Source organism: Pseudomonas sp. B1(2018), from assembly GCF_003097365.1.
Taxonomy (GTDB): domain Bacteria; phylum Pseudomonadota; class Gammaproteobacteria; order Pseudomonadales; family Pseudomonadaceae; genus Aquipseudomonas; species Aquipseudomonas laurylsulfatiphila.
Window position 1 is genome coordinate 1 of sequence record NZ_PYUK01000030.1, and the last position, 51009, is coordinate 51009.

The 51009-nt window shown below is 60.9% G+C and carries 40 protein-coding genes; 24 read left to right on the top strand and 16 right to left on the bottom strand.

Translation table 11 applies throughout. The annotated features are described in order from the left end of the window. Positions 1-226 precede the first annotated feature (226 nt). Positions 227-1588, top strand: a complete 1362-nt coding sequence (locus C9422_RS30210; RefSeq protein WP_116583171.1) for a sodium:proton antiporter — start codon at positions 227-229, stop codon at positions 1586-1588. Here C9422_RS30210 and C9422_RS30215 read toward each other — a convergent pair. From C9422_RS30215 to C9422_RS30230, 4 genes are all read right to left on the bottom strand, one after another. Then, positions 1566-3485 (bottom strand): PAS domain-containing sensor histidine kinase, encoded by a 1920-nt coding sequence (locus tag C9422_RS30215; protein WP_116583172.1) that lies wholly within the window; start codon positions 3483-3485, stop codon positions 1566-1568. The two genes, C9422_RS30210 and C9422_RS30215, sit on opposite strands and share 23 nt — an antisense overlap. Positions 3486-3585: 100 nt before the next feature. Then, on the bottom strand, positions 3586-4488 hold the full coding sequence (locus C9422_RS30220) for a zeta toxin family protein (RefSeq protein ID WP_116583173.1): 903 nt from the start codon (positions 4486-4488) through the stop codon (positions 3586-3588). A gap of 125 nt (positions 4489-4613) precedes the next feature. Further along, the gene (locus C9422_RS30225) at positions 4614-6893 is read right to left on the bottom strand and encodes an ATP-dependent DNA helicase (protein WP_116583174.1); all 2280 of its coding nucleotides are present in this window, start codon (positions 6891-6893) and stop codon (positions 4614-4616) included. Beyond that, on the bottom strand, positions 6890-8494 hold the full coding sequence (locus C9422_RS30230) for a VRR-NUC domain-containing protein (protein ID WP_256590047.1): 1605 nt from the start codon (positions 8492-8494) through the stop codon (positions 6890-6892). Before C9422_RS30230 ends, C9422_RS30225 begins: the two co-directional genes overlap by 4 nt. A gap of 259 nt (positions 8495-8753) precedes the next feature. Between C9422_RS30230 and C9422_RS30235 the strand changes: the two genes are divergently transcribed. Next, positions 8754-8978: a YgdI/YgdR family lipoprotein gene (locus C9422_RS30235; protein WP_116583197.1), complete on the top strand. Its 225-nt coding sequence runs from the start codon at positions 8754-8756 to the stop codon at positions 8976-8978. Positions 8979-9115: 137 nt separating this feature from the next. Beyond that, positions 9116-9793, top strand: a complete 678-nt coding sequence (locus tag C9422_RS30240) for an MliC family protein (protein WP_116583176.1) — start codon at positions 9116-9118, stop codon at positions 9791-9793. Between the two features lie 46 nt (positions 9794-9839). Here the strand turns inward: C9422_RS30240 and C9422_RS30245 are convergent, their stop codons facing one another. Genes C9422_RS30245 through C9422_RS30260 form a run of 4 tightly spaced genes read right to left on the bottom strand, consistent with a single transcriptional unit; the run spans position 9840 to position 13629 of the window. Then, positions 9840-10925, bottom strand: coding sequence for a polyamine ABC transporter substrate-binding protein (locus tag C9422_RS30245; protein ID WP_116583177.1), 1086 nt, complete (start codon positions 10923-10925; stop codon positions 9840-9842). Between the two features lie 44 nt (positions 10926-10969). Next, positions 10970-11311, bottom strand: coding sequence for a cupin domain-containing protein (locus tag C9422_RS30250; RefSeq protein ID WP_007970609.1), 342 nt, complete (start codon positions 11309-11311; stop codon positions 10970-10972). Between the two features lie 43 nt (positions 11312-11354). Then, positions 11355-12761, bottom strand: a complete 1407-nt coding sequence (locus C9422_RS30255) for an FAD-binding oxidoreductase (protein WP_116583178.1) — start codon at positions 12759-12761, stop codon at positions 11355-11357. A 52-nt stretch (positions 12762-12813) separates the two neighbouring features. After that, complete coding sequence (locus C9422_RS30260; protein WP_116583179.1) at positions 12814-13629, bottom strand: AraC family transcriptional regulator; 816 nt, start codon at positions 13627-13629, stop codon at positions 12814-12816. A gap of 264 nt (positions 13630-13893) precedes the next feature. On the opposite strand from C9422_RS30260, the gene C9422_RS30265 reads away from it, so the two are divergent. Beyond that, entirely contained in the window at positions 13894-14166 is a 273-nt protein-coding gene (locus C9422_RS30265; protein WP_007970606.1) for a DUF1652 domain-containing protein, read from the top strand. An 85-nt stretch (positions 14167-14251) separates the two neighbouring features. Here the strand turns inward: C9422_RS30265 and C9422_RS30270 are convergent, their stop codons facing one another. Next, positions 14252-16726 (bottom strand): UvrD-helicase domain-containing protein, encoded by a 2475-nt coding sequence (locus C9422_RS30270; RefSeq protein ID WP_116583180.1) that lies wholly within the window; start codon positions 16724-16726, stop codon positions 14252-14254. Between the two features lie 279 nt (positions 16727-17005). On the opposite strand from C9422_RS30270, the gene C9422_RS30275 reads away from it, so the two are divergent. After that, a complete protein-coding gene (locus C9422_RS30275) occupies positions 17006-17701 on the top strand; it encodes a pirin family protein (RefSeq protein ID WP_007970604.1) in 696 nt (231 codons plus the stop codon). Positions 17702-17898: 197 nt separating this feature from the next. On the opposite strand, the gene pgm is transcribed toward C9422_RS30275, so the two are convergent. The 4 genes from pgm to C9422_RS30300 all read right to left on the bottom strand — a co-directional run bounded on the left by pgm (position 17899) and on the right by C9422_RS30300 (position 24549). After that, positions 17899-19545, bottom strand: coding sequence for a phosphoglucomutase (alpha-D-glucose-1,6-bisphosphate-dependent) (gene pgm / locus C9422_RS30280; RefSeq protein WP_116583181.1), 1647 nt, complete (start codon positions 19543-19545; stop codon positions 17899-17901). Between the two features lie 111 nt (positions 19546-19656). After that, on the bottom strand, positions 19657-21057 hold the full coding sequence (locus C9422_RS30285) for a PLP-dependent aminotransferase family protein (protein WP_116583182.1): 1401 nt from the start codon (positions 21055-21057) through the stop codon (positions 19657-19659). A gap of 40 nt (positions 21058-21097) precedes the next feature. Beyond that, the gene (locus C9422_RS30290; protein ID WP_116583183.1) at positions 21098-22588 is read right to left on the bottom strand and encodes a hypothetical protein; all 1491 of its coding nucleotides are present in this window, start codon (positions 22586-22588) and stop codon (positions 21098-21100) included. 938 nt (positions 22589-23526) lie between these two features. Further along, the gene (locus tag C9422_RS30300) at positions 23527-24549 is read right to left on the bottom strand and encodes a zinc-dependent alcohol dehydrogenase family protein (RefSeq protein ID WP_007970597.1); all 1023 of its coding nucleotides are present in this window, start codon (positions 24547-24549) and stop codon (positions 23527-23529) included. Positions 24550-24818: 269 nt separating this feature from the next. Between C9422_RS30300 and C9422_RS30305 the strand changes: the two genes are divergently transcribed. After that, on the top strand, positions 24819-25733 hold the full coding sequence (locus tag C9422_RS30305) for a LysR family transcriptional regulator (RefSeq protein WP_053160139.1): 915 nt from the start codon (positions 24819-24821) through the stop codon (positions 25731-25733). A gap of 46 nt (positions 25734-25779) precedes the next feature. On the opposite strand, the gene C9422_RS30310 is transcribed toward C9422_RS30305, so the two are convergent. After that, the gene (locus C9422_RS30310; protein ID WP_116583185.1) at positions 25780-27039 is read right to left on the bottom strand and encodes a type II toxin-antitoxin system HipA family toxin; all 1260 of its coding nucleotides are present in this window, start codon (positions 27037-27039) and stop codon (positions 25780-25782) included. Then, positions 27032-27349 (bottom strand): helix-turn-helix domain-containing protein, encoded by a 318-nt coding sequence (locus C9422_RS30315; protein ID WP_116583186.1) that lies wholly within the window; start codon positions 27347-27349, stop codon positions 27032-27034. Before C9422_RS30315 ends, C9422_RS30310 begins: the two co-directional genes overlap by 8 nt. A gap of 273 nt (positions 27350-27622) precedes the next feature. Between C9422_RS30315 and C9422_RS30320 the strand changes: the two genes are divergently transcribed. The 15 genes from C9422_RS30320 (at position 27623) to C9422_RS30390 (ending at position 43189) form a co-directional block, all read left to right on the top strand. Further along, complete coding sequence (locus C9422_RS30320; RefSeq protein ID WP_116583187.1) at positions 27623-28306, top strand: GntR family transcriptional regulator; 684 nt, start codon at positions 27623-27625, stop codon at positions 28304-28306. 114 nt (positions 28307-28420) lie between these two features. Beyond that, positions 28421-29353, top strand: coding sequence for a 4-hydroxyproline epimerase (locus C9422_RS30325; RefSeq protein WP_116583188.1), 933 nt, complete (start codon positions 28421-28423; stop codon positions 29351-29353). After that, the gene (locus C9422_RS30330) at positions 29350-30465 is read left to right on the top strand and encodes an FAD-binding oxidoreductase (RefSeq protein ID WP_116583189.1); all 1116 of its coding nucleotides are present in this window, start codon (positions 29350-29352) and stop codon (positions 30463-30465) included. Before C9422_RS30325 ends, C9422_RS30330 begins: the two co-directional genes overlap by 4 nt. Beyond that, positions 30458-30694: a 2Fe-2S iron-sulfur cluster-binding protein gene (locus C9422_RS30335; protein ID WP_007994312.1), complete on the top strand. Its 237-nt coding sequence runs from the start codon at positions 30458-30460 to the stop codon at positions 30692-30694. The genes C9422_RS30330 and C9422_RS30335 overlap by 8 nt, the downstream gene beginning before the upstream one ends. Next, the gene (locus C9422_RS30340; protein ID WP_116583190.1) at positions 30691-31947 is read left to right on the top strand and encodes an FAD/NAD(P)-binding oxidoreductase; all 1257 of its coding nucleotides are present in this window, start codon (positions 30691-30693) and stop codon (positions 31945-31947) included. Before C9422_RS30335 ends, C9422_RS30340 begins: the two co-directional genes overlap by 4 nt. A 74-nt stretch (positions 31948-32021) precedes the next feature. Next, a complete protein-coding gene (locus C9422_RS30345; protein WP_116583198.1) occupies positions 32022-32771 on the top strand; it encodes an AraC family transcriptional regulator in 750 nt (249 codons plus the stop codon). Between the two features lie 409 nt (positions 32772-33180). Further along, on the top strand, positions 33181-33999 hold the full coding sequence (locus tag C9422_RS30350; protein WP_116583191.1) for a transporter substrate-binding domain-containing protein: 819 nt from the start codon (positions 33181-33183) through the stop codon (positions 33997-33999). A gap of 10 nt (positions 34000-34009) precedes the next feature. After that, positions 34010-35788, top strand: coding sequence for an aconitase X (locus C9422_RS30355; protein ID WP_116583199.1), 1779 nt, complete (start codon positions 34010-34012; stop codon positions 35786-35788). Beyond that, complete coding sequence (locus tag C9422_RS30360) at positions 35781-36446, top strand: amino acid ABC transporter permease (RefSeq protein ID WP_007997725.1); 666 nt, start codon at positions 35781-35783, stop codon at positions 36444-36446. The genes C9422_RS30355 and C9422_RS30360 overlap by 8 nt, the downstream gene beginning before the upstream one ends. Positions 36447-36456: 10 nt before the next feature. Beyond that, positions 36457-37107: an amino acid ABC transporter permease gene (locus C9422_RS30365; protein ID WP_007997727.1), complete on the top strand. Its 651-nt coding sequence runs from the start codon at positions 36457-36459 to the stop codon at positions 37105-37107. Beyond that, the gene (locus tag C9422_RS30370; RefSeq protein ID WP_047530195.1) at positions 37100-37822 is read left to right on the top strand and encodes an amino acid ABC transporter ATP-binding protein; all 723 of its coding nucleotides are present in this window, start codon (positions 37100-37102) and stop codon (positions 37820-37822) included. Before C9422_RS30365 ends, C9422_RS30370 begins: the two co-directional genes overlap by 8 nt. Before the next feature lie 118 nt (positions 37823-37940). Beyond that, positions 37941-38969, top strand: coding sequence for a proline racemase family protein (locus tag C9422_RS30375; protein WP_008018645.1), 1029 nt, complete (start codon positions 37941-37943; stop codon positions 38967-38969). A gap of 125 nt (positions 38970-39094) precedes the next feature. Further along, a complete protein-coding gene (locus C9422_RS30380; RefSeq protein WP_102701650.1) occupies positions 39095-40012 on the top strand; it encodes a dihydrodipicolinate synthase family protein in 918 nt (305 codons plus the stop codon). Between the two features lie 72 nt (positions 40013-40084). Continuing rightward, positions 40085-41482, top strand: a complete 1398-nt coding sequence (gene abaF, locus C9422_RS30385) for a fosfomycin efflux MFS transporter AbaF (protein ID WP_116583192.1) — start codon at positions 40085-40087, stop codon at positions 41480-41482. A gap of 126 nt (positions 41483-41608) precedes the next feature. Continuing rightward, positions 41609-43189 carry an aldehyde dehydrogenase (NADP(+)) gene (locus C9422_RS30390; RefSeq protein WP_116583193.1) on the top strand — a complete coding sequence of 527 codons (1581 nt, stop codon included), beginning with the start codon at positions 41609-41611 and terminating at the stop codon, positions 43187-43189. 125 nt (positions 43190-43314) lie between these two features. On the opposite strand, the gene C9422_RS30400 is transcribed toward C9422_RS30390, so the two are convergent. Beyond that, entirely contained in the window at positions 43315-44322 is a 1008-nt protein-coding gene (locus tag C9422_RS30400) for an Ldh family oxidoreductase (protein WP_116583194.1), read from the bottom strand. A gap of 459 nt (positions 44323-44781) precedes the next feature. Between C9422_RS30400 and mexE the strand changes: the two genes are divergently transcribed. Genes mexE through C9422_RS30415 form a run of 3 tightly spaced genes read left to right on the top strand, consistent with a single transcriptional unit; the run spans position 44782 to position 50648 of the window. Beyond that, complete coding sequence (gene mexE, locus C9422_RS30405) at positions 44782-46035, top strand: multidrug efflux RND transporter periplasmic adaptor subunit MexE (protein WP_007970593.1); 1254 nt, start codon at positions 44782-44784, stop codon at positions 46033-46035. Between the two features lie 12 nt (positions 46036-46047). Beyond that, complete coding sequence (locus C9422_RS30410) at positions 46048-49227, top strand: efflux RND transporter permease subunit (protein ID WP_116583195.1); 3180 nt, start codon at positions 46048-46050, stop codon at positions 49225-49227. Continuing rightward, positions 49227-50648, top strand: a complete 1422-nt coding sequence (locus tag C9422_RS30415; RefSeq protein ID WP_007970590.1) for an efflux transporter outer membrane subunit — start codon at positions 49227-49229, stop codon at positions 50646-50648. The genes C9422_RS30410 and C9422_RS30415 overlap by 1 nt, the downstream gene beginning before the upstream one ends. The last annotated feature ends 361 nt before the right edge of the window (positions 50649-51009 follow it).

Consider the following 51009-nt stretch of genomic DNA (forward strand, 5'->3'; position numbering starts at 1 on the left):
ATCGGCGCTTGGGTGAAAGGAGGAGGGGCGAAATCTCCCACGGATCTGTACTGCGCTAACAGTCAGAATCGGGCTTTGTCCCTCCTCCTCCCTTCAAGTCCTACCATACAAGCGGGCTTGCCCGCGATGAACGCCAGCGCAACGCGTTTATTCAGACAGAACGCGTTATCGTTTACGTCCATCGCGAGCAAGCTCGCTCCTACAAGGTTGTTGCGAGATCCGGACCATGAGCTTCGTTACCTGGGTGGCGGTGTTGGGGGCTGTGTTGCTGACGCTGGCACTGACTTCGTCCTACCTGCGCTGGATGCCGGTCACTACGTCGGCGGTGTGTCTGGTACTGGGCGTCGCCATCGGCCCGGCAGGCTTGGGTTTGCTCAGGCTGGACATCGAAGACTCGGCATTCTGGATCGAGCACCTGACAGAAGTTGCGGTGCTGTTTTCATTGTTTGTCTGTGGTCTCAAGCTGCGCCCCGCGCTGCGTGATCGCCAATGGCGAGTGGCGTTTGTTCTGGCGGGGCCGGTCATGATGCTGACGATTGTCGGCGTCTGCCTGCTGCTGCATTTCGCTTTCGCGCTGGCATGGGGGCCGTCGCTGCTGATCGGGGCGATACTGGCGCCGACCGACCCGGTCCTGGCCTCGCTGGTTCAGGTCAATGACGCCAAGGACGACGATCCGGTGCGGTTCGGACTCTCGGGCGAGGCTGGATTGAACGACGGCATCGCATTCCCCTTTGTGATTCTGGGGCTGCTGTTCTTGCAGCAAAACGGCAGTGTTGCCAGCGGTCTGGATGATTGGTTCCTCAAGCGGCTGCTCTGGGCCGTGCCCGCCGGACTGCTGACCGGTTACTGGATGGGGCGCGGCATTGGCCGCCTGACCTTGTTCATGCGCATCAAGAACGCCGACAGCACCTTCTCGCCCAATGACTACCTGGCCCTCGCCCTGATCGCACTGGCCTATGTCGTGGCCGAAGCCATTGAGGGCTATGGGTTTCTCTCGGTGTTTGCCGCTGGCCTGGGCTTGCGCCAGGCCGAGGTCAGGACAAGCGGTGACACCCATGCACCGGCCGAACATCTGGTCCAGGCGGTGGTCGGTCATCAGCATGTCGAACCCGAAGCGGCCGTGGTCGGCAATGTGGACCACCTGGAAGACACGCAAGTCGCTGCCGGGATCATGATGGGCGACATGCTGTCGTTCGGCAGCCTGGTGGAACGGGCCATGGAAGTGTTTCTGGTCACCTTGCTCGGGGTCGTGCTGGTTGCGCACTGGGACTGGCGGGCTCTGGTGCTCGCGCTGGTGCTGTTCGGGATGATTCGTCCGCTGGCGGTGTGGCTGATGCCCTGGGGTTCGCTGCTCAATGGCCCGCAACGCTGGTTGATCGGCTGGTTCGGCATTCGCGGTATCGGCAGTTTCTACTACCTGTTCTACGCCCTGAACCACGATCTGCCACCTTCGGTGGCCACCTTGTGTACCGACCTGACGCTCTCGGTGGTGGCCCTGAGCATTCTGGTCCATGGCATCAGCACCCAGCCCATGCTGGCCCGCTATGAACAGCGCAGCCGCCGCGTCACTTCATCGCCAAGGCAATGACTTCCACCAGGTTGAGTTGGGTAAAAGGTTTCGGCAAACGCGGCAGATGGGCGGCAAAGCCTTCCAGCCGTTCGGCATAACCGGTGGCGAGGATGATCGGTACGTCAGGTCGCAGGATCCTGATGGCATTGGCCAGTTGTGCCCCACTCATTTGTGGCATGGCCATGTCGGTGATGACCAGATCGATCTGCGGTTCACTGTTGAACAGTTCCAGCGCCCTGGCACCGCAAGACGCACTGATGACCCGATGCCCGAGGTCCTCTAGCAGCAGGCAGGTGCTGGTCAACACCAGGTTGTCATCGTCCACCACCAATACGCTCAGGCCGGGTCCGGTCACGGCCGGCGCTTCGGCGACCGGTTTGACGGGCGAATCCCCGGTGGCGACCGGCAACCAGAGTTCGGCGGTCGTGCCATGGTCCTTCTGGCTTTTGAGGATGAACCGTCCGCCCAGTTGTTCAATAAAACCGTGAACCATCGACAACCCCAGGCCCGTGCCTTTACCCACGCCCTTGGTGGTGAAAAACGGGTCCATCGCCGAGACCAGCGTGGTTTCATCCATGCCCTCGCCGGTATCGGCAATGCTCAGGCAGACGTAGCCCCCCGGGGCCAGGGATGAGGTGGCTGTGTCGGTCACTTCACGGTTTCTGGCGCTGAAGCTGATGGTTCCGCCATTGGGCATGGCGTCACGGGCGTTGGTGGCCAGGTTCAGTACGGCCAGTTCCAGCTGGTTGAGGTCCGCCAGCACCGGCTCGAGATCTTCGGGAAAGCGCGTTTCGATTTTCACCGAAGGCCCCAGGGAACTGCGCAACAGCCCGGAAATGCCTTCCACCAAGGCCGGTATTCGCACAGGTTCCGACTTGAGTTCCTGGCGTCGGGCAAACGCCAGCATGCGCTGGGTCAGGGAAACGCCGCGCAAGGCACCCTGGGTAGCGTTGTCGATCAAGCGGGTCAATTTGGGATTGTCCGTCACCCGTTTGCGCACGATTTCCAGATTGCCGAGGATCACCGTCAGCAGGTTATTGAAATCGTGAGCGATGCCGCCACTGAGTTGGCCGATGGCCTGCATTTTCTGCGCCTGGAACAAGGCCTCCCGGGTTTGCTCCAGCACCTGCTGCGCATGCGTGACGTCAGTGATATCACGGGTAATCTTGGCAAATCCGAGCAAGGTGCCGGTGTCGCCCCAGATCGGATCGACGATGACGTGGGCGAGGAACCGCGTACCGTCCTTGCGCATGCGCCAGCCCTTGTTTTCAAAGCGCCCTTCACGCACGGCGATGTCCAGCGTCCTTTGTGGCTCGCGGGCTTCGCGATCCTCGGGGGTATAAAAGATCGAAAAGTGCTGGCCAATGACTTCTTCCGGCAAGTAGCCCTTGATGCGCTGGGCGCCAAGGTTCCAGTTGCTCACGCGTCCGTCCGGCGAAAGCATGTAGATCGCATAGTCGGTAACGCTCTGCACCAGAAGGCGGAACTGCTGCTCGCTTTGCTTGAGGATTTCCTCGGCCACCCGGCGATCGGTCAGGTCGCGGGTGATCTTGGCGAAACCCAGCAGGGTGCCCGACGGGTCGAAGATCGGATCGATGACCACATGGGACCAGAAATGGCTGCCGTCCTTGCGCACCTGCCAGCCCTCGCCCTCGAAACGCCCTTCACCCAGCGCCGTGTCCAGTGCCCGCTGGGGCAAGCCGGCCCGGCGATCCTCATCGGTGTAGAAACGCGAGAAATGCTCACCGAGAATCTCGGCCTCTTCATACCCCTTGAAACGCCTGGCGCCGGCATTCCAGCTGGTAATGATGCCGTCTGGGTCAATCATGTAGATCGCATAGTCGATCACCGCATCGATCAACAGGCGAAAGCGCTTGTCCTCAACGGTACTCGGCCTGTTTTGATCCTCGCTCATTGAGTTCTCGCGTCATGATTGTTTTTCTGGAGTATGAGACAAACTGCCAATCTGGAAAGCCATGACTGCAGCAATTTGCTACATGGCCTGCAATCCCCGCTTAGCGATACACGTACTTGGTGATATAGGAGTAAAGGTCGTTGTAGACGAAATCGGGAACCTGTTTGTCATATTTGCTGGTTTTAAGCAGCTGCAGATGACATTCCCTCACCATCTCGTCACGCTCCTCCATCGAATAGACGGACCTTCTGAGGATAGTGTCATAGGCGCTGTATGCATATGGCTGCAACGTTGAAACTTCGTTCAAATTCCCATTTTGGTTCAGGGTATAGGTGCTGTGAGCGCGTAGCACCCGTTCGCTCAGCGTGCCCAGACCGCGCTCGTACAAGTAGATTTGTGAGCCACTCACTGTCTTTGCGATGAACTCGAACGCAACGAGAACCGCAGGGGCGTTACTGATGCTCGACTCGAGTCTCGAATAGCTGACAAACCGTTCCATCTCCTGCTTTTCCAGGCTGGAGAATGCTCTTTTGATGCTGGACAGATGGGCGAACGCGTGATTGCAGCCCACGACATGGACTTCGAGTTGATAACCGGGAACAAATTTTGCCAATCCGGCAAAACCGATGTCATCGAACGCGCACTCCATGATGATGTTGTATCTTTGAGAAAGCGCGTTGGCGAAGATTTTCTCACCGAGCTCCCTGGCAAACGCTTCTGTATGTTCGTAGGCGTGCAAAACCCCGAGCTTGATCATGTCGGTGTAATGCGGGTGTTTTTTTCGGTATTCAGGCAGGTACAGTCGAATGTAGTTCCCGTAATTCCCGGATGGCAGCAAGCTCTTTTCCAGCAAGAAAGTCTTGCCCGAGCCCTCCACTCCGGCGGTGATCAGCAACTTTGGGATGGCTTCAGCAGTTTTGCCGACGAAGAGCACAGGGTGGATCTCGTCGAACGCCTTGATCACGTCGTCTGAGGAATAGTTGTATTTCGGAGCTTCTGACATACCTTGATTTCCTTATCAAAGAATTGGGTTGTGATATCCAGCCTTTCCAATAAAGCGTGCTGGCGCTGATTGTTCAATCCGTTGTTTTAATCAAGGTATGTATTTGTTTTTAAAGGTAAATATTCCTACGGAGCAGAGCGAGAATTCGTTGGCGCAATCGACCACCAGCGCGGCAGTAATTGCCTGACCTTGTGCTCGCCAAAACGGTCGTCGATCAGCATCACCACCCCTTGATCCTGTTGCGTACGAATGACCCGCCCGGCGGCCTGCACCACTTTCTGCACACCGGGAAACAGATAGGTGTAGTCGTAACCGGCGCCAAAGATGGCGGCCATGCGCCGTTTCAGTTGCTCGTTCACCGGATTGAGCTGGGCCAGACCCAACGTGGCGATAAATGCGCCGATCAACCGGGCACCGGGCAAATCGATGCCTTCACCAAAGGCCCCGCCCAGTACCGCAAAGCCGACCCCCTGGCCGTCGGCGTGGAATTGGTCGAGAAACTGCTGGCGTTGCGCTTCGCCCATGCCTCGGGACTGCGACCACAGGCTGATGTGCGGATGTTTCTCGGCAAGTAGCTGCGCCACCTGCTGCAAATAATCGAAACTGCTGAAAAACGCCAGGTAATTACCGGGACGCTTGCAGAACTGGCTGGCGATCAGCTCCACGATCGGTTCGAGCGAGGACTGGCGATGCACGAACCGCGTGGAGATCTGGTTGACGATGTGCACCTGCAGTTGATCGGCATGAAACGGCGACTCGACGTCGATGCACACCGTATCGGCCGGCGTTCCCAGTAAATCGGCGTAATAGTGCCGGGGGCTGAGGGTCGCGGAAAACAGCACGGTGCTGCGCGCGGCAGTCAGGCGCGGGCGGATGAACCCTGCGGGTACCACGTTGCGCAGGCACAGTTGCGAGAGATTGCGCTTGCGTTCGAGGTCGCGCTTGCTGATGTCGAACAGGAACTGCTCATCGAACAGTTCGGCCACCCTACAAAACTGCAGCATGTCGAAGTAGAAGCCTTGCAGTGCGCTGTCCAGCCCTTGTGGGTGATCGTTCAGGTAGTCACCGATGCTGGCGCTGCACGATGACAGTGCCTGAAGCAGCTTTTCCGGCGCCTTGTCATAGGCTTGATAGGCACCGGTTTGCGCGTCATGCAGGGCATTCCACTCGCGGCTGATTCGCTGCATTGGCTTTTTCAGCACCTCGGGTGCGGTTTTGCGCACAGCGTTGAAGGTCGCCTGATCGAGGCTGGCGCTGTACATCTGCCGACCGCGCTCCACCAGGTTGTGGGCTTCGTCGACCAGCACCGCGACCCTCCAGTGATTGGCCTGGGCCAGACCGAACAGCAAGGCGCTGAAATCGAAGTAATAGTTGTAGTCGGCAACCACCACGTCGGCCCATCGCGCCATTTCCTGGCTCAGGTAATACGGACAGACTTCGTGTGCCAGGGCAACCTCGCGCAAGGCGCCCTGGTCCAGCAGGCTCAGTTGACTGGCCGCCTGCCGCGCAGCCGGCAGGCGATCGTAGAACCCCCGGGCCAGTGGGCAGGACTCCCCGTGACAGGCTTTGTCCGGATGTTCGCAGGCCTTGTCCCGGGCAATCATTTCCAGCACCCGCAACGGTGGCGCATCGGCGCTGGCAAGCATCACTTGCGCGGCGTCCAGGGCCAGCTTGCGTCCCGGGGTTTTCGCTGTCAGGAAGAACACTTTGTCCAGCTGCTGCGGTGCCAGTGCCTTGAGCATGGGAAACAGGGTGCCCAGGGTCTTGCCGATTCCCGTGGGCGCCTGCGCCATCAGGCAGCGCCCTGTGCTGACGGCCTTGAACACCGACTCGGCCAGATGGCGCTGCCCCGGGCGAAAGTCGGCGTGGGGAAAGGCCAGGCGCTGCGCTGCGAGATTGCGCCCGTCACGGTGGACGACTTCCTGTTGCGCCCATTGCAGGAAGTGCGCGCATTGCCACTCGAAGAATTGTTGCAGCTGCGTGGCCTCGAAGGGCTCGACCAGGCAGGTTTCCTTTTCGCTGACGATGTCGAAATACACCAGCGCCAGGTTGATCCGCGGCAGATCCCGTTGGCGGCACATCAACCAGCCGTAGATTTTCGCCTGGGCCCAATGCAACTGACGGTGGTTGGCCGGTTGCTTGCTCAGGTCACCGCGGTAGGTCTTGACCTCTTCCAGGCAGTTTTGCCCCGGGTCATAGCCATCCGCCCTGCCCTTGACCGTCAAGGTCTGATACTGGCCCTCGAGGGCGACTTCGCTTTGGTAGCCCTCGCTGCGCCTTGAAGCCACCGTGCGGTGCCCGACAATGCCCTCCAGCGCGGTGGGCGACGGTGTGAAGCGCAGGTCGAGGTCGCCGGTCTTGGCGGTGAACTCGCACAGCGCCCGCACCGCAATGCTGTAGCTCAAGCGTCCTGCTCCGCCCATTGCACGTAGCACACGGCGACGGGCATCTGGTGTTCATGGCAGAACTCCAGCCAGCGCAACTGGTTGTCCTGCAGGCGATCGCCCGGGCCCTTCACTTCGATCATGCGGTAGGTCTTTTGCTGCGGCCAGAACTGGATCAGGTCCGGCATGCCGGCGCGATTGGCCTTGATGTCCAGCAAGAGGCGGTTGAACCAGTGCCTGAGATGCTCGGCGGGAAGGCAATCGAGGGCTTGCTCCAGCAATTCTTCGCTGAGCACGCTCCAGTACACGAAGGGCGACTGCACGCCCCACTTGGCGGCATAACGTTGGCGGATGGTCTGCCGATAGCGCCCGTCTTCCAGTTCGGCCAGGCAGGCCTGGAACAGTTCGGCCCGGCGGGCCTGGAAGTCTTCGCTGAGCAGATCCACCGGCCCGCGCTGGAACGGGTGGAAGAATGCCCCCGGCAAAGGCGCGAAAATCGCCGGCCAGCACAACAGGCCGAACAGCGAGTTGATCAGGCTGTTTTCGACGTAGTGGATCGGTGCCGAATCCTCAGCCAGATGCGCCTGAACGTAAAACTCGACCGACACTGCCGGATCGACTCTTGGCAGTTGCAGGTCCAGACGCTGCATTTCCCGAGGCGCCGCCCGCTTGATGGGCGGCCCGCCGAGCTTGCGCCGCAGGCGGGGCAGCACGCGGAGCAACTGCTGGTGTTCGGCGGCACTCTCCGGTGCCTGTTCGGCCTGCTCGGCCAGATCCAGCGCCAACTCGAACTTCCCGCTGCGCTCCAGCACACGAATGAGCCGCGCCCGCGCCCCCGGATAAGCACATTCACGGTACAGGGTCAGGGCCATGGCGAAATCGGCGATGCGTTCGCAATACTGGCCCATCTGGAACAGCAGCTTGCCGCGCCGGCGTTGCAACCAGGGATTGTCCAGCGTCAGGCCCTTGATGCGCCCGGCCACCTCTTCCAGCGCTTCACCGGCTTCGAACTGTTGCTGGTACGCGTGCAGGAGGACACAGGCATCCACGTCTTCGCGGCTGCGCAAGCCGCGGGACTCGGCGCTGAATTCGACTTTTTCGTAGGTGTAGATACCCAGGTCGGCCAGCACGAACTCCGACCAGTCCTGGTACAGGTTGCCGAAGAACATCAGGCGCAGGCGATCGCACAATTCCATGATGGTCAGGCTGAGCAGGCGCTCATCGAGCCACGGGCACCAGTCGTTGAAGCTTTGCGCCTGGGGGAATTGCTCGCTCAGCGCTGGCAGCCAATCGGTTTTCCGGCCTTTGGGTTGATCGATGACGGTGCCGAAGGTCTGGAGGATTTCCCCCTTGAGCAGCAGTTCGAACAGTTCCTCGACCGCCAGCGGCATACGCTCGTCGACCCAACCGAGTGTCAACAGCGGGCCGGCGGCGCCGGGGATATCGCCGATTTCCTGGTAATGCAGTTTGCTCACCCTGAAATGAACGCCCTTGCGCATGACCATTCTGACCAGCAGTGCCTGCGATTCACGGGGTAACCGCTTAAACTCATTAATGAAACGCAACTCGTCGACGCTCAGCACATCGGCCAAGCGCTGCTCAAGCCAATCAAGCACTTGCATGAAGTTGTTGAGGTAATAGAACGGATCGTCGAGGGGATTTGCGGTCACAGGAAATGGGCCATGGCGAGCGAGCACTGGTTATGCATACAGATACCAGTTCCGCCCTGCCCGGTGCAATCGGAAAAGGATAAATGGAGGCGCTGTACGGAATATTTCCCGGGCAGTAGAACTTTCTGCCCCCTGGCGGCACCAACCGCCATAGGCATGCAGTGACAGGCGCGAATGGATGGCACTGCTTCAAAACGAACGGGAGGTGATCATGGACATCAAGACTTTGGGTTTACCCCTGGCCGTCGCGGCACTGCTGGCGCTGGCCGGTTGCTCGACGCCAACGGTGGTGACCCTGCAGAACGGCACTCAGTACCTGACCAAGGACATGCCGAAGACCAAAACCAAGGACGGATTCTTCGAGTTCGAGGACATTTCGGGAGCGATGGTGAAAGTCAGGGCCGACGAAGTGGCAACGATTCGCGCGGAAGACTGACGTTTCTCCTGGCACGATGTGGCAGGTTTCGAGCACTGCCTTACACTCGATAGACCCCGTGCGACCGAATGAATGTGCAACGCTTCGACACAGGCGTTGCAATACGGGCATCACGCAAAGACTCAGGTGACGCCGAAATGAAAATGGTCATGCCACTTCTGGCCTCTGTGCTCGCCGTCAGCGCGTGCGTGACGGCGAGCTTTTGTGACGCCGCTACAAAGGCAAAACCAAAACCAAAGCCCTTGCCGACGTACAAAACCAGTTTCGATTGCACTACGCCCCAGGCATCCACCGAAAAGCTTGTCTGTCACGACGCTCAGTTGGCGCGCATGGACCTGGAACTCGATCGTCTGTATCTCCTGGCGCTCACCGACGAACATTCAGTGCCGCGCCCGAATAAAGTCGAGATAGATCATCGGTTCTGGATGGAGTCCCGTAACCGCTGTGGTGCCGGGCCGCAAGCCAGGACGTGCGTCATCGCCAGTTATGCCGAGCGTGCGTTCCAACTGCGTCAGGGTTCGGCCATTGCCAGAACCAAGGACCCGAGCCGGCTCACCGAAGGCCCCTTGGCTTATCGTTGCGCAGGGTTCAACGCATTGGTGGCCGCGACCTTCTTTACGGTCGAACCGGGCGTGGTGTTCCTCAAATGGGCCAACTCCTCGGTGACGCTGAACCAGGTGCCGAACAATTCCGGAACCCAGTACACGGGCAAGGATTACAAAGGCAGCTACAGCTTCTGGCAAATCGGCGATGACGTTTTTTTCCAGATACCCGGCTCAGGCCAGATGAGTTGCGCAGCCGAGCCGGTTGGCTGACAAGGATGGCAACGGGACATCCTGTCCCGATTGCCTGACAAGGTCTTCAGCTGCCGGTGCGAATCTTGTTCCACACGCGCGTGCGAACCCGGTCGATGTTCAATGGCATGGCTTCCAGGGCAAAGAGTTTTCCCATCATTTCCGGGCTTGGGTAAACCTTGGTGTCGTTCTTGATCGCCGGGTCGATCAGGCTGTCAGCCTGCTCGTTGCCATTGGCGTAGTGCACGTAGTTGCTGACGCTGGCCATGACGTCCGGGCGCAGCAGATAGTTCATGAAGGCGTAACCGGCCTTTTCATCAGGAGCGTCGACCGGCATCGCGACCATGTCGAACCAGATGGCGGCGCCTTCCTTGGGAATCGCATAACCGATGTCGATACCATTGTTGGCTTCCCTGGCGCGGTTTTCCGCCTGCAGGATGTCGCCGGAGAAACCGACCGCGATGCAGATATCACCGTTGGCCAGGTCACTGGTGTACTTGGACGAGTGGAAATAGCTCACATACGGCCGCACTTTCAACAGCAAGGCTTCAGCCTTTTTGTAGTCGTCCGGGTTCTTGCTGTGAGGCGGCAAGCCGAGGTAGTTCAACGCGGCCGGCAGCAGTTCGGGGCCGTTGTCGAGAATGGCCACGCCGCACTTCTGCAACTTCTGCATGTTCTCGGGCTTGAAAATCAAGTCCCAGGAATCCACCGGGGCGTTGTCGCCCAGCACCGCCTTGACCTTGGCAACGTTGTAGCCGATGCCGGTGCTGCCCCACAGGTACGGGAAGCCGTGCTCGTTGCCCGGATCGTTGGTCTGCAAGGCCTTGAGCAATACCGGGTTGAGGTTTTTCCAGTTCGGCAACTGGCTCTTGTCGAGCTTCTTCAGTGCGCCGCCCTCAATCTGCCGCGCCATGAAGTGGTTGGACGGAAACACCACGTCGTAACCGGATTTGCCGGTCATCAGCTTGCCATCGAGGGTTTCGTTGCTGTCGTAGACGTCGTAGGTGAAGCCGATGCCGGTTTCTTTCTGGAAGTCTTTCGTGGTGTCCGGCGCGATGTAATCCGACCAGTTATAGATTTTGACGGTTTCGGCCGCCTGACTGATCGATGCAACAAGCAGCAGCGGAGCCAGGGTCAGTGTCTTTCGGAGCATGAGTCGATTCCTGTAGGTTGTTTTTGTTGGCAGGCAATCAAGGATCAGAAAATCAGGACGTAGGTCTTGCGCACGGTTTCCTGGATGTCCCAGATACCGAGGCTGTTGGCCGGCAACATCAGTGCATCGCCGGCTTCGATGTGCAGCGTTTCACCGCCGTCCGGGGTGAAGGTGCAGCGCCCCTGGATGAAGTGACAGAACTCCTGGGCGACGATCTGCCGCCGCCAGCGCCCTGGGGTGCATTCCCAGACGCCGGTCTCGACGCCGTCGTCGCGTTCGACGCTGGTGGTCGAGGCTACGGCCACGGGCGTGCCCAAGGGCACGGCGACCGGGTTGGACTCTTCCAGTTTCAGGGTTGCGGTGTGCTTGAATTGCGTGATGCTCATGGGATTACCTGTCGATATGGCCTGTCGATGAAGAGCGCGCCGTTTAGTGCATGAAACCTTCCATGAACCCGGCCACCCCGCTCGCCAGCTTGCGCCGCCAGGGCGCGGTAGCCGGGTTGGCCAGGGTCTGGTCCTCATGGACAAAGCTGCGGATGATTGCGTTGTAGCCAAGCCAGCGGATCGGTTCCGGCTCCCAGGCCCTGAGCGCGTCGAGGCCCCGCTGCGCAAGGACCCACGGCTGGCGCACCAGATCGGTGTCGCGCCCCAGGATCAGGTCGGCGAGCGTGCGTCCACCGAGGTTGCTGGCGCCAACGCCCTCCCCGCCGTAGCCGCCGGACAAGGCGATGCCTTTGGCCCGGTCGCAGAGCATGTGCGGCTTGAAGTGCCGGGACATGCCCAGGTTGCCGCCCCAGGAATGAGTGATCTGCACGTTCTTCAACTGCGGGAACAGCTCGCCGAACAGGTAGCGCCGCAGGTCTTTTTCATCGGTGGTCAGCTCGAAGTCGTGGCGCAGCTTGCCGGCGAACTGATAGCCGCCACGGGCGCCAAAGATCAAACGGTTGTCAGCGGTGCGCTGGCCGTAGGTCACTTGTCGACTGGCCTCGCTGAACGCCTGGCCACGGCTCAGGCCGATTTCATCCCAAGTGGCCGCCGACAGCGGCTCGGTTGCGACGATCAGGCTCTGCACCGGCATCTGATAGCGCCCCAGGGGCGGCAAGGTGACGGAGTAGCCTTCCACTGCCGGAACGACCCAGTGACAGTGCACCGACGCTTTCGTCGTGCGCAGGCTGCCGGATTGCCAATGGGTGACCGGGCTGTTTTCGTAGATCCTCACCCCCAGGCGCTCCACCATCCGGGCCAGCCCGCGAACCAGCTTGGCCGGGTGGATGGTCGCCACGTGCGGCGCATAGATGCCGCCATAGGGTTTGGCGACGCGGATCTGCTGCGCCAGTTGTTCCGGGCTCAACCAGCGATAGTGGCTATCGTCGAGGCCCTGGCGGTGGAGATCGTCCAGGTAGTGACGCAGGCTGGTCGCCTGCTCCGGATAACGCGCAGCGCAATACAGCACCCCGCCTTTACGGAAATCGCAGTCGATGCCCTCACGTTCGAGGACAATCTCCACTTCATCCGGAATGCCATGCAACAAATCGTAGGAAGCGCGACGCTCTTCGACCGGCAAACCGGCCAGCAGGCGATCTTCACCCAGCAAGTTGCCCATCAACCAGCCGCCATTGCGCCCCGACGCGCCGAAACCGGCGGTCTGCGCTTCGACAATGGCGATGTTCAGCTCCGGTTTCTGCTGCTTGAGGTAGTACGCGGTCCAGAGACCGGTGTAGCCGGCGCCGATGATCGCCACGTCCACATCCAGGTCCCGCTCCAGCGCCGGACGCGCCAACAACGGCTCGTCGAGCTGGTCCATCCACAAACTGATAGTGCGCCACGCCGGCATGCAAGACTCCGCCACTGAAAAACTTCGATGGCGTCGATCCTAGTGCGTGGGCTCAGGCGCTGTCTTGCGCGCGTGCACGCAAAGAAATTTGTTTGACGTAGGCCTTGGGTGACTGGCCGGTATGCTGGCGGAAACAGCTGTAGAACGCCGACAGCGAATTGAATCCGGCGGCGAACGCCAGTTCATCGATACGCAGCGGTGGCGTGGCGTCATCCAGCGCCGCGAGCAAGTGTTGCAGGCGCGCCTGGTTGACGTAGCGATAGAAGCTCTGGCCCAGCACCTGGTTCAACAGGTAGGAAATCTGGTTACGGCTGTACCCGCACTCGTTCGCCACCCGTTGCAGGTCGAGCTCCGGGTCAAGATACGGCTGCTGGCGCTGGAAATACTGCTGCAGGTCATCGGCCATGAAGCTCAACTGGCGAGGCGACAGGCCCAGCCGGCTGACCGCCGGGCGCTGGCCGGAGGTGGCTTTGCTGACGGGTTGCTCATGCACCAGCGAAGCGTATTCATTGACCCGCCAGATCAGCCCGTCCTTGACAGTGATCGCCTCGCTGGCGCGGAACGACACCAGTCCTTCACCTCCGCGCAGGGTGATGCGGTACTGAATGAAGGCGGTGTTGCCGTCCAGTCGAATGCGGTCGGAGTGCTCCAGCGCTTCATCCGGATCCCGGGGCATGCTGCTGCCCACGTAGTCGCGCAGTTCGGCCAGGCCCATGACCCGATTCTGGAAAAAGTCGTTGTACTGGACTTCAGGGTGATAGAGCGCCATGACCCCGTCCAGGTCCCGGTGCTTCCAGCGCAAGTGATAGCGCATGACCGTCTCGCCCGTGGCCTGGGTTTGCAGCGGGCCATCATCCTCGGCGTGCATTGAAAGTCTCGACGGAAAAAACCGAGCTTGCCCAACTTCCGCTTTGTCTTCAACGACTAAACGGATGCGGGTTTCGGGCCGCCAATATCAAGCAAGCGTGACCTGAATCAAAAAAAGGGTGGCAATCGCCAAACGAGCTGAAAAAACCACATTCTTTTCACATTCGGATGCTACTTTTAAAGACTGTCACTGGTTGAGCCATTGAAGGTTCTTCCCTCCTACCATGAGCTAAAGGAAGCGCTCGATACTGAAGGCGGGCAACACATGAATAGAGGGTTCAGTAAGGTCACGTTTCCAAACGCCTGCCAGCTGATGCGCTGGCATTTTCATCCCATGGGTTTCGAGGCGAGCATGGACGCGCCGGGCAGCATGATTGCCCGTCTTTTCGATCGTGCCACTGGCGAGACCATGATCGCCATTGCCGGCATTCCTTGCGCCACCGTCATGAATGCCGCGGATGTAGAACGAATAATCGAAGCGGTGGAGGATGAACTTGAAGCTTTCGTTCCACCGCAGGCTCTCAGGAGTTATGCCTGAGGGCGGAACGCGAACAAAAAAGATCAAAAGATCGCAGCCTTCGGCAGCTCCTACGGGAGTTGTCGAGGGCTGCGATTTTTGTGTTTCAGGCTGACGCTTTGCCCTGTCGATGGTCGGCAAAGAACGCCTTGCCCTTGCCGATCCGGTCGGACGCCTTGGGCATGTTCGCGGCCTGGGTGTCTTGTGCGTCGACGTACCAGTAGCAATGGCTGACGGCGCGGGTAATACCCACGTAGGCCAGGCGCAGGATCTCGTCCTTCTGGGCATTGTCGTAGGGCTCGCTGTCACCGGCCTTGCCCAGGCCCGCCATCCGGTAAACCTGATTCTTGTAGGGCGAACTGGTCAGGTGTTGGCAGTCGCCCAGCAAAAACACCGCATCGGCCTGGAGGCCCTTGGCGCTGTGATACGTCAGTTGCTTGAGCCTGCGAGCGGCATGGGGCAAGCTCGAATCAACATTAAGTACTGACTGAATATGCTTTTCTATCAATGACTTATCGCTACTTTTTCGATAAAGCATCAAGATTGAATCACCCTTTCGATAATGCTCCATCAGGCGCTGCGCCATGCCCTGGTCATCACGATCGAGGACGTTCACCGGCAGCAATGCCTTGGGTTCACCGCTGGCCTTGGCTTTCTTCCCGGCAATCGCCGGTGCTGCGCGCACGATGTGCTCGGCGGCATCGATGATGTGCTGGTGGCTGCGGTAGTTGTCGCTGAGCATGACCTTGGTGGTGCTCGGCGACGGGAACTCCTTGTTGAACTCCATGAAGTAGCTCGGCGAACTGCCGCGCCAGCCATAGATGGATTGCCAGTCATCGCCCACACAGAGCAACGAGGAACGCTGGGCACCCCGCCCGACGTGCATGGCCGGCCCGCGACTGCGGATCTCCGCCAGGCTGGCCCTGATCCAGGAGACGATTTGCGGCGAAACGTCCTGGAATTCGTCGATCATCAGGTGTGACAACGGCCGCAGCAGGTCATCACTCAACAGCTTGAGGTTCTCCGGCGAATGCTCGCTGAACAGGGCGAACATCCGGTTGTAGGTCATGATCGGTGGTTTCTGGTCGAGCAAATGATCTTCCAGCGCCCGCCAGTAAAGGCTCAGGGCCTCGAAGAAGTACCGGTCGGGATCGTCCTTGGCGAAACTCATCTGTCCCACGGCACTCGGCACATCCAGCCCGAGGTTTTCGATGAACCCGGCGGCGGCGACAAAGCAATCGAGCAAGGGTGCGGAAGCGAGTTCGCCCTTGACCTTGTAATCGAAGCCCGGCCCGGCGCTGGCATCGCCCGCCAGAGAGGCCAGCACACGTTTTGATGACTCGTAACTATCCAACCAAATCAATGGCTTACGACAGAAAGCTTGAAACAAGGTGCGCTTTACTGCCCATTCTGCTCGCACCGTCAGCTTGGCATTGGGCCGCGTGACCTGCGGGTTCTCCCGAGGATCGAACCCCAGCACCACCCAGGCGTCCAGCGTCGGGATGTAGCCGTGACAGTGGAATGTCGAGCCGTTGATATCGAACGACTGGCGATTCGGTTCGATGCCCTTGATGGGCCAGGCACCGGCGCGAAACCACAGGTCTTCAATGGCGTCGCACAACTCTTCGTCACGCTTGGCCGCCAGTTCGGTGACGCCCATGCGTTTCTGCACATCGGGGTGATCCCGCTCCAGCTCCTTGAGTTGCAAGGCATGCCGGGACAATGGCTTGATCAGTTCGCGAAAGCGCTCGTCGCTACTGTGCAGACGGTGATAGCAGGCGTTGAGCTGTTGGCGCTGAGCGTCGTTGATACGCAGGTCGAACGGATTGCTGTCGACCTCCTCGTCACCCTGTGCAGCCCGCAGGCTGAGGTTCTCGAAGGCCTGCAAACGCTCGAAACCCGGAAGACTGCGCACCATCGGCAGGATCCGCGAGTGAAAGGTGCGCACCAGGTCCCGCGCCTCCTTGAAACTGATCGCGCGGCCCCAGAGCGCAAACAGTTCGATCAGCTTGTTGATGAAGTCCTTGCGCGACTCACGGGTGAAGGTCACCACCGTCATCGAACTCAGCTCGAAACCCAGGTAATGGCTCAACAGCAAGATGCGCAATACCAGCGTGGTCGACTTGCCTGCGCCGGCACCGGCGATCACCGAGGTGGACGGCGTATCGCTGAAAATCATTTTCCACTGTGCGGCGCTGGGCTGGGCATGGGCCGGCAGCAACCGGGCGACATCCGCCTTCATGCGCTTCTTCAATTCGGCACTCAACGGCAGGCGCCAATCGTCGAACAGCAGGTCATCGACATTCGGTGGCCGGTGTTCAGTTGAGCGCGAGTCGCGGATCAGCAGGACCTGCCGACCCTCCTCCAGCCCCTCGAGCTTGCCTTCCCTGTAGCCGTAATCGACCCCGGCGCTGTGACCGCTGCGAAAACCGTCGGCCTGGCCATGCAACCACGACGCACGATGTTGGGCGTGCAGGCGGGTCAGGCTGTAACCGAAGAACCGGGCGAGCAGGCGCTTGATCAGCGGCATCTCGGCCAGGGGGCGAAGTTCAGGCGGAAGATCGGGGGTGTGTTGCGGCACGCGGACTGACTCCAGGGTGTGAGGCTGTTGAGCGCTATGGTGTCTGCATTTGCCATTGAGTTCTAGTGAATTGCTTATGACTCATTGGCTTATGCGATGAAGTGAAGGTTGGATGAGAAAGATTCGAACCTGTTTCATATCAATTGATTCGATGGGAATGCCGCATTTTTTACGCTTTTTATCGATTGTTGCCTGATGGATGATGGCCGTCATCAACCACCGGTCTCGCTTCGTGGCTCAGGCGCCCCGCCCCATGACGAACCTTTTCTGGAGACGATCATGCTTGAACTCAGACCTTTCAAAACCCTTGGCGGTGCTCACCACGGCTGGTTGGATGCGCATCACCATTTTTCGTTCGCCGAATACTACGATCCACAGCGCATGAACTGGGGCAACCTGCGGGTCTGGAATGATGACGTGATCGCTCCCGGCACCGGTTTCCCGCAGCACCCGCACCGGGACATGGAAATCATCACCTATGTCCGTGAAGGCGCCATTACCCACCAGGACAACCTGGGCAACAAGGGCCGGACCGAAGCGGGTGACGTCCAGGTCATGAGCGCCGGTACCGGGATCGCCCACAGCGAGTACAACCTGGAAGCGACGCCGACCCGGATTTTCCAGATCTGGATCATCCCGAATGAGACCGGCCTGGCACCGTCCTGGGGCGCCAAACCGTTCCCGAAAGGCGACCGTGAAGGTTTTGTCACCCTGGCCAGCGGCAAGGAAGGCGACGAGCAGAGCCTGCGCATCCGCGCCGATGCCCGGCTGGTGGCCGCCAATCTGAAAGCTGGCGAAACGGCTGAATATCTGTTGGACAGCGGTCGTCGTGCCTACCTGGTTCCGGCGACCGGGGTCATTGAAGTCAATGGCTTGCGTGCAGAAGCTCGAGACGGTGTCGCGGTGGCCGATGAGCAGGTGCTGCGTGTGACGGCCATCGAGGACAGTGAGATCGTGTTGGTGGATCTGGCGTGACCTGCTGAGGGCAATCGCAAAAAAAGGGGCGACCGTGTTGGTCGCCCCTTTTTAGTTGCTGCGGCAAACCCTTTGTGGGAGCGAGCTTGCTCGCGATGGCGGCCTGGCATCCAGCATTGATATTGACTGACAGACCGCTATCGCGAGCAAGCTCGCTCCCACAGGGTTACATACAACTCCAGTGGGAGTTACAGCGCTTACTTCGAGGTAATGGCACCATCCACCAGCGTTTGCGCCTCGGCCACCAGTTGCTTGAGGTGGTCGTCGCTGACAAAGCTTTCGGCGTAGATTTTGTAGATGTCTTCCGTGCCCGACGGACGCGCCGCGAACCAGCCGTTTTCGGTCATGACCTTGAGACCGCCAATGGCCTGGTCGTTGCCCGGTGCGTGGCTGAGGATGCTCTGGATCGGCTCGCCTGCCAGCTGGGTCGAGGTGACCTGTTGCGGCGACAGCTTGCTCAACAGGGCTTTTTGCTCCGGGTTGGCCTTGGCGTCGACCCGTACCGAGAACGGCTCACCCAGTTCATCGGTCAAGGCACGGTACGCCTGGCTCGGATCGCGACCGGTCCGGGCCGTCATCTCGGCAGCCAGCAGGGCCGGAATCAAACCGTCCTTGTCGGTGCTCCAGACGCCGCCGTCCTTGCGCAGGAACGAAGCACCGGCGCTTTCTTCGCCGCCGAAACCCAGGGATCCGTCGAACAGTCCATCGGCAAACCACTTGAAGCCGACCGGCACTTCGTACAGGCGACGGCCCAGGCGTTTGGCCACGCGATCGATCAAGCCGCTGCTGACCACGGTTTTGCCCACGGCAGCATCGGCGCGCCATTGCGGACGATTCTGGAACAGGTAGTCGATGGCAACGGCAAGGTAGTTGTTCGGTGCCAGCAAACCACCGGACGGCGTGACGATGCCATGGCGGTCATGGTCAGGGTCGCAGGCAAACGCCACGTCGAAGCGCTCTTTCAGGCCGATCAGGCCTTGCATGGCATGGCTGGACGATGGGTCCATGCGGATCTGGCCGTCCCAGTCGACGGTCATGAAGCGGAAGGTCGGGTCGACCTGTTTGTTCACCACATCCAGGTCCAGACGGTAATGCTCGGCAATCGCCGACCAGTAGCGCACCCCTGCTCCACCCAGCGGATCGACGCCCAGGCGCAGCTTGGCATCGCGGATGGCGTCGAAGTCGATCACGTTGATCAGGTCGGCGACATAGGTGTTGAGGTAATCGTGACGATGGGTGGTGCCGGCCTTGAGGGCCTGCTCGTAGCTGATGCGCTTGACGCCTGCGAGCTTGTTGGCCAGCAATTCGTTGGCCTTGGCTTCGATCCACTTGGTGATGTGGGTATCGGCCGGACCACCGTTGGTGGGGTTGTACTTGTAGCCACCGCTTTGAGGCGGGTTGTGCGACGGCGTGATGACGATGCCGTCCGCCAGGCCGCTGGTGCGGCCACGGTTGTAGCAGAGAATCGCATGGGAAATGGCCGGCGTCGGGGTGTACTCGTCGCCAGTGGCAATCATCACGGTCACGCCGTTGGCCGCCAGCACTTCAAGGGCGCTGGCACCGGCCGGCGTGGACAGCGCGTGGGTATCGATACCGACGAACAGCGGGCCGTCGATGCCCTGAGCTTCGCGATACAGGCAAATGGCCTGGCTGATCGCCAGCACGTGCCATTCGTTGAAACTCAGGTCGAACGAGCTGCCGCGGTGCCCCGACGTGCCGAAGGCAACGCGCTGGGTCGAAATGGCGGCATCAGGCTGGCCGGTGTAATAGGCCGTTACCAGTCGCGGGATGTCGACCAACAATTCTGCCGGCGCCGGTTTACCCGCAAAAGGACTGAGTGTCATGCAAAACCTCTGGAATAGAGTGGTTCAGGAAGTGAGCAGCAGTTTACTGGCAGTTTGACCGCAACGCGATGGGATCGATCCCACACAATGGAGGTTGTTATTTTTTGTCACTCACTCGATCGATTCCAGGCGCAGCGCATCTCCCAGCAGTCCCAGCGCGGCCGCCAGGTTGTGATCGCCGCCGAAAGTATGACTCAGGCGCAAATGCTGCCCGTGCAGACCCTGGAGGCTGAACAGTTCCCCCGGCGCGATGACCAGCTGTTGTGCCAGCAGGCGCTGGAACACACGACGGACATTGACCCGACGCAACGAACGCACCCAGATCGTTGCACCGCCTTGCGGCTCGACGAAATGCAAGGCATCACCCAGTCGCTCCTGCAATAACTGGGTCATTTGGCTCTTGCGCTCCTTGAGTAGCCGGCGCAGCACCAGCAGGTGTTGATCGATGCGGCCGCTGCTGTACAAACGGGCGATGGCTTTCTGGCGAATCGGCGACAGTCGAAACGAACGCAACAGGAAGTGCCGTTGCAGCTCGGTGCTCAAGTGCCTTGAAAGCAGGTAGCCGTAGGGCGCTTCCGGTCCAACGATTTTCTCGAACGTGGAAAACACCATCAGCCGTTCAGGGTCCAGCAAGTCGCGAAAGCGCAGGCCGCCCGGGTCGAATCCGAGTTCGCCATAACAGTCGTTTTCCAGCACCCAACTGTCATGCGCGGCCAACAGCCGGGCAATGGCCTGCCTGTTTTCCTCAGGCGCCAGACTGCCACGGGGCATGTTCAGGGCCGATGACAGCAGCACCAGGCGCACCGGCTCGGTCTCCAGCAAGGTTTTCAGCCGTTGCGGATCGAGGCAACCATCGGCTTGCACAGGCCACTCGATCACCCGCACGCAGGCGCCTTGCAACAATCGCAGGATCGTCCAGTCGCACGGCGACTCAACCACTACCGTGGCGTCCTTCAAGCCCAGCACGGCGATGAGGATTTCCAGGACGCCGCTCAGGTCGGCACCGATGTAGACATCATCGGCGTGCCAGTAACGCATGGGAGACGTGGTGTAGCGTGCGGCCAGGGCAGTGCGCAGCTCGAGCTCGCCGCAGGGTTGCGAGGGCGACTGCGGCTGCCGGGGATACTGGCGCAGCAACTCCCGCTCCAGCAGCAACAAGGGACTGTCGAGCGGTTGCAGCAACGCCGGTTCATCGGCGCTCAGGACCAGCATCCCCGGACGCCTGGCATTGACATAGACGGCTTCGAGCAGATCGCTGCCGCTGTCCTGCGGGTTGAAAGAGGACACCGGCAACGCGTAATAACCCGACTTGGCCACCGAAAACACACGCCCTTCCTTCTCCAGCAGCGAATAAGCGTACTGAATGGTCGAGATCGACACGTTTAGGCGTTCCGCCAGCTGCCGCAGCGACGGTAGGCGGATGCGTGAATCCCCTTCGGACTCATTGATCAGGCTGCCCAGATACCGATAAACGGCCTGATAGGCGAAATCCGTTTCTCGTGGACCTTTCATGGCTGAAGGCCGACCGCACGGGCTGATAGTCCGCCCACCCTCAGTGACCCGCCGACCATTCATCCACCAAGGTGTCGCCGGTGTCAGGATCGCCCGCTGCCTCTTGCAACGCGGCGCACTGGATCTGTGCTTCGGGCGCCCCATCACCGCTGCCTGGCGCCCGCTCCATGCGATACAGCCGGCCAATCAGGCTGACGGGCAGCCCGCTGACATCAATCATCCATTGCATGATCTGTTCGGCGACCGGCTGCCCCTGCATGGCCCGGTGCAACTCGGGCATGGCCACCAGCATGCCCGGATGGCACTGACGCAAAAATCGCTCAAGCCCCGCACCTTCTTCGATAAACGGCGAAAAAAGCAGACATACCAGCTGTGCCTCGCTCAGACCCAGGGTCTTTTGCGCCTCGGCCGCCGCGCGGGCACGCTGGTCGCCCAGTGTCGCCGGGTTGCCGAACAACTCGATGGCTTGCTCGCACAAACGCTCGGGCACGCGCTTGCGGCGCATCATCACCAGGGCGCGTTGCAGGTATTGCGCAACGCCTGATTGGTAATCGCGCCCCTGCACGAAGCTCGCCTGCAAGCCACGCACGTGCGCCGAGATTGACGCGCTGACGAATTCGTTGTCGCTGATCTGCGCGGACAGTTCGTCAGGCTGGAAGCCGAGAAATTCAGTCAGCAATGACCAGCGCTCCTCCAGGTTACTGACCAGCAGGTCGTGAATGTCGATGCAGGTGGCACGGCGACAGGTCTCAAAGCGCTCTTCAGGACGCCATCGGGCCTGGCCGCCATCGGTATAGAACGCCTGATAACAGTCGCTGCCCAGTTCATCGAGCAATACAAACAACCCCTCATGGCCAGCCTCGCCCACGTGCGAGGGCTTTAGCCCTGCCTTGGTGGCGGCACGCTTCAGGCCGTCGATGAACCGTTTCTGCTGACGCGGCGTGTCACTGACGAGCAAAGCGTCGACACCACCGTCCCAGCGGGCGATTTGCCCATAGAACTCTCCCGTGGCCAGATACCCGTCATCCCACAGGTCGAAACCGCCGCGCCACTCCCGGCGATGGCCGATCAGCAGCAGGTTCAGGCGGCTGGACTCGCGGCCGGCGTCGGAGATCGGCGTCAGGTGATCGAACGGCAGGATTTCCCGGTCGTCGACCATCAGCACCTCGACCCGCGGATCGTCATAGACAAACAGTGCGCTGTTGGTCCGGTGCATGTTTTGCTCGGCCGCCCGGCTTGTCCCGTTCAACCGCAACGAGGCGATGCGCAACTGGAATGTCGTCGGGGACCGAGTGGCAATGGTCAATTGCGCCGCGCGTAACAGCGCCAGGCTGTAGCAGTTGTCGCGGGCCCCGGACTGGACCACCAACACCTTGAAATCACCCATACGCTCCATGCCCCCTGCCGCCACTGCCAGACGCTGAATCAACAACTGCATTGCAGTGCGTTCGGCACGGGAGAAGAAACCCAGCAATCGCTGCAGCACTTGTTGATAGACATAGTTCATCGCTTGGTCATGGATGCTGGTCATCTTTATTTACCTGGTACTCGTAAGTTCAATTTCGCGCAAACAGCACATTCCGCTGGACTGTCTGCACGAATGGAGTCATCGACTTTATTGCCAAATGCTAGCAATTGAATTTTATGGAAATCATTTGAAACGATCGTAACAACCCTTCTGAGGCGCGCCGAAGACAAGGCTGTAGCGCCCAGCTGGCAAGGGTTTTTTTGATTGGAGACGAAGTCCTAGGAAACGTCCGACACAGTCCCACAGACACTTAACACAAGAAATAAGGAAAGAAGTTGTTGCTGTCTTTTGGGCAACTACACAACAACTAACTAAATCGAAGGCATGCACCGAGAGCGCACATTGAAAAGTTTTAGCCTGACACCCAGCCATGACTCATTCCTTGAGATGAAAGTAATCATTCAATTATCAGGGCTTAGTGGCTGATTAGAAGCTACAGATTACGGGCAAAAACCAGTTCAGTTGCTGGACCGGTCTGCGGATCGACGGTTTTTTTTGCTCTTCTCTCTTCTGTAGGAGCAGCCGGTCGACGCTCGATTGCTCGCGATGGAGGTCAACGATGCTGCGGGGAGCCTGACACCCCGCGGTGCTCTCAGGTTTTTCGTCGGAACGCCGCCCGGAGCAAGCTCGCTTCTGCAGAGCCCGCCGCCATCCATGCCGGGTTGCCCAATGCTCAGAACCTGCGCTCGACCTCGTTGTTTGGTGGTGCACGCATTCCCCTGGAGCTGCCGAAGGCTGCGATCTTTTGATCTTGCTTTTGCGATCTGGAGATTGCTGAAGATCAAAAGATCGCAGCCTTCGGCAGCTCCTACAGATATTTTTTTATCTGTGTTCCCCGGGATTCCGTGAAGAACCTTTTTTTGGGGGGGGCACAAACGAAAGAGTCCGTGTGGGCACGGACTCTTGGGGGGGGCTTTTGCGTCGGCGCTTGGGGCTAAGTGCTACGCCGGTTCGACCTGCAGGGCGACCCGCTCGCGGCAAGGGCATTCGTCCATGTAGCGGTGTGCCTCGACCACCTCGGCAAACGGGAAGACCCGAGTCTTGAGCGGCAGCAGCACGCGGTCAGCGGTCAACTGGTTGATGTCGCGCAAGGCACGTTGCAGTGCGACCTGGTCCTGGATGATGCCCAGTTCCGGCTTGCCGGTGAAGTTGCCGATGCAGTGCACGAAGAACTGAATGTTCTTCTGGAACGCCGCGCAGGCCGGGAATGGCGTCTGGTTGCCACCTTGCAGGCCGTACAGCACCAGGCTGCCGCGAGGCGCCAGCACATCGCCCAGCAAGGACATCTGAGGACCGCCCAAGCCATCGAAGACCACGTCCACACCGCGGTTATCGGTGATCTTGTTGATCCGTATCAGCAGATCTTCTTCCTCGGTAACGATGACTTTTTCGGCGCCCAGCGACAACAGATACTCACGCTCTTCTGCTGACTTGGTTGCCGCAATCACTCGCACACCCAAGGCCTTGCCCAGTTGTACGAACGAAGGTCCGGCGCAATGGCTGGCGTCGGTCACCAGGGCGAATTGCCCGGGTTTGACCCGTGCCAGGTCGGCATAAGCAAAATAGGCGACCAACAGCGGCGTGTAATGCACGCTGGCCTCGATCGGGCTCAGCACGTCCGGGTAACGGGTCAGCGACGAGCGCGGCAGGACAATCAGTTCTCCGTAGACCGGATAGTCGTTCGGGCTTTGGGCCGGGAAACTGGCGACCTTGTCACCGATCGCCAGGTCATCCACCCCCTCACCCACAGCCGTGACGATACCGGCCATTTCCTGGCCGAGGCCGGAAGGCAGATGGGCGCGGGATGACGCCAGGTTCTGGCGCCAGAGAGTGTCGTACCAACTGATGCCAATGGCCTCGACGCGCACCTGCACTTCGCCCGGTGCAGGCAGAGCCGCCGCATGCTCTTCGCATTTGAGCACCTCGGCTGGACCAAACTTGTGAAAACGGATCGTGCGGGACATCGCAAACCTCGCCAAATGAACCTCTAATGCCTTGAACTCTAGCTGGGCTTTCAACCCAACACTATCAGTGGGTATTAATAGTCGACATGCCTGTCATTGATTCCGCAGGGGCGGCGACATTGTGAAATGCCGCAAGAAACCGAAGCCACCTTTTCAGGAAATCTGAATTACCCGGTGCAGAGTACCAGCCTTTCCCCGTAATATTCCTGCTGGCCATTGTTCTCATATGGCCGCCCACGTCAAGTTTGCTGACTCTGCCAGGACTCCAGATGAATCGTAATGACCTGCGTCGTGTCGACCTGAACCTGTTGATCGTTTTTGAAACATTGATGCACGAACGCAGCGTGACCCGTGCTGCGGAAAAACTCTTCCTCGGCCAGCCGGCCATCAGTGCGGCACTCTCACGCCTGCGCGGGTTGTTTGATGACCCTCTGTTTGTGCGTACCGGCCGCAGCATGGAGCCGTCCGCCCGGGCGATCGAGATCTTCGCCCTGCTCTCGCCGGCACTGGATTCGATTTCCACCGCGGTCAGCCGTGCGGCCGAGTTCGATCCTGCCACAAGTACCGCCGTGTTCCGCATCGGCCTTTCGGACGACGTCGAATTCGCCTTGCTGCCCATGCTGCTCAAGCGCCTGCGCGCCGAATCGCCGGGGATCGTGCTGGTGGTGCGTCGGGTCAACTACATCCTGATGCCGGGGTTGCTGGCCTCCGGCGAGATCTCCATCGGCGTCAGCTACACCACCGACCTGCCGGCCAACGCCAAGCGCAAGGTACTGCGCCGCAGCCAGCCCAAGCTGTTGCGCGCCGACACCGTGCCGGGGCCATTGAGCCTGGATGATTACTGCGCGCGCCCCCATGCACTGGTGTCGTTCGCCGGCGACCTCAGCGGCTTCATAGATGAAGAACTGGAAAAGCTCGGGCGCAAACGTCATGTGGTGCTCGCGGTGCCGCAGTTCAATGGCTTGAGCACCTTGCTGGCCGGTACCGACATCGTCGCAACCGTGCCGGACTACACGGCCGATGCGCTGACGGCCGCGGGAGGTGTGCGCGCGGAAGATCCGCCGTTGCCGGTGCGCAGCTTTGAACTGCACATGGCGTGGCGCGGGTCGCAGGACAATGATCCGGGGGAGCGCTGGTTACGGTCGCGGATTCAGATGTTCTTCGGGGATCCGGATAGTCTTTAAAGCACCTAAGCGTCCATGAGCCTCGAGTTGCAGGCGAGCAGTGGCGTTAGCGCAGCAGGCCGATGTTCTCGTCGATTCGGCCTTGAATGGTATCCAGGGTGTCCTGGGTGATCGCGCCTGGGTACATGTTCTCGGCGATGGCCGCAAACTGGCTGGCGACGCGGCAACACCTGTCAATGATGCCGCCAGCAGTCTCCACTGAGACCTCTGCTTCGTCTGCAAGTCTGAGCATTGCATCCCGGCCAATCTCCAAGGCCTCGCCCATCACGTCCATCTGGTGATAACCGCCCGGTCCCTCGCAGAAAGTCACGTCGTAGGCTGGCGCCAGCTGCCATGCACCGGACGGCGACATGACGTAGGCGAAGTTTTTGGGGTGGTCGTCCCGGTTGTTGAACGCCACATTGAAGACGGCACGCTCGAAGGCGATAGCTTTCTCTCGCACATCGTTGGTGCACATATGTGTCGCACGCAAGAAGTTGACATAGTCCAGGGCCCCCGGTGACTTGTAGTCGGCCCCGGTAAAGGCTGCAAGGCTTTGCATGGGTACGCGCTGACCGTCTATACGATCAAAGCGTTTACTCGCGAAGGCTGCCAGCCCGTTGGGCAGACTGAAGTGCTGGGTGTCCGGGGTCTGGATGCCGCACAGGCGCAAGCACTCGGCATAGACCATTTCGATAGCGCACACCTCGGGATGCTCTTCTTTTGCCGGGAACTTGATCAGCCAGGCTTCAAAGCCTGGCCTGGCGGCAGTGGTAAAGGCTGCAGATTGAGGGTCACGATAGACCAACGCCTTTGGCCTGGCGCCTTGGGGCGAGCCCCCCACCAGCAGCAACGTCTGCAGGAATTCCCCACCTTCACCACTTAGAACTTCCCGAATCTCAACCGCAAGCAGCTCGAGGGGGATATGCGCTTGCGGCTCCTGCCCCTCGGGCACCACAGGCTCGAACGACATTGCCCCCATGGCATTGTTGCCAATATAGGCCAGCCGCTCCAGAGGTCCTATGCGTGCTGTGTTGCGGCCATGGCGCCTGAACAACCGGTCCATCAGCAGCATGCCCCAACCATCAGGCAACGCGTCATAGACAGGCCCTGGCAGGCCCAGATGGTGGGACGGAAAGCCTCGACGCAACTGGGGCCCCTCCAATGGAAGTGTGTAGGACGACAGCTCCAGACCTCTACTCTTCGCTTCATTGCTGTACTCAAACACAATCTGTGGGCGACCGGTGATGGCGGTCGTAGACACAAGCGTGCCCCACAGCCAACGTTCACCCCAACCCTCGTAGTAGACGTCAACCTGCTCAAGCATTGTCGGACTTCCTCTTGGCACGATGACGATTGACACTGTTTTCGTATCGGCGAATGTCTTCAAGGCTGTCCAGCTTTGGCAAGAACAGTCCTTCGAGCTCCTTGGTTCGTCCAAGGACCATAGCCACACGGACCACATTCTCGAACCCGACATTGCGCCCGGCTTCGAGGTTGGACACGGTATTGGTCCCGATACCGGCGCGACCGGCTACATCGGCTTGCGTCATCTGCAAAGCCAGCCGTTCCGTGCGCAGGCGATCGCAGAGTCGTTTGACGACCTCACTCGGTTTACTGAAGCTTAAGTCCAACATAACGTGCCTTCCGTCGCCATACACCGCTTAATACACAACATTATAGAATTAACTGCAATCCAGTTCAAAACGCATAATTCCCTGTATTTGTGTTTTATTCAGGAAATGTCTGCCTTATCCACAATTTACTGGAATTAAAACTGTTTGTGGGAGGATTCACTCTGCTGGTAGCACCTTTCCGGCCTCAGGCCTGAATGAAAACGAGCGCACCGACGTCGAACCGGGGAAGATCAGCAAAAGAATTTCGTATACCCTAGCGCTATCTCACTCCAAATGACCGCCGCCGTGAACCTGACCAAACTCAACGCACCCGACCTTGGTAACACGCCTTCGACTTCGGAAATCATCACCCGCCATCTGCGGGATGCGATTGTCGCCGGGCATTTTGCCGAGGATGAGCCGATCCGCCAGGACGACATCGCCCGCCAGTTCAATGTCAGCAAGATCCCGGTGCGCGAAGCCCTCAAGCGGCTGGAGGCCGAAGGGTTGGTGATGTTCCAGCGCAATCGCGGGGCGATGGTCACGCGGGTTTCCGATGCGGAGCTGGCGCAGATGTTCGAAGTGCGGATGTTGCTGGAGGACAAGATTCTGCGCCTGGCCATTCCGAACATGACCGAAGAGACCTTCGCCCGTGCCGAGCGCATCTGTCAGGAGTTCATCGGCGAGGACGACGTGGGGCGCTGGGCCGAGCTCAACTGGGAGCTGCATTCCTGCCTGTACGAGCCTGCGCAGCGACCGTTTCTGGTGAGTCTGATCCGTTCGGTCAACGACAAGCTGGAGCGTTATCTACGCATGCAGATGAGCTTGTCGGCCGGTAAGGAACGGGCCGATCACGAACATCGCGAGATCCTGGCGGCCTGCCGCGCCGGGGATGTGGACCTGGCGGTGAAACTTCTGGACGAGCACATTGCCGGCGTCTGCACGACCCTGTTCGAGCACCTGCCCCACAGCCACTGACAGCGACGGATGCTGTGCCGATTTCGTCATCGACACAGACTAAATCCATCAAGCCGCCACCTCGCCGCACGGGCCACTCTTGCGTTCACTCAACCGAATGGACGTGGCCCTCCCATGAAACGCATCTCTGTGATCGACTCCCACACCGGCGGCGAACCGACCCGCCTGGTGACCGCCGGCTTTCCTGACCTGGGCTCCGGCAGCATGGCCGAACGGCGCCAGGTATTAGCCGAACAGCATGATCAATGGCGCGCCGCCTGTATGCTGGAACCACGGGGCAGTGACGTACTGGTGGGCGCCCTGCTCTGCGCGCCGGTGGACCCTGGTGCCTGTGCCGGGGTGATTTTCTTCAACAACACCGGTTATCTGGGCATGTGCGGCCACGGCACCATCGGCCTGGTGGCGTCGTTGGCGCACCTGGGCAAGATCGGCCCCGGCGTGCACAGCATCGAAACGCCGGTGGGCACGGTGCAGGCGACCCTGCACGAAGACCATTCGGTGAGTGTGCGCAACGTGGCGGCCTACCGTTATCGCAAGGCGCTGGCGGTGCAGGTGCCGGGCATCGGCCAAGTGGTCGGTGATATCGCTTGGGGCGGCAACTGGTTTTTCCTGGTCGCCGAGCACGGCCTGCGGGTGGCCGGCGACAACCTCGAAGCGCTGACCGCTTACACCTTCGCCGTGCAGCAGGCACTGGAAGCCCAAGGCATTCGCGGTGAAGACGGCGGCTTGATCGATCACGTCGAGTTGTTCGCCGACGACGATCACGCTGACAGCCGCAACTTCGTGCTCTGCCCCGGCAAAGCCTACGACCGTTCGCCCTGCGGCACCGGCACCAGTGCCAAACTGGCGTGCCTGGCGGCCGACGACAAGTTGCAACCGGGGCAGATCTGGCGCCAGGCCAGCGTCATCGGCAGCGAGTTCGAGGGTTCCTACGAACTGCAGGGTGAGCGCATCGTGCCGACCATTCGTGGGCGCGCGTTCATCAGTGCCGAGGCAAGCCTGATCATCGAACAGGACGACCCGTTCGCCTGGGGCATTCGTCCATGAACGAGGGCCAGGTGGCCGATGTGATCGTGATCGGCGCCGGCATTATCGGCGCCGCCTGTGCCCAGGCGCTGGCCCGTCGCGGCTTGCAGGTGCTGGTGTTGGACGCCGGACTGCACGGGGCCACGGCCGCCGGCATGGGCCACTTGCTGGTACTCGACGACAACCCCGCCGAACTGGCCCTGAGTCAATATTCGTTGCAGCGCTGGCGCGAACTGGGCGCGGACCTGCCCGACAGCTGTGCCTACCGCTGCAACGGCACGCTGTGGCTGGCGGCCAATGCCGAAGAAATGGCGGTGGCCTACAGCAAATTCTTGAACCTGCAAGCCCAGGGCGTGGCTTGCGAATTGATCGGCGCCAATGCCCTGCGCCAGCGCGAACCGGAACTGCGCGAAGGACTGGAAGGCGGCTTGCTGATCAATGGCGACGGCATTCTATACGCCCCGGCGACGGCCGGATGGATGCTCGAAACACCGAACATCCGCCAGCGCCGGGCACGGGTCAGTGCGGTCGACGGCCACCGCGTCTGCCTCGATGATGGTCACTGGTTGAGTGCCGATGCCGTGGTGCTGGCCAACGGTATTCAAGCCAACGAGCTGTGCCCGGAATTGCCCATCGAGCCGAAAAAAGGCCACTTGCTGATCACTGACCGCTACCCCGGCAGCGTCACCCATACCCTGGTGGAACTGGGTTACGTCACCAGTGCCCACAATGCCACGGGGCCGTCGACCGCCTGCAATATCCAGCCGCGCCCCACCGGGCAACTGTTCATCGGCGCCTCGCGGCAATTCGGCACCACCGACCCGCAGGTCGAAAGCTGGATGCTCGCGAAGATGCTCAAGCGTGCCGCCGAGTACATGCCGGGGCTGGCCCGGCTCAATGGCATCCGTGCCTGGACCGGTTTCCGCGCCGCCAGCCCCGACGGCTTGCCGCTTGTGGGTCAACATCCACAACATCAAGGCTTGTGGCTGGCAGTCGGTCACGAAGGACTGGGCGTAACCACCGCCCCCGGCACCGCCGATTTACTGGTGGCCCAACTGTTCAACGAAACCCCGCCACTGGCCGCACAACCTTATCTGCCCCAGCGTTTTCTCGGAGAACAGGTCCATGCCTGAATTGTTGCTGGACGGCCACGCCCTGAAAGTCGCCGAAGGCACCAGCGTCGCCGCGGCCCTGGCGTTGGCCAGTGACGGCTGCACGCGTACCTCGGTCAGCGGTCAGCGCCGTGCGCCGCTGTGCGGCATGGGCATTTGCCAGGAATGCCGGGTGACCATCGATGGCCGGCGTCGCCTGGCTTGCCAGACCCTGTGCCGTGACGGCATGCAGGTGGAGACTCGCCCATGAATGAATACGCTGATCTGTTGATCATTGGCGCGGGCCCTGCCGGGATGAGCGCCGCCCTTGCCGCCGCCCCCAGCGGCGCGCGCATTGTCATGCTCGACGACAACCCGCTGCCGGGCGGGCAAATCTGGCGCGACGGACCTCAAGCCAATGTGCCCGGTCAGGCCCGGCGCCTGCGCGAGCGTCTGGCGTCGTGCAACAACATCCGCCATCACGCCGGTACTCGGGTGATCGCTGCCCCCGGCGCGAAACAACTGCTGGTGGAAAATGACGCCCATGGCTGGTTGATCAGCTACGACAAACTGATTCTGTGCACCGGCGCCCGTGAATTACTGCTGCCCTTCCCCGGCTGGACCCTGCCGGGTGTCACCGGTGCGGGTGGTTTGCAGGCGTTGATAAAGGCGGGTTTGCCAGTGCAGAACGAGCGCGTGGTGATTGCCGGCAGCGGCCCGCTGTTACTGGCCAGTGCCGCCACCGCCAAACAGCATGGCGCGCAAGTGCAACGCATCGCCGAACAAGCCAGCCGCAGCGCCCTCGCCGGTTTCGCCGCGCAACTGCCGCGCTGGCCCGGTAAATGGCTGCAATCGTTCAGCCTGTTCGACCACCGCTACCGCACCGCCACCCACGTATTGGCGGCGCTTGGCACCGACCGAGTCGAAGGCGTGCGCCTGCAACAACAAGGCAACATCGTTGAGTTGGAATGTGATCGGCTGGCCTGTGGATTCGGGTTGATTCCGAACATCCAGTTGGGTCAGGCACTGGGTTGCGCCATCGAAGATCAAGCCATCGCGGTGGATGCCTGGCAGGCCAGCAATCGCGCCGATCATTATGCGGCGGGCGAATGCACAGGGTTCGGCGGCAGTGAGCTGGCCTTGGTGGAAGGTGCGATTGCCGGCCACGCGGCGGTCGGCAATCTGCAAGCCGCCAGGCAATTGTGGCCGCGCCGGGCGCGCTGGCAGGGTTTTGCCAAGGCGCTGAACAGCGCGTTCGCCCTCGACCCGCGACTCAAGTCCCTGGCCCAACCCGACACCCTGGTTTGCCGCTGCGAAGACGTGCCCTACGCGGCATTGACCGGTCACTCTGACTGGCGCGAAGCCAAACTCGCCAGTCGCTGCGGCATGGGCGCCTGCCAGGGCCGGGTGTGTGGCGGCGCAGTACAGCATTTGTTTGGTTGGCAGCCCTCGGCACCGCGCCCACCCTTCAGCCCGGCGCGGATCGAAACCTTGATGTCCCTGGACGATACCCCGCCAGCGTGATGACCGTGCCGGGGGTTTCGGCCACGCTGCCGAGTCTCTATGATCCCGGGGGTCACCCTCAGACCCCCGGCGCCATGTATCCATCGCTCACCACCTTCACACCTTGCGATCTGCCGACGCTGCTGAACAGCCTTCAGCCCATCGCACCGTTGCTCGATACCTTGTCGGACGTGGTGTTTTTCATCAAGGACTGCGAGGCCCGCTACGCCTTCGTCAACCAGACCCTGGCCCGGCGTTGTGGTTTCAGACACAGGGACGAGCTGCTGGGGCGCACCGCCGAAATGGTTTTCCCGGAACGCTTCGGTCCGCTGTACACCGAACAGGATCGGCGCGTGCTGTCCAGTGGTCGCGAACTGGCCGATCAGCTGGAGTTGCATTTGTATTATGGCAATCAGCCGATCTGGTGCCTGACCCACAAACTCGCGTTGAAGGATGAACAGGGTCGGATCGTGGGCCTGGCCGGTATCTCCCGCGACCTGCAATCGCCGCAGTCGAACCATCCGGCGTACCAGAAACTCGCCGCCGTGGATGCCCATATCCGCCGCCACTTCGCCCGCTCCATCAGCCTCGCCGAACTGACTGCGATCGCTGGCTATTCCGTGGCGCAATTGGAGCGACACTGCAAACGGGTGTTCCAGCTCACCCCACGGCAAATGATTCACAAGGCACGCCTGGAGGAAGGTTCGCGGTTGTTACTGCACACCGAGTTGCCGATCACCGAGATTGCCTTGCGCTGTGGTTACACCGACCACAGTGCCTTCAGCCGGCAGTTTCGGGCGCTGACCAGTTTGTCGCCGAGTCAGTATCGCGATAACCAGCGTTAGGCGGGTGATGAACAGTGTTCTTCCGGGCCTCATCGCGAGCAAGCTCGCTCCCACAGGGAATCGCATTTACCTTGCGCACGCGGTCAATTGTGGGAGCGAGCTTGCTCCCGATGAGGCCCGCCCATCCACCACAAAACCTGCAATGAACCGATAAGCAGGCACGCATCTCTCACCTGCAGGTGTTCCTTAAAGGGGCGCCCGCGCTACCGCTGCTCCCATATGTAACACCCGCCCCCGATACCTTGGCGTCACCGTGCGCCGGGTTGCAGCACTACAAAACCTCTACGCCAAGGCCTGACAACTAATTCACCCCTCGGACTGGAAATAGGCACGTTGATTGCTATTGTTAATATCGTATACGAAATCCCCAATACGATATTCAACAGCACTTCACATCAACGAGGCCTCTATGAAAAACCCCGCATTTGCCGTAGCCCTCAGCGCTGTTCTCAGTACCTCCTTTATCGCCACTGCCCAGGCCGACAAGCTCGACGACATCATCGGTTCGGGCAAGCTGCGCTGCGCCGTGACCCTGGACTTCCCGCCCATGGGCTTTCGCGATGCCAGCAACTCGCCGGCCGGCTTCGATGTGGACTATTGCCGCGACCTGGCGAAGATCCTCGGGGTCGAGGCCGAAGTGGTGGAAACGCCGTTCCCGGATCGCATTCCGGCACTGGTCTCCGGGCGGGCTGACGTGATCGTCGCGTCCACCTCCGACACCCTCGAACGCGCCAAGACCGTCGGCCTCACCGTGCCCTACTTTGCCTTCCAGATGGTGGTGCTGACCCGCGACGACACCGGCATCAACGGCTTCGACGACCTCAAGGGCAAAGCAGTGGGCAACACCAGCGGCACCTATGAGGCCATCGCCCTGGAGAAAGACGTGAAGAACTGGGGCTCGGGCAGCTTCCGAGCCTACCAGTCGCAAAGCGATACCCTGCTGGCTGTCGCCCAAGGCCACATCGATGCCACCGTCGTCACCAACACCGTGGCCGCCGCCACCCTCAAGTCAGGCAAATACAAAAACCTGAAAGTCGCCGGTAACGCCCCTTACGTCATCGACTACGTGTCCCTCGGCGCCAAGCGCAGCGAGTACGGCCTGCTCAATTACCTCAACCTGTTCGTCAATCAACAGGTACGCACCGGTCGCTACAAGGAGCTGTTCGTTAAATGGGTCGGCACCGAGATCTCGCCGACCAACCTGACCGTGCCTCAGGTCTACTACTGAGATGTCCGGCATGCCTAGGCCAATATCTCTGACCGGGCGCAGCCTGGTGGCGGGTGCCGCGCAAGGCGCCCTGCTGTTCGCCGATGTCGGCTTGAGCTTCTGGGGCGGAGTCGATCCCTGTACGGGTGAAGTCATCGACCGCCATCACCCGCTCAGCGGCCAACACCTGGCCGGCCGTGTGCTGGCGATTCCCAGTGGCCGTGGCTCGTGCACCGGCAGCAGTGTGTTGATGGAGCTGATCAGCAACGGCCATGCACCGGCGGCATTGGTGCTGGCCGAAGCCGACGAGATCCTGACCTTGGGCGTGCTGGTGGCGCAGACCATTTTTGCCCGTTCCCTGCCGGTGCTGTGCATCGGTCAGGAGGCTTTCGCCGCCTTGCGCGGCCAGGCCTTCGCCCGGGTCGAAAATGCAACGCTGAGCCTGTTCGATCACCTGCCGGGCGACGCCTGGCAGGCGCTCGACAGCCCATTACCAGACACTGACAGCACCGCCTCGATCAGGCTCACCGAGCACGATCGGGCGCTGCTCGATGGCCGGCATGGCAAGGCCGCGCAAATGGCCATGCAGATCGTCCTGCGCATGGCCGAACTGCAGGGTGCCGAGCACTTGGTGGATGTCACGCAAGCACACATCGACGGCTGTATTTACACGGGACCTGCAAGCCTGCGCTTTGCCGGGCAACTGGTGCAATGGGGAGCAAAAGTACGAGTGCCCACCACCCTCAATTCAATTTCCGTCGACCAGCGCCGTTGGCGCGAACTGGGTATCGACCCGGCACTGGGTGAACCGGCCAGTGCCTTGGGCGATGCCTATATGGCGATGGGCGCACAGCTCAGTTTCACCTGCGCGCCGTACCTGCTCGACAATGCACCGAAGGCTGGCGAGCAAATCGTCTGGGCGGAATCCAACGCAGTGGTCTACGCCAACAGCGTGCTCGGTGCACGCACCCTGAAATACCCGGATTACCTGGACATCTGCATCGCCCTCACCGGTCGCGCCCCGCTGATCGGCTGCCACCTGGACGCGCCACGCAAGGCCCGGTTGCAGATCGAGTTGCCCGCACTCGGTGAACTGGACGATGCCTTCTACCCGCTGCTGGGTTACCACATTGGTGCCCTGGCTGGCAGTCGCGTGCCGCTGGTGCTGGGACTGGAAAAACGCAAGCCGAGCCTGGACGGCCTCAAAGCCTTTGGCGCGGCCTTCGCTACCACCTCTGCGGCGCCACTGTTCCACATCGCCGGGGTCACCCCGGAGGCCATTGACCCGGCGCAGGTGCTGGATGCGGACATTTCCATTGCCGTGGAAAAAATCCGCCTGAAGGACCTGCTGCGCAGTTGGCGCGAACTCAACAGTGCTCGCGACAACCGGGTGGATGTGGTGTCGCTGGGTAACCCGCACTTTTCCCTCAGCGAGTTCGCTCACCTGGCACGACTGTGCCGGGGACGACAAAGACACCCGGATGTGGTGCTTGCCATCACCTGCGGCCGTGCCGTTTTGGAGCAGGCCCGCGAGGCAGGGCACATCGCCGTGATCGAAGCGTTTGGCGCGACCCTGGTCACCGACACCTGCTGGTGCATGCTCGGCGAACCCGTAATCCCCCTGACGGCTGAAAACCTGATGACCAACTCGGGCAAATACGCCCACTACGCACCGGGCCTGGTCGGCCGCAAGGTGCACTTCGCCAGCCTTGCCGAATGCGTCGACGCGGCCTGCACCGCAACGGCCAGCGGACGTTTGCCGGCCTGGCTACAACCTGCTGCCCTACTGGAGAGCCCTGCGCATGTTTGACTACAGCTTCCAATGGCGCTCTGCCCTGCGCGCCCTGCCGGACATGCTTGCCGGTGCCATCGTCACCTTCGAAACCGCCGCGCTGTCGATGATCTTCGGCGTGCTGATCGCCCTGGCCCTGACGGTGATGCGCGAGGCCAAACACCCATTACTGCGCGGGTTCGGCAACGGCTGGGTATCGATTGCCCGCAACACCCCGTCGCTGTTCCAGATCTACATCCTCTACTTCGGCCTCGGCTCGCTGAACCTGCACGTCAGTTCCTGGTTCGCCCTGCTGGCCGGGATCACCTTCAACAATGCCGGGTATCTGGCGGAGAACTTTCGCGGCGGCCTCAAGGCCGTGCCTGACACGCAGGTACGTGCGGCGCGTTCCCTCGGCATGAGTGCCTTCCAGGCCTACCGCATGATCATCGTCCCGCAACTGCTGCGGATCGTGTTCTATCCGCTGACCAATCAGATGGTCTGGGCGGTGTTGATGACGTCGCTGGGGGTGATCGTCGGGCTAAACAATGACCTGACCGGTGTGACCCAGGAATACAACGTCAAAACCTTCCGCACCTTCGAGTATTTCGCCATCGCAGCGGTGCTGTATTACTTGATTGCCAAGGCGATCGTCGCGGCAGCCCGGCTGATGGCCTGGCGGTTGTTCCGTTACTGAGGAGCTGTCCATGTTTTCCACCGATTTTTCCTCGAATGACCTGATGTTCCTGCTCAACGGTGCGTGGGTCACGATGCAACTGACGTTCTGGTCGATCATCCTCGGCTCCTTGGCCGGGTTGTTCTTCGGCCTGCTGCGGGCCTTGTTGCCACGGGCCAGCCAGCCACTGGCCTGGGTGCTGGACGTGTTTCGCAGCGTGCCGTTGCTGATCCAGTTCGTACTGTTCAACTCACTCAAAAGCATCATCGGTTTGAACATCAGCGCCTTCAGCGTCGGCTGCATTGTGCTGGGGGTTTACGCAGCGGCGTACTTCACCGAGATCGTGCGGGCCGGCGTGCTGGCGGTGCCGTTCACCGTGCGCCGGGCCAGCCGGTCGCTGGGGCTGAGTTTCTTGCAGGATTTGCGCTGGATCGTCCTGCCGATGGCCACCCGGGTAGCGTTCCCCGGCTGGCTGAACCTGGTGCTCGGTGTAATGAAAGACACCGCGCTGGTGATGTGGATCGGCATCGTCGAACTGCTGCGCGCCTCGCAAACCATCGTCACCCGCATCCAGGAACCGTTGCTGGTGCTGTGCATCGCGGGCCTTATCTACTACGTCATGAGCCTGGTGGTCGCACGCCTGGGCGCTCGTCTGGAAAGAAGGTGGCAAGAAAATGATTGAGATCGACAACGTACATAAATCCTTCGGCAACCTCGAAGTGGTCAAGGGCGTCAACCTGACGGTGAACAAGGGCGAAGTGGTGTCGATCATCGGCGGCTCCGGCTCCGGCAAATCGACCTTGCTGATGTGCATCAACGGCCTGGAACCGATCCAGAAAGGCAACATCCGCGTTGATGGCGTCGAGGTCCATCACAGCGCCACCGACCTCAATCGCCTGCGGCAGAAAATCGGCATTGTGTTCCAGCAATGGAATGCCTTCCCGCACCTGACGGTGCTGGAAAACGTCATGCTCGCGCCGCGCAAAGTGCTGGGCAAAAGCAAGGCTGAAGCTGAAGAGCTGGCGGTGAAGCAACTGACCCACGTCGGTCTGGGCGACAAGCTCAAGACTTTCCCTGGCAAGCTGTCCGGTGGACAGCAACAACGCATGGCCATCGCCCGTGCCCTGGCCATGTCACCGGACTACATGCTGTTCGACGAAGCCACCTCGGCCCTCGACCCGCAGTTGGTCGGTGAAGTGCTGGACACCATGCGCATGCTCGCCGAAGACGGCATGACCATGGTGTTGGTGACCCACGAAATCCGCTTTGCCCGGGACGTGTCCGACCGTGTGGCGTTCTTCCGCAATGGCCTGGTGCATGAAATTGGGTCGCCGGATCAGGTGATTGGCAATCCGGTGCATGCGGAGACTGCGGCGTTTCTGAAATCAGTGAAATAGCGACTGGCCCAATCGCGAGCAAGCTCGCTCCTACAGGGTTTTGTGTGTACACCACTCATTCCTGTGGGAGCGAGCTTGCTCGCGATGAGGCCTTCACAGACAAAACAAGGAGCAAACCATGCGCTCATCAAAAGTCATTCATGTAGTCAGCTGCCACGCCGAAGGCGAAGTCGGCGACGTGATCGTCGGCGGTGTCGCCCCGCCGCCCGGCGCCACCGTGTGGGAACAGTCGCGCTGGATCGCCCGGGACGAAACCCTGCGCAACTTCGTCCTCAACGAACCCCGCGGCGGCGTGTTCCGCCACGTCAACCTGCTGGTCCCGGCCAAGGATCCACGGGCGCAGATGGCCTGGATCATCATGGAACCGGCGGACACCCCGCCGATGTCCGGCTCCAACTCGTTGTGCGTCGCCACCGTATTGCTCGACAGCGGCATCCTGCCCATGACCGAGCCGCAAACCCGCCTGGTGCTGGAAGCGCCCGGCGGCCTGATCGAAGCTGTGGCCGACTGCCGGGATGGCAAGGTGCAACGGGTGGAAGTGAAAAACGTACCGTCCTTCGCTGATCGACTGGATGCGTGGATTGAAGTCGAAGGCATCGGCTCGCTGAAGGTTGACACCGCTTACGGTGGCGACAGTTTTGTGATTGCCGATGCCAAAGGCCTGGGTTTCTCCATCCGCCCGGATGAAGCGGCCGATCTGGTCGCGGTGGGGCTGAAAATCACTCGAGCGGCCAACGAACAACTGGGCTTCGTGCATCCGCTGAATCCCGAGTGGTCGCACATTTCCTTCTGCCAGATCGCCGCGCCCATCGTCCATGAGAACGGTATCGCCACCGGCGCCAATGCGGTGGTGATTCAACCGGGCAAGATCGACCGCTCCCCCACGGGCACTGGTTGCTCGGCGCGCATGGCGGTGTTGCAGGCCAAAGGCTTGATGCAGGTTGGCGAGCGCTTTGTCGGCCGTTCGATTATCGGCTCCGAGTTCCACTGCCGCATTGATTCGCTGACCGAAGTCGCCGGCCGTGCCGCGATTTACCCGTGCATTTCCGGCCGGGCGTGGATCACCGGCACCCATCAATTACTGCTCGACCCAAGCGATCCGTGGCCACAAGGCTATCGCCTGTCCGACACCTGGCCCGGCGCCTGATCACGCAATCCCTGCTCCCCAGACCAACGGCCAGTAAAAACCCCTGAAAACCAAAAAAAGCACTAGCCGAGCATCGTCATTTTAAATATCGTATACGAAATACAATTAACGAACCGGAGGCAACAATGAGCAAGCGCATTAACTGGAGTGGCGTCTTCCCAGCGGTGACCACTCAATTCAACGATGACTTCTCCATCAACCTGGAAAAAACCCATCAGGTGATTTCCAACGTGATCCGCGACGGCGTGTCAGGCCTGGTGGTCTGCGGCTCGGTGGGTGAAAACACCTCGCTGAGTGCCGAAGAGAAAATCGCCGTGACTGAAGTCGCTGTCGATGCCGCCCGCGGTCGCGTACCGGTGATTTGCGGCGTGGCCGAGTTCACCAGCCTACAAGCGGCCAAGGTCGCCAATGCCGTACGCCGGGTCGGCGTCGATGGCGTGATGCTGATGCCGGCGCTGGTCTACGGTTCCAAGCCGTTCGAAACCGCCGAGCATTACCGCTACGTGGCGAAAAACGCCGATGTGCCGCTGATGGTCTACAACAACCCGCCCATCTATAAGAACGACGTCACCCCGGACATCCTGATTTCCCTGGCCGACTGCGACAACGTGGTGTGCTTCAAGGATTCTTCCGGCGACACCCGCCGCTTCATCGACGTGCGCAACGAAGTCGGTGACCGTTTCGTGTTGTTCGCCGGCCTCGACGACGTGGTGCTGGAAAGCATCGCCGTGGGCGCCGAAGGTTGGGTCTCGGGCATGTCCAACGTGTTCCCGAAAGAAGGCGAAACCATCTTCCGCCTGGCCAAGGCCGGTCGTTTCGCCGAAGCCATGCCGATCTACGAATGGCTGATGCCGATCCTGCACCTCGATGCCCGTGCCGACCTGGTGCAGTGCATCAAACTGTGTGAAGCCATTGCCGGTCGCGGCAGTGCCTTGACCCGTCCGCCACGCCTGGCCCTGCCGGAAGCCGACCGCGTATTCGTCGAGCAGATCATGGCCAAGGCGCTGGCCAACCGCCCGGAACTGCCGGACGTCGGTCTCTGAGCGATTGCCGGGCGGGTCTTTACTGGCCCCGCCCGGCTGCCCGTTTTTTGCGTCTCAACAAGGTACGTCAGCATGTCGAATCCTCAACACACGCAAAGCGCAACCACACCCTCGGGACTCAAACGCGTGGTGGCTGCCGCCATGGCTGGCACCGTCGCCGAATGGTATGAATTCTTTCTCTACGGCACCGCCTCGGCATTGGTTTTTGGCAAGCTGTTCTTCCGCCAGACCGACAGCCCCATCGACGGCATCATTGCCGCCTTCGCCTTGTATGCGGTCGGCTTTCTCGCCCGGCCGTTAGGCGGTTTGGTATTCGGTCACTACGGTGACAAATTCGGCCGCAAACGCCTGCTGCAACTGAGCCTGGTAGTGGTCGGCATCACCACCTTCCTGATGGGTTGCCTGCCTGGTTTCGACCAGATCGGTTACGCAGCACCGGTGCTACTGGTGCTGTTGCGGCTGATCCAGGGCTTCGCTTTCGGTGGCGAATGGGGCGGCGCGATTCTGCTGGTGTCCGAACACTGCCCGGACAATCGTCGGGGCTTCTGGGCCAGTTGGCCGCAAGCCGGGGTGCCGGCCGGCAACCTGGTGGCCACGCTCGCCCTGCTGCTGTTGTCGTCGAACCTGTCAGAGCAACAGTTCCTTGCCTGGGGCTGGCGCGTGGCGTTCTGGTTCTCGGCGGTAGTCGTGTTGATCGGTTACTGGATTCGCACCAGCGTCGATGACGCGCCGATCTTCAAGGAAGCCCAGGCCCGTCAGGCCCAGACCAAACAGCAACAGCTCGGTGTGGTGGAAGTGCTGCGCCATCACTGGCGTTCGGTGCTGGTGGGAATCGGCGCTCGCTTTGCCGAGAACATCCTCTACTACACCGTAGTGACGTTCTCGATTACCTATCTGAAACTGGTGGTGCACAAGGACACTTCGCAAATTCTGCTGCTGATGTTCGGCGCGCACCTGGTGCACTTTTTCCTGATTCCCCTGATGGGCTATCTGTCGGACATCATCGGGCGCAAGCCGGTGTACCTGACCGGCGCGGTGCTCACAGCGTTCTGGGGTTTCATCGGTTTCCCGATGATGGACACTGGCAACAACTGGCTGATCATGGCCGCCATCACCCTGGGCCTGGCCATCGAGTCGATGACTTATGCGCCTTACTCGGCGCTGATGGCTGAATTGTTCCCGACCCACGTACGCTACACCGCTCTGTCCCTGTGCTACCAGGTGGCACCGATCTTCGCCGGTTCCCTGGCACCGCTGATCGCCATCACCTTGCTCAACAAGTACCAAAGCTCGACTCCGATCGCCTGGTATCTGGTGGGCGCCGCACTGATTTCCGTGGTGGCTGTCGGCCTGACCCGCGAGACCCGTGGCAAGTCATTGCGCCAGGTGGATGCCGAGTCGGCGGCGCGGGTTGCTGCCGTGGACGCAGCCGTGCCAGCCACCCCGCGCCGGGGTGATTCGTTGGCTTGAGTGCATCAAAAGATCGCAGCCTTCGGCAGCTCCTACAGGAGTGGATGTCGGGTGAATACGGTCGGTGTAGGAGCTGCCGAAGGCTGCGATCTTTTGCCCTTTATCTTTCCAGACCGGAGATTTTCAATGCTCGAAATCCTTGGCCACAACTATATCGGCGGAGCGCGCAGCGCCGCTGGCGGCATCTTCCTGAACAGCCATGACGCCAGCACCGGTGAAGCACTGCCCTACTCGTTCGTGCAAGCCACCGCGCAAGAAGTCGACGCGGCCGCCCAGGCCGCTGCGGCCGCCTATCCCGCCTTTCGTCATTTGCCGGCGACGCGCCGGGCACAATTTCTTGACGCCATCGCCGCGCAACTGGATGCCCTGGATGACGAGTTCGTTGCCCTGGTGACCCGCGAGACCGCCCTGCCCAGCGCCCGGATTCAGGGCGAGCGCAGCCGCACCAGCGGCCAGATGCGTCTGTTCGCTCAGGTGCTGCGTCGGGGCGATTTCTACAGCGCGCGCATCGACCGCGCCCTGCCGGAGCGTCAGCCGCTGCCACGGGTTGACCTGCGCCAGTACCGGATCGGCGTCGGCCCGGTGGCAGTGTTCGGCGCCAGCAATTTTCCGTTGGCCTTTTCGACGGCTGGCGGCGATACCGCAGCGGCCCTGGCCGCCGGTTGCCCGGTGGTGTTCAAGGCCCACAGCGGGCACATGGCAACCGCCGAATGCGTGGCCAATGCGATCCTTCGCGCCGCCGAGCAGACCGACATGCCCAAGGGTGTGTTCAACATGATTTACGGCGCTGGTGTCGGTGAAGCGCTGATCAAACACCCGGCGATTCAGGCCGTCGGTTTCACCGGCTCGCTCAAAGGTGGCCGTGCCCTTTGCGACATGGCCGCTGCACGGCAACAACCCATCCCGGTGTTCGCCGAGATGAGCAGCATCAATCCAGTGTTGGTATTGCCCGAAGCCTTGCGCGCGCGGGGCGAGAAAATCGCCGGTGAGCTGGTGGCATCGGTGGTCCAGGGTTGCGGGCAGTTCTGCACCAATCCGGGGTTGGTCATTGGTATTCGCACCCCTGAATGGACGGCGTTCACTGCGCGATTAAGCAACCTGATGGCCGAACAACCGGCGCAAACCATGCTCAATGCTGGCACCCTCGGCAGCTATGAAAAAGGGGTGCGAGCCTTGCTCGAGCATCCGGGCGTGACGCATCTGGCGGGCCACGACCAGCAGGGCAATCAGGCGCGGCCGCAACTGTTCAAGGCCGACGTCAGCCTCCTGCTCAACGGGGATCCGCTGCTACAGGAAGAAGTGTTCGGGCCGACCACCATTGTCGTTGAAGTGGCGGACAAGGTTGAGCTGCGGCAGGCGTTGAACAGCTTGCACGGGCAACTGACCGCGACATTGATTGGCGAAGCATCGGATCTTCAGACCCATGGGGACCTGCTGATATTGCTGGAACAAAAAGTCGGCCGGGTGCTGTTCAACGGTTACCCCACCGGAGTCGAAGTCTGCGATGCCATGGTTCACGGCGGGCCTTACCCTGCAACCTCCGACGCCCGTGGCACATCGGTTGGCAGCCTGGCCATCGAGCGATTCCTGCGTCCGGTGTGCTACCAGAACTGCCCTGACGCCTTGCTACCCGACGCCTTGAAAAACGCCAACCCACTGGGGATTGCACGGCTGGTGGATGGCAGCAGCCAACGCGAACCGGTTTAACAACACGACCTCCTGTGGGAGCGAGCTTGCTCGCGATAGCGGTGTGTCAGTCGACGAAAATGTTGAATCTGATGCCCTCATCGCGAGCAAGCTCGCTCCCACAGGAGTGGGCGCACCCATTCCATTCAAGCCAGCAGTGCTTTCAGGTCGTTGTACAGCGCCTCGGGAATTTGCACGCCTTCCACCAGGCTGCGTACCCGCGCCGCGTAACGTCGTTGCGACGGTAAGCGTGCGCCCTGCCCTTCAATGCCCTGGAACAACGTTTCGGCCCGGGCCAAATGTTCTTCAGTGGCGTCCCCCAGAAAGCGCCGAGGGTCCAGGGCGATGATCAACTCGCCATGGTACGGCGACGACTTGCTGCCCCCGTCGTAAGCCAACGACTCGGCACTGGTCAGGTCACCGATCAGCGGCCCGGCAATCAACTCCACCATGGCCGCCAGCGCCGAACCCTTGTGCCCGCCAAACGTCAGCATCGCGCCGCTATCCAGCACCACGTTGGCGTCGGTGCTCGGCCGGCCTTGGGCGTCCATGCCCCAACCTTCGGGAATCGCCTTGCCGGCACGCCGGTGCAGCTCGATATCACCCCGGGCAATCGCGCTGGTGGCGAAGTCGAACACAAACGGGTCTTGCCCCGCACGCGGCCAACCGAAGGCAATGGGATTGGTGCCGAACACCGGCAGTCGTCCTCCAGCCGGCGCCACCCAGGCGTGGCTCGGATTACACGCCAGTGCCACCAGGCCAGCGGCCGTCAGCTGCTCGATCTCCACCCACAGCGCCGAGAAATGTACACAGCGGTTGATTGCCAACGCCGCAATGCCGTTGGCCCGGGTTTTCTGCGCCAGCAACGGCAACCCCGCCTGAAACGCCAACTGCGAAAACCCACCGCCAGCATCCACCCGCACAATCGCCGGCGCCTGGTCGATCACCTGTGGCTCGGCATCGGCCGACACCTTGCCGGCCCGCAGGGAATTCACACACCCCAGAATCCGGTACAAACCGTGGGAGGCACAGCCATCACGTTCGCCAGCAATCACCGTCGCCGCCACCGCTTGTGCATGGGCCAGATTAAAACCGTTGTGCAGCAAGATCGATTCAGCCAACTCACGGGCTTCGATCAGGGTCAGTCGGATCATGGTCATCTCCTTGGACAGACCGGTCAGGGTGGTCTATCCGAGGCGTCATGGCTTGATGGGTTTGGGCATTGGCGATGACGAAATTGGCATAGTGCAGGCCGTTGGCCCCCGTTGAACCAATGGCTGATGACGGGTCCCTGATCCTGATTGTGCAGAAGGCTGCTGGCCTCTTCGCGAGCAAGCTCGCTCCCACAGGGGATCATGTAGACCACAGAACCAGTGTGGGAGCGGGCTTGCTCGCGAAGGGCGCGACTCGGTCCCAAGCCTGATCTTTGCAGACGAGGCAACACACAATTGTCATCAATCCAATTGATCGCCGATTGATCAAAGGCGCAATCTAGAGGGCTGGCTCGGGCCTTATATCATTCCGAATGATAGTTACCTTCGCCCCATTCGATTCGTGAGATACAAACCCGCCGCGCATCATTCGCCAATCTCAACACATTGGCGGATGCATCCATGGAACAGTCATTCAAACATTTGCGCTTCCCGTTGGCTTTGTTGGCCGTAGTGGTGATCAGCGCTTGCGGCAAGGCCCCGGAAACCGCCGCCACGATGCCAGCAGCCAAGGTCAGCGTGGCCAAGGTGCTGGAACAACCGGTCAACGAGTGGGACGAATTCACCGGGCGCCTGGAAGCGCCGGAAACGGTCGAGATTCGTCCACGGGTCTCCGGCCAGATCGATGAAGTGGCGTTCACTGAAGGCGCCCTGGTCAAGAAAGGCGACCTGCTGTTCCAGATCGACCCGCGTCCGTTCCAGGCTGAGGTCCGCCGCCTCGAAGCCCTGGTTGCACAATCGCGCGCCAATGCCACCCGCAGTGAAAACGAAGCCCAGCGCGGTGAGCGCCTGCGCACCAGCAACGCCATTTCCGCCGAGCTGGCCGATTCGCGCACCAGTGCCGCCCAGGAAGCCCGCGCCGCCGTCGGTGCGCTGCAGGCACAGCTCGACCTGGCCAAGCTCAACCTGAGTTTCACCCGCGTCACCGCACCGATCAGCGGCCGTGTCAGCCGTGCGGAAATCACCGCCGGCAACCTGGTGACCGCCGACACCACGCCGCTGACCAGCGTAGTCTCGACCGACAAGGTCTACGCCTACTTCGACGCGGACGAGCGTGTGTTCCTCAAGTACACCGAGCTCGCTCGCCAGGGCAAACGCGGCGCTACCACCCCGGTTTACATGGGCCTGTCCAACGAAGACGGTAACCCGCACCAGGGCGTGATGAACTTCGTCGACAACCAGGTCAACCCGAAGACCGGCACCATCCGTGGCCGCGCCGTGTTCGACAACAGCGATGGCAGCTACACCCCGGGCCTGTATGCACGCCTGAAACTGGTGGGCAGCGGCACCTACAGCGCCATGCTGATCAACGATGAAGCGGTGGGTACCGACCTGGGCAAGAAGTTCGTGATCGTGATGGACGGCGACAACAAGACCGCCTACCGCGCGGTGGAACTGGGGCCGAAGATCGAAGGTTTGCGCATCGTGCGCAGTGGCCTGAACAAGGACGACACCATCATCGTCAAGGGCCTGCAACGGGTACGTCCCGGCTCACCGGTCACCCCTGAAGTGATTCCGATGGCCAGCGAACAAACCCTCGCGGCACTCGCACAACAACGCCAAGCGCTGGAAGCCAGCAACCTGCCCCAAGTCGCGCCTGCCAAGGTTGCGCCGGGCACGGTTGTGAAACTGGCTGCCACGACCCCACGCGGTTAAGGGATTTTTACGATGAATTTTTCCCAATTCTTCATTTCGCGGCCGATCTTCGCAGCGGTGCTGTCGCTGCTGATCCTGATCGCCGGTGCGATCTCGCTGTTCCAGTTGCCGATCAGCGAATACCCGGAGGTGGTGCCGCCGACCGTGGTGGTGCGCGCCAACTTCCCCGGTGCCAACCCGAAAGTCATCGGTGAAACCGTGGCCGCTCCACTGGAGCAGGCCATCACCGGCGTCGAGAACATGCTGTACATGTCCTCGCAGTCGACCGCCGACGGCAAGATCACCCTGACCATCACCTTTGCCCTGGGTACCGACCTGGACAACGCGCAGGTACAGGTGCAGAACCGCGTGACCCGGACCGAGCCGAAACTTCCCGAGGAAGTGACGCGTATCGGTATCACCGTGGACAAGGCATCGCCCGACCTCACCATGGTTGTGCACTTGACCTCGCCGGACAAACGCTACGACATGCTCTATCTGTCCAACTACGCGATCCTCAACATCAAGGATGAGCTGGCGCGGCTGGGCGGTGTCGGAGACGTGCAACTGTTCGGCATGGGCGACTACTCGCTGCGTGTCTGGCTCGACCCGAACAAGACCGCTTCGCGCAACCTGACCGCCACTGACGTGGTCACCGCCATTCGTGAGCAGAACCGTCAGGTGGCCGCCGGTGCATTGGGCGCTCCCCCTGCCCCGAATGCCCAAAGCTTCCAGCTGTCGGTCAACACTCAGGGCCGTCTGGTCAGTGAGGAAGAGTTCGAGAACATCATCATTCGCTCTGGCGACAACGGTGAAATCACTCGCCTCAAGGACATCGCTCGCGTCGAGCTGGGTTCCAGCCAGTACGCCCTGCGTTCGCTGCTGAACAATCAGCCGGCGGTGGCGATCCCGATCTTCCAGCGCCCTGGCTCCAATGCCATCGAGATCTCCAACGAAGTCCGGGCGAAAATGGCCGAACTGAAGAAGAACTTCCCCGAAGGCATGGACTTCAGCATCGTCTATGACCCGACGATCTTCGTGCGCGGCTCCATCGAGGCGGTGGTTCACACCCTCTTCGAAGCACTGATCCTCGTGGTGCTGGTGGTGATCCTGTTCCTGCAGACCTGGCGCGCTTCGATCATTCCGTTGGTGGCGGTGCCGGTTTCGTTGATCGGTACCTTTGCCGTGATGCATCTGTTCGGCTTCTCGCTCAACGCCCTGTCGCTGTTCGGCCTGGTACTGGCCATCGGTATCGTGGTGGACGACGCCATCGTGGTGGTGGAGAACGTCGAGCGGAACATCGAGCTCGGATTGACCCCGGTGGAAGCCACCAAACGCGCCATGCGTGAAGTGACCGGCCCGATCATTGCCACGGCGCTGGTGCTGTGTGCGGTGTTCGTTCCGGCAGCGTTCATCTCCGGCCTGACCGGGCAGTTCTACAAGCAGTTCGCCCTGACCATTGCGATTTCCACGGTGATCTCGGCCTTCAACTCCCTGACCCTGTCGCCGGCACTGGCTGCTGTGTTGCTCAAGGGCCATGACGCACCGAAAGACCGCTTCTCCAGGGTGCTGGACAAGATGTTTGGCGGCTGGCTGTTCCGTCCGTTCAACCGTTTCTTTGAAAAGGCCAGCCATGGTTATGTCGGCACCGTCGCCCGTGTGATCCGCTCAAGCGGCATCGCCCTGCTGCTGTACGCCGGCCTGATGGTCCTGACCTTCTTCGGTTTCTCCAGCACCCCGACCGGTTTCGTACCCGGCCAGGACAAGCAATACCTGGTGGCCTTCGCGCAATTGCCGGATGCCTCGAGCCTGGACCGCACCGAAGACGTGATCAAGCGCATGTCTGACCTGGCGCTGAAACAGCCTGGCGTGGAAAGCGCGGTGGCCTTCCCTGGCCTGTCGATCAACGGTTTCACCAACAGCCCGAACGCCGGCATCGTGTTCGTCACCCTCAAACCGTTCGACGAGCGTAAAGACCCGAGCATGTCCGCCGGTGCGATTGCCGGTGCCTTGAACGGCCAGTACGCGAACATCCAGGAAGCCTACATGGCGATCTTCCCGCCGCCGCCGGTGCAAGGCCTGGGCACCATTGGTGGTTTCCGCCTGCAGATCGAAGACCGGGGCAACCTGGGCTACGAAGAGCTGTACAAGGAAACCATGAACATCATCGCCAAGAGCCACAGCGTGCCGGAACTGGCCGGCCTGTTCACCAGCTACACGGTCAACGTGCCGCAGGTCGATGCCGCCATCGACCGGGAAAAAGCCAAGACCCACGGCGTGGCCGTCAGCGACATCTTCGACACCCTGCAGATTTACCTGGGTTCGCTGTATGCCAACGACTTCAACCGCTTCGGGCGCACCTATCAGGTCAACGTTCAGGCTGAGCAACAGTTCCGCCTCGAATCCGACCAGATCGGCCAATTGAAAGTGCGTAACAACAAAGGCGAGATGATCCCGCTGGCGACCTTCATCAAGGTCAGCGACACCTCGGGTCCGGACCGCGTGATGCACTACAACGGCTTCATCACCGCTGAAATCAACGGTGCGGCAGCCCCCGGCTACAGCTCCGGCCAGGCCGAAAAAGCCATCGAGAAACTGCTCAAGGAAGAACTTCCGAACGGCATGACCTACGAATGGACCGACCTGACCTACCAGCAGATCCTGTCCGGCAACACCGCGCTGTTCGTGTTCCCGCTCTGCGTACTGCTGGCGTTCCTGGTACTGGCGGCCCAGTACGAAAGCTGGAGCCTGCCACTGGCGGTGATCCTGATCGTACCGATGACCCTGCTGTCGGCCATCACCGGTGTGATCGCCTCCGGCGGTGACAACAACATCTTTACCCAGATCGGCCTGATCGTACTGGTGGGCCTGGCGTGCAAGAACGCGATCCTGATCGTCGAGTTCGCCAAGGACAAACAGCTGGAGGGCCTCAACCCGCTGGCCGCGGTACTGGAAGCTTGCCGCCTGCGTCTGCGGCCGATCCTGATGACCTCTTTCGCGTTCATCATGGGGGTTGTGCCGCTGGTGTTCTCCAGCGGTGCCGGTGCCGAAATGCGTCACGCCATGGGTGTGGCGGTGTTCTCCGGGATGCTCGGGGTGACCTTCTTCGGCCTGTTGCTGACGCCAGTGTTCTACGTATTGATTCGTAACTTTGTCGAGCGTGGCCAGGCGCGCAAAGCCGCCAAGGTCAACCTGAAGCTGGAGTCGCACTGATGAGTTTGAAAGCCTTCCTGCCGAGCCTGCTGGTGCTGGCCTTGAGTGCCTGTGCCGTGGGTCCGGATTACCAGACGCCCAACACCGAGGCGGCCAACATCACGGCCGCCACCGATGGCGCCGCCGGCCAGAAGAACTTTGACCGCTCGCGTTTCGAAGGCATCTGGTGGCAGCAGTTCGAAGACCCGACCCTCAACCAGTTGGTGACGCAATCGCTCAAGGGCAACCGTGATTTGCGCGTCGCTTTTGCCCGCTGGAAAGCCGCACGGGCGATCCGCGATGACATCAGTAACGACAACTTGCCGGTCGTCACCAGCCGTGTCAGCAGTGACCTGGGCAAGGGCCAGATTCCTGGCCAGACCACCGACCGGGTCAACAGCGAACGCTACGACCTGGGCCTGGACATGGCCTGGGAGATCGACCTGTTTGGCCGCATCCAGCGCAACCTGGAATCGGCGAATGCCGAGCAACAGTCGCTAGAAGCCGATCTGTACCAGCTGCAGGTGAGCATGATTGCCGAACTGGTGGATGCCTACGGTCAACTGCGTGGTGCGCAACTGCGGGAAAAGATCGCCCTGGCCAACCTGGAGAACCAGCAGGAGTCGCGCAAGATCACCATCAACCTGCGCGATGCCGGCGTCGGCGATCAGCTCGATGTGGAGCGTGCCGATGCCCGCCTGGCGTCGGTCGAAGCCAGCGTGCCGCAATTGCAGGCCGAGCAGGTTCGGGAGAAGAACCGTATCGCCACGCTACTGGGCGAGCGTCCGGACAAGTTGACCGTGGATTTGAGCCCGAAAGACTTGCCGGCGATTGCCAAGGCCTTGCCGATCGGTAATCCGGGTGAACTGCTGCAACGCCGGCCGGACATTCGCAGTGCCGAGCGCAAACTGGCGTCGGCCACGGCGCGGATCGGCGTGGCCAAGGCCGACCTGTTCCCGCAAGTCAGCCTCAGCGGCTTCCTTGGTTTCACCGCCGGGCGCGGTTCGCAAATCGGTTCCTCGGCGGCCAACGCCTGGGCGCTCGGCCCGAGCATCACTTGGGCGGCGTTCGACCTGGGCAGCGTGCGCGCCCGTTTGCGCGCCGCCGATGCCGATGCCGAAGGCGCCCTGGCGACTTACGAGCAGCAAGTGTTGCTGGCGCTGGAAGAATCGGAAAACGCCTTCAGCGACTACGGCAAACGCCAACAGCGCCTGATTTCGCTGATTCGCCAGAGCGAGTCCAGCCGTTCCGCAGCCGATCTCGCCGAGATTCGCTACCGCGAAGGCACGGCGGATTTCCTCGTGCTGCTCGACGCCCAGCGTGAACGCCTGGCGGCCGAGGACACCCAGGCCCAGGCTGAAGTCGATCTGTATCGCGGCATCGTCGCGATCTACAAGGCCCTCGGGGGCGGCTGGCAGCCCGAGACGGTCGCCAGCAATTAACCCCAAGCTTTCAAGCGCTCCTTTGGTTGGCCGCAACCAACCAATTCCTTTGCCCTGCGTCTCATTCGGTCGCGGGGCTTTTTTTGCCCAGAACACAAATCCCTGTAGGAGCTGCCGAAGGCTGCGATCTTTTGATTTTTTGCGAAGATCAAGATCAAAAGATCGCAGCCTTCGGCAGCTCCTACAGGGGGCTCGTCGCTTGGCGCTCCCTCCTGTATTGCGGTTTTCAAGCGCTTTGCCCTGCGTCTCATTCGGTCACGGTGCACACATCCTTGTAGGAGCTGCCGAAGGCTGCGATCTTTTGATCCTTTTTGTGAAGATCAAGATCAAAAGATCGCAGCCTTCGGCAGCTCCTACAGGG

Coding starts and splice junctions, on each gene's coding strand:
- C9422_RS30345 (WP_116583198.1), top strand. CDS start 32,022: ATGTATCCATCGCTCACCACCTTCACACCTTGCGATCTGCCGACGCTG.
- C9422_RS30370 (WP_047530195.1), top strand. CDS start 37,100: ATGATTGAGATCGACAACGTACATAAATCCTTCGGCAACCTCGAAGTG.
- C9422_RS30350 (WP_116583191.1), top strand. CDS start 33,181: ATGAAAAACCCCGCATTTGCCGTAGCCCTCAGCGCTGTTCTCAGTACC.
- C9422_RS30260 (WP_116583179.1), bottom strand. CDS start 13,629: ATGCACGCCGAGGATGATGGCCCGCTGCAAACCCAGGCCACGGGCGAG.
- C9422_RS30360 (WP_007997725.1), top strand. CDS start 35,781: ATGTTTGACTACAGCTTCCAATGGCGCTCTGCCCTGCGCGCCCTGCCG.
- C9422_RS30275 (WP_007970604.1), top strand. CDS start 17,006: ATGCTTGAACTCAGACCTTTCAAAACCCTTGGCGGTGCTCACCACGGC.
- C9422_RS30320 (WP_116583187.1), top strand. CDS start 27,623: ATGACCGCCGCCGTGAACCTGACCAAACTCAACGCACCCGACCTTGGT.
- C9422_RS30255 (WP_116583178.1), bottom strand. CDS start 12,761: ATGCCGGCGTGGCGCACTATCAGTTTGTGGATGGACCAGCTCGACGAG.
- C9422_RS30215 (WP_116583172.1), bottom strand. CDS start 3,485: ATGAGCGAGGATCAAAACAGGCCGAGTACCGTTGAGGACAAGCGCTTT.
- C9422_RS30265 (WP_007970606.1), top strand. CDS start 13,894: ATGAATAGAGGGTTCAGTAAGGTCACGTTTCCAAACGCCTGCCAGCTG.
- C9422_RS30400 (WP_116583194.1), bottom strand. CDS start 44,322: ATGATCCGACTGACCCTGATCGAAGCCCGTGAGTTGGCTGAATCGATC.
- C9422_RS30300 (WP_007970597.1), bottom strand. CDS start 24,549: ATGTCCCGCACGATCCGTTTTCACAAGTTTGGTCCAGCCGAGGTGCTC.
- C9422_RS30335 (WP_007994312.1), top strand. CDS start 30,458: ATGCCTGAATTGTTGCTGGACGGCCACGCCCTGAAAGTCGCCGAAGGC.
- C9422_RS30240 (WP_116583176.1), top strand. CDS start 9,116: ATGAAAATGGTCATGCCACTTCTGGCCTCTGTGCTCGCCGTCAGCGCG.
- C9422_RS30305 (WP_053160139.1), top strand. CDS start 24,819: ATGAATCGTAATGACCTGCGTCGTGTCGACCTGAACCTGTTGATCGTT.
- C9422_RS30325 (WP_116583188.1), top strand. CDS start 28,421: ATGAAACGCATCTCTGTGATCGACTCCCACACCGGCGGCGAACCGACC.
- C9422_RS30330 (WP_116583189.1), top strand. CDS start 29,350: ATGAACGAGGGCCAGGTGGCCGATGTGATCGTGATCGGCGCCGGCATT.
- C9422_RS30245 (WP_116583177.1), bottom strand. CDS start 10,925: ATGCTCCGAAAGACACTGACCCTGGCTCCGCTGCTGCTTGTTGCATCG.
- C9422_RS30315 (WP_116583186.1), bottom strand. CDS start 27,349: ATGTTGGACTTAAGCTTCAGTAAACCGAGTGAGGTCGTCAAACGACTC.
- C9422_RS30285 (WP_116583182.1), bottom strand. CDS start 21,057: ATGAAAGGTCCACGAGAAACGGATTTCGCCTATCAGGCCGTTTATCGG.
- C9422_RS30210 (WP_116583171.1), top strand. CDS start 227: ATGAGCTTCGTTACCTGGGTGGCGGTGTTGGGGGCTGTGTTGCTGACG.
- pgm (WP_116583181.1), bottom strand. CDS start 19,545: ATGACACTCAGTCCTTTTGCGGGTAAACCGGCGCCGGCAGAATTGTTG.
- C9422_RS30235 (WP_116583197.1), top strand. CDS start 8,754: ATGGACATCAAGACTTTGGGTTTACCCCTGGCCGTCGCGGCACTGCTG.
- C9422_RS30250 (WP_007970609.1), bottom strand. CDS start 11,311: ATGAGCATCACGCAATTCAAGCACACCGCAACCCTGAAACTGGAAGAG.
- mexE (WP_007970593.1), top strand. CDS start 44,782: ATGGAACAGTCATTCAAACATTTGCGCTTCCCGTTGGCTTTGTTGGCC.
- C9422_RS30290 (WP_116583183.1), bottom strand. CDS start 22,588: ATGACCAGCATCCATGACCAAGCGATGAACTATGTCTATCAACAAGTG.
- C9422_RS30365 (WP_007997727.1), top strand. CDS start 36,457: ATGTTTTCCACCGATTTTTCCTCGAATGACCTGATGTTCCTGCTCAAC.
- C9422_RS30355 (WP_116583199.1), top strand. CDS start 34,010: ATGCCTAGGCCAATATCTCTGACCGGGCGCAGCCTGGTGGCGGGTGCC.
- C9422_RS30310 (WP_116583185.1), bottom strand. CDS start 27,039: ATGCTTGAGCAGGTTGACGTCTACTACGAGGGTTGGGGTGAACGTTGG.
- C9422_RS30375 (WP_008018645.1), top strand. CDS start 37,941: ATGCGCTCATCAAAAGTCATTCATGTAGTCAGCTGCCACGCCGAAGGC.
- C9422_RS30220 (WP_116583173.1), bottom strand. CDS start 4,488: ATGTCAGAAGCTCCGAAATACAACTATTCCTCAGACGACGTGATCAAG.
- abaF (WP_116583192.1), top strand. CDS start 40,085: ATGTCGAATCCTCAACACACGCAAAGCGCAACCACACCCTCGGGACTC.
- C9422_RS30415 (WP_007970590.1), top strand. CDS start 49,227: ATGAGTTTGAAAGCCTTCCTGCCGAGCCTGCTGGTGCTGGCCTTGAGT.
- C9422_RS30390 (WP_116583193.1), top strand. CDS start 41,609: ATGCTCGAAATCCTTGGCCACAACTATATCGGCGGAGCGCGCAGCGCC.
- C9422_RS30380 (WP_102701650.1), top strand. CDS start 39,095: ATGAGCAAGCGCATTAACTGGAGTGGCGTCTTCCCAGCGGTGACCACT.
- C9422_RS30340 (WP_116583190.1), top strand. CDS start 30,691: ATGAATGAATACGCTGATCTGTTGATCATTGGCGCGGGCCCTGCCGGG.
- C9422_RS30410 (WP_116583195.1), top strand. CDS start 46,048: ATGAATTTTTCCCAATTCTTCATTTCGCGGCCGATCTTCGCAGCGGTG.
- C9422_RS30230 (WP_256590047.1), bottom strand. CDS start 8,494: ATGCAAGTGCTTGATTGGCTTGAGCAGCGCTTGGCCGATGTGCTGAGC.